This is a genomic window from Candidatus Bathyarchaeota archaeon (assembly GCA_029882535.1).
Lineage (GTDB): Archaea > Thermoproteota > Bathyarchaeia > Bathyarchaeales > SOJC01 > JAOUKM01.
Window position 1 is genome coordinate 1 of sequence record JAOUKM010000009.1, and the last position, 48078, is coordinate 48078.

Annotated in this window: 42 protein-coding genes; 26 read left to right on the plus strand and 16 right to left on the minus strand. The window is 42.9% G+C overall.

Annotated elements, in window-relative coordinates; genetic code table 11:
• Positions 1-220 (plus strand): hypothetical protein (locus OEX01_03880; protein ID MDH5448127.1); only part of this gene is annotated, 220 nt, incomplete at its 5' end.
• Here the strand turns inward: OEX01_03880 and pyrE are convergent.
• Entirely contained in the window at positions 217-861 is a 645-nt protein-coding gene (gene pyrE, locus OEX01_03885) for an orotate phosphoribosyltransferase (GenBank protein ID MDH5448128.1), read from the minus strand. The two genes, OEX01_03880 and pyrE, sit on opposite strands and share 4 nt — an antisense overlap.
• On the minus strand, positions 836-1537 hold the full coding sequence (locus OEX01_03890; GenBank protein ID MDH5448129.1) for an MBL fold metallo-hydrolase: 702 nt from the start codon (positions 1535-1537) through the stop codon (positions 836-838). The genes pyrE and OEX01_03890 overlap by 26 nt, the downstream gene beginning before the upstream one ends.
• Positions 1538-1566: 29 nt before the next feature.
• Here OEX01_03890 and larA point away from each other — a divergent pair, with 29 nt between their 5' ends.
• Complete coding sequence (gene larA, locus OEX01_03895; GenBank protein MDH5448130.1) at positions 1567-2934, plus strand: nickel-dependent lactate racemase; 1368 nt, start codon at positions 1567-1569, stop codon at positions 2932-2934.
• Positions 2935-2992: 58 nt separating this feature from the next.
• On the opposite strand, the gene OEX01_03900 is transcribed toward larA, so the two are convergent.
• Positions 2993-3532 carry a GNAT family N-acetyltransferase gene (locus OEX01_03900; GenBank protein ID MDH5448131.1) on the minus strand — a complete coding sequence of 180 codons (540 nt, stop codon included), beginning with the start codon at positions 3530-3532 and terminating at the stop codon, positions 2993-2995.
• Positions 3533-3657: 125 nt separating this feature from the next.
• Here OEX01_03900 and OEX01_03905 point away from each other — a divergent pair, with 125 nt between their 5' ends.
• Positions 3658-4587, plus strand: a complete 930-nt coding sequence (locus OEX01_03905; GenBank protein ID MDH5448132.1) for an AEC family transporter — start codon at positions 3658-3660, stop codon at positions 4585-4587.
• 34 nt (positions 4588-4621) lie between these two features.
• Here the strand turns inward: OEX01_03905 and OEX01_03910 are convergent, their stop codons facing one another.
• Positions 4622-5602 (minus strand): hypothetical protein, encoded by a 981-nt coding sequence (locus OEX01_03910; GenBank protein MDH5448133.1) that lies wholly within the window; start codon positions 5600-5602, stop codon positions 4622-4624.
• A gap of 130 nt (positions 5603-5732) precedes the next feature.
• Here OEX01_03910 and rimI point away from each other — a divergent pair, with 130 nt between their 5' ends.
• On the plus strand, positions 5733-6215 hold the full coding sequence (rimI, locus tag OEX01_03915; GenBank protein MDH5448134.1) for a ribosomal protein S18-alanine N-acetyltransferase: 483 nt from the start codon (positions 5733-5735) through the stop codon (positions 6213-6215).
• 9 nt (positions 6216-6224) lie between these two features.
• Here rimI and OEX01_03920 read toward each other — a convergent pair whose 3' ends face one another.
• Positions 6225-7061 (minus strand): hypothetical protein, encoded by an 837-nt coding sequence (locus OEX01_03920; GenBank protein ID MDH5448135.1) that lies wholly within the window; start codon positions 7059-7061, stop codon positions 6225-6227.
• 68 nt (positions 7062-7129) lie between these two features.
• Between OEX01_03920 and OEX01_03925 the strand changes: the two genes are divergently transcribed.
• Both OEX01_03925 and OEX01_03930 read left to right on the plus strand, forming a co-directional pair.
• Complete coding sequence (locus tag OEX01_03925; GenBank protein ID MDH5448136.1) at positions 7130-7363, plus strand: AbrB/MazE/SpoVT family DNA-binding domain-containing protein; 234 nt, start codon at positions 7130-7132, stop codon at positions 7361-7363.
• A 22-nt stretch (positions 7364-7385) separates the two neighbouring features.
• Positions 7386-7886, plus strand: coding sequence for a class IV adenylate cyclase (locus OEX01_03930; protein ID MDH5448137.1), 501 nt, complete (start codon positions 7386-7388; stop codon positions 7884-7886).
• Here the strand turns inward: OEX01_03930 and OEX01_03935 are convergent.
• From OEX01_03935 to OEX01_03945, 3 genes are read right to left on the minus strand one after another with little or no spacing between them, the layout of a single operon-like run.
• Positions 7868-8338 carry a hypothetical protein gene (locus OEX01_03935; protein MDH5448138.1) on the minus strand — a complete coding sequence of 157 codons (471 nt, stop codon included), beginning with the start codon at positions 8336-8338 and terminating at the stop codon, positions 7868-7870. The genes OEX01_03930 and OEX01_03935 overlap by 19 nt on opposite strands.
• Positions 8331-9107 carry a hypothetical protein gene (locus OEX01_03940; GenBank protein MDH5448139.1) on the minus strand — a complete coding sequence of 259 codons (777 nt, stop codon included), beginning with the start codon at positions 9105-9107 and terminating at the stop codon, positions 8331-8333. Before OEX01_03940 ends, OEX01_03935 begins: the two co-directional genes overlap by 8 nt.
• 6 nt (positions 9108-9113) lie before the next feature.
• On the minus strand, positions 9114-9701 hold the full coding sequence (locus OEX01_03945) for a hypothetical protein (GenBank protein MDH5448140.1): 588 nt from the start codon (positions 9699-9701) through the stop codon (positions 9114-9116).
• A 359-nt stretch (positions 9702-10060) separates the two neighbouring features.
• Here OEX01_03945 and OEX01_03950 point away from each other — a divergent pair, with 359 nt between their 5' ends.
• Both OEX01_03950 and OEX01_03955 read left to right on the plus strand, forming a co-directional pair.
• The gene (locus OEX01_03950; protein ID MDH5448141.1) at positions 10061-11053 is read left to right on the plus strand and encodes an MBL fold metallo-hydrolase; all 993 of its coding nucleotides are present in this window, start codon (positions 10061-10063) and stop codon (positions 11051-11053) included.
• 239 nt (positions 11054-11292) lie between these two features.
• Entirely contained in the window at positions 11293-11664 is a 372-nt protein-coding gene (locus OEX01_03955; GenBank protein ID MDH5448142.1) for a cell division protein SepF, read from the plus strand.
• Here OEX01_03955 and OEX01_03960 read toward each other — a convergent pair.
• Entirely contained in the window at positions 11651-13567 is a 1917-nt protein-coding gene (locus tag OEX01_03960; protein MDH5448143.1) for a beta-CASP ribonuclease aCPSF1, read from the minus strand. The genes OEX01_03955 and OEX01_03960 overlap by 14 nt on opposite strands.
• Positions 13564-14220 (minus strand): archaeal proteasome endopeptidase complex subunit beta, encoded by a 657-nt coding sequence (gene psmB, locus OEX01_03965; GenBank protein ID MDH5448144.1) that lies wholly within the window; start codon positions 14218-14220, stop codon positions 13564-13566. The genes OEX01_03960 and psmB overlap by 4 nt, the downstream gene beginning before the upstream one ends.
• A gap of 159 nt (positions 14221-14379) precedes the next feature.
• Here psmB and OEX01_03970 point away from each other — a divergent pair, with 159 nt between their 5' ends.
• Positions 14380-15429, plus strand: coding sequence for an NAD(P)-dependent glycerol-1-phosphate dehydrogenase (locus OEX01_03970; protein ID MDH5448145.1), 1050 nt, complete (start codon positions 14380-14382; stop codon positions 15427-15429).
• 14 nt (positions 15430-15443) lie between these two features.
• On the opposite strand, the gene OEX01_03975 is transcribed toward OEX01_03970, so the two are convergent.
• Positions 15444-16205, minus strand: coding sequence for a peptidylprolyl isomerase (locus OEX01_03975; protein MDH5448146.1), 762 nt, complete (start codon positions 16203-16205; stop codon positions 15444-15446).
• A gap of 698 nt (positions 16206-16903) precedes the next feature.
• Between OEX01_03975 and thsB the strand changes: the two genes are divergently transcribed.
• Entirely contained in the window at positions 16904-18550 is a 1647-nt protein-coding gene (thsB, locus tag OEX01_03980; protein ID MDH5448147.1) for a thermosome subunit beta, read from the plus strand.
• Between the two features lie 190 nt (positions 18551-18740).
• Entirely contained in the window at positions 18741-19094 is a 354-nt protein-coding gene (locus tag OEX01_03985) for a hypothetical protein (protein ID MDH5448148.1), read from the plus strand.
• 96 nt (positions 19095-19190) lie between these two features.
• On the opposite strand, the gene OEX01_03990 is transcribed toward OEX01_03985, so the two are convergent.
• Positions 19191-19469, minus strand: a complete 279-nt coding sequence (locus tag OEX01_03990) for a hypothetical protein (protein ID MDH5448149.1) — start codon at positions 19467-19469, stop codon at positions 19191-19193.
• 147 nt (positions 19470-19616) lie between these two features.
• Here OEX01_03990 and OEX01_03995 point away from each other — a divergent pair, with 147 nt between their 5' ends.
• Genes OEX01_03995 through OEX01_04010 form a run of 4 tightly spaced genes read left to right on the plus strand, consistent with a single transcriptional unit; the run spans position 19617 to position 23889 of the window.
• Positions 19617-20471, plus strand: a complete 855-nt coding sequence (locus tag OEX01_03995; GenBank protein MDH5448150.1) for a hypothetical protein — start codon at positions 19617-19619, stop codon at positions 20469-20471.
• A gap of 6 nt (positions 20472-20477) precedes the next feature.
• Positions 20478-21356 carry a TIM barrel protein gene (locus OEX01_04000; protein MDH5448151.1) on the plus strand — a complete coding sequence of 293 codons (879 nt, stop codon included), beginning with the start codon at positions 20478-20480 and terminating at the stop codon, positions 21354-21356.
• Positions 21357-21398: 42 nt separating this feature from the next.
• Complete coding sequence (locus OEX01_04005) at positions 21399-22649, plus strand: molybdopterin molybdotransferase MoeA (protein MDH5448152.1); 1251 nt, start codon at positions 21399-21401, stop codon at positions 22647-22649.
• A complete protein-coding gene (locus OEX01_04010; protein ID MDH5448153.1) occupies positions 22642-23889 on the plus strand; it encodes a molybdopterin-binding protein in 1248 nt (415 codons plus the stop codon). Before OEX01_04005 ends, OEX01_04010 begins: the two co-directional genes overlap by 8 nt.
• Before the next feature lie 7 nt (positions 23890-23896).
• Here the strand turns inward: OEX01_04010 and OEX01_04015 are convergent, their stop codons facing one another.
• Entirely contained in the window at positions 23897-24310 is a 414-nt protein-coding gene (locus tag OEX01_04015) for a hypothetical protein (GenBank protein MDH5448154.1), read from the minus strand.
• A 393-nt stretch (positions 24311-24703) separates the two neighbouring features.
• Complete coding sequence (locus OEX01_04020) at positions 24704-27790, minus strand: carboxypeptidase regulatory-like domain-containing protein (GenBank protein MDH5448155.1); 3087 nt, start codon at positions 27788-27790, stop codon at positions 24704-24706.
• 137 nt (positions 27791-27927) lie between these two features.
• Here OEX01_04020 and OEX01_04025 point away from each other — a divergent pair, with 137 nt between their 5' ends.
• From OEX01_04025 to OEX01_04040, 4 genes are all read left to right on the plus strand, one after another.
• Entirely contained in the window at positions 27928-29076 is a 1149-nt protein-coding gene (locus tag OEX01_04025) for a glycosyltransferase family 4 protein (GenBank protein MDH5448156.1), read from the plus strand.
• 82 nt (positions 29077-29158) lie between these two features.
• Positions 29159-29992 carry a polysaccharide deacetylase family protein gene (locus OEX01_04030; protein ID MDH5448157.1) on the plus strand — a complete coding sequence of 278 codons (834 nt, stop codon included), beginning with the start codon at positions 29159-29161 and terminating at the stop codon, positions 29990-29992.
• 49 nt (positions 29993-30041) lie between these two features.
• Positions 30042-30593: a class I SAM-dependent methyltransferase gene (locus OEX01_04035; protein ID MDH5448158.1), complete on the plus strand. Its 552-nt coding sequence runs from the start codon at positions 30042-30044 to the stop codon at positions 30591-30593.
• 228 nt (positions 30594-30821) lie between these two features.
• The gene (locus tag OEX01_04040; GenBank protein MDH5448159.1) at positions 30822-32006 is read left to right on the plus strand and encodes a glycosyltransferase family 4 protein; all 1185 of its coding nucleotides are present in this window, start codon (positions 30822-30824) and stop codon (positions 32004-32006) included.
• A 767-nt stretch (positions 32007-32773) separates the two neighbouring features.
• On the opposite strand, the gene OEX01_04045 is transcribed toward OEX01_04040, so the two are convergent.
• Positions 32774-32938 (minus strand): hypothetical protein, encoded by a 165-nt coding sequence (locus OEX01_04045; GenBank protein MDH5448160.1) that lies wholly within the window; start codon positions 32936-32938, stop codon positions 32774-32776.
• A gap of 114 nt (positions 32939-33052) precedes the next feature.
• Here OEX01_04045 and OEX01_04050 point away from each other — a divergent pair, with 114 nt between their 5' ends.
• Positions 33053-34879, plus strand: a complete 1827-nt coding sequence (locus OEX01_04050; GenBank protein ID MDH5448161.1) for a hypothetical protein — start codon at positions 33053-33055, stop codon at positions 34877-34879.
• A gap of 53 nt (positions 34880-34932) precedes the next feature.
• On the opposite strand, the gene OEX01_04055 is transcribed toward OEX01_04050, so the two are convergent.
• Entirely contained in the window at positions 34933-35730 is a 798-nt protein-coding gene (locus OEX01_04055; GenBank protein MDH5448162.1) for an FkbM family methyltransferase, read from the minus strand.
• A 346-nt stretch (positions 35731-36076) separates the two neighbouring features.
• Between OEX01_04055 and OEX01_04060 the strand changes: the two genes are divergently transcribed.
• From OEX01_04060 to OEX01_04085, 6 genes are all read left to right on the plus strand, one after another.
• Positions 36077-37822, plus strand: coding sequence for a hypothetical protein (locus OEX01_04060; GenBank protein MDH5448163.1), 1746 nt, complete (start codon positions 36077-36079; stop codon positions 37820-37822).
• Between the two features lie 811 nt (positions 37823-38633).
• Positions 38634-42089, plus strand: a complete 3456-nt coding sequence (locus OEX01_04065) for a discoidin domain-containing protein (protein MDH5448164.1) — start codon at positions 38634-38636, stop codon at positions 42087-42089.
• 289 nt (positions 42090-42378) lie between these two features.
• Complete coding sequence (locus OEX01_04070; protein ID MDH5448165.1) at positions 42379-43173, plus strand: glycosyltransferase family 2 protein; 795 nt, start codon at positions 42379-42381, stop codon at positions 43171-43173.
• Positions 43124-44332, plus strand: coding sequence for a glycosyltransferase family 4 protein (locus tag OEX01_04075; GenBank protein ID MDH5448166.1), 1209 nt, complete (start codon positions 43124-43126; stop codon positions 44330-44332). The genes OEX01_04070 and OEX01_04075 overlap by 50 nt, the downstream gene beginning before the upstream one ends.
• A gap of 116 nt (positions 44333-44448) precedes the next feature.
• Complete coding sequence (locus OEX01_04080; protein MDH5448167.1) at positions 44449-45657, plus strand: glycosyltransferase; 1209 nt, start codon at positions 44449-44451, stop codon at positions 45655-45657.
• A gap of 180 nt (positions 45658-45837) precedes the next feature.
• Positions 45838-48078: VWA domain-containing protein (locus tag OEX01_04085; protein MDH5448168.1), on the plus strand; the 2241-nt coding region annotated here is incomplete at its 3' end.

Consider the following 48078-nt stretch of genomic DNA (forward strand, 5'->3'; position numbering starts at 1 on the left):
TTACTACAAAAACAAACCCAACACAAACAACTCAAAAACCACCCACAAAACACCCAAAAAACACCACAAACCAACACCAAACACAACCCAAAACAACAACCAAACCAAAAACAAAACCCAAAAAACAAACACAAAAACACAAAAAACCCCACAAAAAAAACCCACCCAAAACCTACAACCACAAACACCCCCCACTCACACAAACATCACCCAACACTAACCACCCTTCCTCTGCTTCAAAACCACATCCAACTCCACATCCGATATAGCCCCCACCTCATGCAACGTACTTGCAGCCTCACCAGCTCTCAACAAACAATAAAGCCTAATATCATCCTTCGCCAACACTTCCTTCCCCCCCTCTTCCCTATCAATCAACACCACAGCATCACCGACTACCCCACCCTCCGCCCGAATTGCAGACGCCGCCTCACGCAACGATCTACCCGAAGTAACCAAATCATCTAACAAAAGAACTTCATCGCCCGGCATCAACACACCTTCAACTCTACGTTCTCTACCATGCCTTCGCCGGGTTGGACGAGTGTAGAGAAAGGACTTGTTGAGATTATACGCAGTTACGGAAGCAAACGGTAAACCTGCTATGGGAATTCCAGCGATTCGCTTGAAGTTGTCGATTCCAACGTTATCCTTTATGAGTTTAACGTAAAGATCACAAATTTTGTGGAAAGCATCGGAAAAACTAGGCACTATCCGGAGGTCGATGTAGTAGGGGCTTATTTTTCCGCTTGTGAGCCTGAAAGTGCCGAATTTCAACGCGCCAATCTTATAGAGTATTTGGCAAAGCTGCCCTTTCATAAATTCCATCTCTACATCATCCTTTCCGCTCTTTTCCAACAATGTAAACATTACCTCGTTTAGCTACAAGACACTTTACCTTCAAAGCTTCTTTCGCTAACATTCCACAGAACCTGCTCAAGTCATCCCTCGAAGCCGTATGATAGGGTACTGCAACCTTTGGTTTAACGAGCTTTACAATTTCGATTCCAGTCTTGGGCGACGTACCCGGCGCTATGCCAACCGTGCAAAAAACAATGTCTGGCTTGTGGTTTTTGCCTATATCTTTCATTTCTGGAAAAGGCATGCTGTCAGCCGTGTGAAAGATTCTAACTTTGTCTTCACTAGTTATGAGAAATGTAATTGGTGTAGTTGCAGGCGGGTGATTACACATTTCCGCTCTTACTGTTACGTTATCAATTTTTGTTTCTGTTCCAAGAGTCATTTCTTGCAGTTTTTCTAAGGGAATCGTGTTGCTAAGTTTTTTAGTAGAAGTGGGGTCTGCGAGTATCTGGCATTGAGTTCGTTCCTGTATCTTTCTTATTAAGGGTCCGTCTAGGTGGTCGTAGTGTTCATGTGTGATAAGTATAGCATCTAAGGTTGTGAAGTTTTTAGCATTTACATCTACAGGATCTACTACTAGCGTTTTCGTTGGCGTTTTCACAGTGACACCAGCATAGTCGTTAAACCATTTAAAGGCTATTTCATTCTTTTTTGGAACCGTGCTTTCTATAGACATAAAAATTCCCGATAAGTGGTATGGTGTTTTTGGTTAAAAGAACTTATGCTGGCACTCCCCTTCTCAGGCAATCTTCGATACGCTTAAAAGCAATAGGGTTCAACAATTCCTTCACTCGGAGTGCCATTTCTATGGTAGACGTCTGGCTTCCATACGACAAAACAGAGATTTGCGCACGCATTCCAACTCGCAGCTTCCTCGGTATCATCAAGCCAGAGGAAAAACCCGGTGTGCCCGATGCAAGAGCTGAGATTTTGCGGGCGTTAAACGAGCCTATTGGTTCTAAACCCTTAAGTGAAATAGTAAATTCGAGCAACAAAGTCGCGATCGTTGTGGACGATGTTACTCGTCCTGCTCCCAGCCATTTAATAGTTCCTCCACTTCTCGAAGAGCTAAACCGACTCGGGGTTAAAGACGAGGATGTTACGATAATCTTCGGTTGCGGCACCCATAGAGCTGTTAAGCCCGACGAGGCTAGAGAACTCTTAGGCGAAGACGTTGTTAACCGCGTTAAAACTATAAGTCATGACTGCCACGCCGAAGACCACGTTTACATGGGAACGACCAAGAAATATGGAACAAAAGTTTTTGTCAACAAGATTTTCGCAGAAGCAGATGTCCGAATTCTGACGGGCGACATCGAAATGCACTATTACGCAGGTTTTGGCGGTGGCAGAAAAAGCGTTTTACCCGGCGTTAGCGGTACCAAAACAATTCAACACAATCACGCCATGATTTTGAATCCCAAAGCCAGAACCGGCATTTTAGAGGGAAATCCTATCCACGAAGACATGGTTGAAGCCGCAAGGCTGGCAAAAGCCGACTTTATTCTAAACGTTGTAACAAACAGTAAAGGCGAAATTGTACAAACTTTTGCTGGTGACTTGGAACAAGCTTTCTATAAGGGTGTGAAGCTGGTTGAGGAGATGTGCAAGGTGTCAATTGACCGCCGTGCAGACATCGTTATAGTAAGTCCTGGGGGGCACCCCGCAGACATTGACCTTTACCAAGCATACAAAGCGGTTGACAACGCCTTGGACAGCGTTAAGCATGGCGGCGTTATTGTTTTGGTGGCTGAGTGCCCAGAAAGCTATGGAAACGAGGTGTTTTATGAGTGGATGATGAAATTCAAAGACTCAAAGTCCATGGAAAAGGAAATTAAGAAACACTTCGCAATTGGTGGACACAAGGCTTACTATTTGTTGAAGGCTTTACAGAAAGCGCAAATTATCATTGTTACCACAATGCCCGATTATTATGCAGTCAACGTGTTCAAGCTTCGAACTGCGAGGGCTTTGAACGATGCTTTGGATGAAGCCCTCAAGATTGTAGGCAAAAAAGCAAAAGTTTGGGCAATCCCCAACGGTCACATAACTTTTCCACTAGTAAGAACTTAGTTGCACAAAACTAACGTGCCCTTTGACATGCACAACAAGCCAAATGGTCTGTGAGAAGTTAAGCTTCTATGGCATCTTGGTGCGTCAAGATTAATCCCATGTAACCCATGTCATGGTATTTCCCATCATCACCAAAATAGGCATCTTTACAAATGCCTTCAATTTTAAAGCCCAGCTTTTCATACATGTGTATGGCAATCTTGTTATCTGCCACAACGCTGAGGCCAATTCTATGCAGCCTCTCTTTCTTGGCTAGTTCGATCAAGTATTCGTTCATTGCCGTTCCAAGCCCAACATTGTGAAAATCTTGGTGCAAATAAATGAGCAATTCACCTATTCCTCTGTGTCTCGGGTTTGGATGTTTAAATATTTGAGCGTAGCCAACAATTCGGTTTCTGTATTCTGCCACAAGCGCGATAAGATGTTGTATGCGTGACCACCAACCTCTCTCTAAACGATCTTTTGTGTACGGTGGCATCGCCCATTCAAGAGCCTTCTTAGACATGGAGGCAAACATCTCAACCACTTTCTCTTTGTCCTTAGCCGTAAACCGTCTTACAACGGATTCTCTACCGTTCTTGAGTCTAACTCTTTTCAACATAACTCTTCAAAAAATCAATACATTGTCTCATTTAATGAGTTTTTCCTTCAATTTTTAGAACCCCTTCATCAGTTTAAAATAGATGCTCTATACACTTAAGACGGAACAAAACTTTCCTCAAGATGAAGTCAATGAGCAACATTATCGTGCAAACAGTAATCCCTATTTTTCTTCTAATCGGGATTGGTTTTCTTTCGAGGAAAATCGGAATTTTGAAATCGGGTGATGAACGGGTGCTCAGTGCCTATGTATATTACTTTGCACTACCTGCCTTATTTTTTGTCAATATGGCTGAAATAGATTTTACTGCAGAAATTCTTAGATTCATGTTCGCAGGAATCACCCCAATCCTTGTGGTGTTGACAATATACACAGTTCTTTACTCCGTATTCAGATTTTCAAAGGATACCCTTTACCTTTTGATTTTGAGCACTATTTTCGGTAGCTTAGCTTTCTTTGGCATACCCTTCATAACGCTTGCTTTCCCCGATAGGGAGCACCTGGCAACATTATCTGCGGCTTCCATTTCTGTAGTGAGCGTCACAACATCTCTAACAATCCTCGAGCTGTATAAGCTGGAGAAATCCACAAGATGGGAAGGAATAAAACACGTCGTCAGAAGACTTTCAAAAAATCCGTTGATCATATCAATTCTATCGGGCATTCTGGTATCTCTTATTAGAATAGAATTCCCTACGCCCATTTCAGCGTCCTTACACATGCTAGGAAGTACGACCTCCACTGTAGCTATTTTTATGCTTGGAGTCTTTCTCTACGGAAGAAAGTACACAAACATAACTAAAGCTTTAAAGTTGAGCCTGCTGAGAATAGTTTTCTTACCAGTAGTGGCTCTTTTAACTATCAAATTATTTGGACTGATAGGCATAGAACGCTCAGTGTTAGCACTTATGCACAGTATGCCAGTCGCCATTTCTATGATCATTCTCAGCGAACGTTATGACTTTTATAAAGAAACAATCGCCTCTCTTATCTTAATTTCCTCGCTTGGAGCCGCGGTGTATCTGAATTTGTGGCTTTTGTTACTGGATTAATAAAAGAAGCGTTTATTTTCGCTAGTGCGGAAGATCATTTTATTCTTAGCTCTTCAACTTCAGAAGCATCCAAAGCTGAAACTACAACTGATTTGTCCATTTTTTCTCTACCAAAATGAACCAATGTTTTTTCTTCTTTTTTGTCAGAGTAACGCAGAGTCAAAGCAGCTGCCTTCCTTAGAGCCTCCTTCGTTTTCGGTCCTTGCAACAAAGTGATGGGGCTACCACAATCGGGGACTTCCAAAAAATAACCGTTTTTTCCTCGCATTTTCTCTAATTGTTTGTTTTCATTTTCGTTCCTTCCAACGATTATTTTGTTCTTTCCAAATCTGAAATGTCTCCCTATCTTTAGCAAATTGATGTCTCTGGTTTCAACTTTTTTCTTGTGTTCGAATAAATCTTTGACTTTCAATGCAAATTCTTTATAGGTTAGCAAACAACCGCCAGCAGGACATGGATAGTCTTTAACGCCGAACTCTTTGGCGAGTTCAATTTGTTTCTTTCTCGATCTACCGCTTATGCCTAGCAGTTTTTCTCTGTCGACCCATCCTTTCTTTTCTGCTTCGGTCTCTGGCAGCAACTTCGCTGATAAAGGTCTCAAGATTTTTCCTTCTAAACCTGCCTCTTTCTCAATAAGGCTTAATGCTTTTCTATTCTGAGACATTGGTCTTTCGTTGAGGACTTCTCCTGTGAAAATGAAAGAAACACCAATTTCTTCAGCATATTTCTTGGCTTTTTTAAGCATGAAGATTCTGCAGTCAATGCAGGGATTCATGTTCTTTCCATAGCCATACTTTGGGTTCCTTAACACCTCAAGATAGTCTTTGCCCAGAGTAATCATTTTGAGTGGTATTTTGAGTTGTTTTGCCACTTCAGCAGCGCTGCGTTCACCTTTTCCATAAACATAGAATGGAGAGGTGAGATTCAATGCCACAACGTCTATTCCCTGCTTTTGAATTAGCTTCACAGCTAGTGTGCTGTCTAAGCCGCCTGACAATAACGCTAAGGCTTTCATACTGAACCTTCTAGATTTTCTACGCTCTCATTTGTTCTTATCGGTTTCGTAAACATATACATAGCGTACATAAATGCCAAAACATTTAACTTTCATACAAGTTGCCTAAACATTAGCGAGGAAGCAACACTTGCAGACAACCTTCACCCTTCGACCTTTTAAGCCCGGCGACCTCGAAAAAGTCGTAAGCATAAACCGCGTTTGCCTACCAGAAAATTATTCACATTATTTTTTCATGGACATATACGAGCGGTATTCAGCTACCTTCATCGTGGCTGAGCAAGAACAGAACATTGTAGGGTATATTATGTGCAGAATTGAAACAGGCTTTTCAAGTTTTGGCTTGTTCGGCATTCCTAAAAAGGGACATGTGGTTTCCGTTGCGGTATTGCCTGGGCATCAACACAAGGGCATAGGCAGTGCTCTTATGAAAGAAGCGATGAAGAACATGCGCTTGTATAGAGCGAAAGAATGCTATTTGGAAGTGAGGGTCAGCAATGTTCCTGCGGTGAACATGTATAAAAAGTTAGGTTTTCAAGTGGTACGTACAAAGCGCGGGTACTATGCTGATGAAGAAGACGCTTACGTCATGGCAAAAAAACTAAAGCAATAAAAAAAGGAATTAGGGAAAAATCCTCTTCCAAAGTTTTTGCTTTTCCTTTTGCGTTAGCTCTCGAATTTCTTTTGTTTTCAAGTCGAGTGTTGCAATTAAAACTTCCTTTGGCTCTTTTTTACGTCTTAGAGTGGCCTTTATCGCTAGTATGACGGCTTCTTCTAAACTCATGTCAGCTTTATATCCCCCTTTCAAGACTCCCTTCGTTTCGTCACCACCTTTGCCTTCCATGCAAGCTCTGTACTCTTGGGATGCGCCTGCGCTGTTAATCATGAACAATCTCGGCCTGTTTTGAGAATCCAAGCCTCCAATTATCATGGCTACTGCCAAGGGTCGGAAACCCTTTTTTTGCGCGTAAGGCTGCATAAATAGAGTCAATCCCTTAGCCAATGCTTCGACATCTACGTTGGCGTTTTCTTTCTTGAGTATCCCTGTTTGTTTTTTTGCTTCTTCTAAGACGAGAAGAGAGTCTTGTTGTATTCCAGAAAATGCTATAGCTATTGTTTCGGTTATTTTGAATATTCGATAAAATGGATTTGGCAGTATTAAGAACTCATCGCTAGGTGTTTCTTTAGCTAGAACAATGCCGTGGTTGCAGCATATACCCACCATTGTTCCACCTCGCTTCATAGATTCCATTGCATATTCTAGTTGGAATATTCTGCCATCTGGAGAGAACGCGGTTTCCACGTCGTAACCCTTTTGCAGTTGTGTTGGAACTGTGGAGAGGAAATATGTCAATGCTGTTCTTGCTAATTCCGCTTTGTTTCCTGCAAATCCCGCTTTTATCAAACTGTCTAGAGCCCTGTCTAAATCTTTCGGTATCACGAGTCTTACTTCAGGCATCCATCAAACCTCCATATAAACGGATAGATTTATCAATGATCTACAATCTTATAAATTTATGTGGTAAAATGCCCGTCAAAAGGGAAAACATAATGGAGATCATTGAGAATTTCTTCAAAACAAAAATCGACGAACGTGGGAGAATCTACATACCTAAATCTGTGAGACAAAGGTTTTCAATAAAGCTCGGCGAAAGACTCTATATTAAACTTGAAAACAACCACTTTAGCATATATACCGCAACAGCTATCAAGAAACTACAGCTAACCAGAAAGTTATCGGGGAAAGAAAATGTCTTCTAAAAGCCAAAGGGTTCAACATGCAATGGTTGAGTTGAAAGCCAAAGTAGACGGTTTAGAGACGATTCGAGATAAGTTGATTCAATATAGCGCTAAGCAAGTTGGCACTTTTCATCAAATCGACACCTATTACAAAGTTCCGAAAGGTAGGTTGAAACTGCGGGAAGTAGAAGGCAAAAGTGATGCTGAACTAATATATTACGAGAGAGAAAACGTTGCAGAGCCAAAAAGAAGCTCTGTTTTCATTCTAATAATTCCACAACCTCAAGTCTTTAGACAGATTCTTGAACGAATCATGAAGATTAAAGTTGTGGTGGATAAGGTTAGGGAAATTTACTTTTACGAGGGTATTCAGATTCACTTGGATATTGTTGAAGGGTCGGGTTCTTTCATTGAATTTGAACGTATAACCTCCCAAGATTCAGAGCAACAAAAAAAAGACCTCTCTAAGTTGGAGAAGCTCAGAGAAAAACTAAATATTAGCCCCCAAAGTTTAGAAAGGCTTTCTTATAGTGGTTTAATTTGATATCTCAACCATTGTTCTTCTCTTTCGTTCATCCAGTTCAAAAGTTTCAGCATGTTTTTTGCAAAGCCCAGCATACTGCCTAGAACTAATATAGCGAGGAAGAAACGCAGGTCAACCATCAGGTTAGTCTGCTCTATATTAACGTTGATTATGCCTGTGTTTAGAACGTAGCTGAAGTAAAGCACCATCATCAAAGAGTTCGCTATGCTGAAGATGTGTTGAAAAACTGTGCCGTGAGCCAGTTCGATTACGAAGACAAAGAATAAGAATAAAACGATCAAGGCTGTAAAGAGCGCTTGATAGTCATAAAAACCTTCAAAAGGAATCAGGAACGATGAAAAGACGACATAGAGAAGGTAAGTAATCGCTGTTTTAAACAATGCTTTAAAGAATCGTGGTATCATAATCCTCATCGTAAACCTGCCGTCTTTTTCCTTTACTACTTTATCCATAGTTTATCACCATAGGACCATAATCGAACATCTCAGTCTCAACATAAACACGAATCTGTCCTCTCTCTGTAAGCATTCCTGCATTAACCAACATTCCAATCTCGTTGTCATAATCCGCGTTGGATGGGACATCTATTGAAGCAGTGTCCTCTCCCATTAGTTGGTTTCTGTCATTGAAAATCTCAATCCGTATTGTTCCAGTTACGGTGAAGTAAGGTGAATGATTTTGGAAGCTGATTGGCACATTTACTCCTAAATGCGTAGTGTTATATGCGCTGTATTCAGGCATATCAGTAGTGAAATTAAAAAGTGGCGCGCCCCAAGGTATTGTTGCGTTTGCTTCGAATCCAAACGGTATTAAATTAGCATAGTTCAAGTAGATTGAACCGTAAAGAGTGAAGTTTGAGTCATCAAAGAGATAGTCTACTCGCGTCATAATTTCATTTACGTTGAAACTAACATTGTGAAAGATAATTGCGTTATTTTGAGGAGGAATTTGCGCTATGTAAGCAGCAGCTTTTGAAATTTGCCTATTTTCATAGTCTACAATGAGTGTTGTGACGTTGAAATCAGCTATGTTGTAGTAGCCTTTGTTGTCAAAGATAATCGGCAATGTTACAGTGAAGTCTTCTTCTGTAGAGGTCAAGATTGGTTCGCCGAAGTTTACACGAACTAATGTGACAGAGTAGGCACATGTTACGGCAAAAGCTAGGACCATTATCCAGAAGAAACGTGTGGCCCAGCTTAGCGCCCGTATTGGCACGTTCATTTGGGCTTATTCTTCCCTTTGGTTTTCAGGTGGAATGAGTACTGCTTTAGGTTCTTCTTGTTTGGGTTCTGGTATAGGTTGAGATGTTTGTTCTTGTGGGGCTGGAAGCGGAGACTGTGGCTCCTGTCTAGGTTGCTGAGGAGCTGGCTGCGGTTGTGCTGTCGGTGTTTGCTGCGCTTCTGGTTGAGGTGTTAGTTTCGGTTGCGGTTTTGGCGGTGGTTGTGCAGTAGGCTTTGGCTGTAGCTTTGGTTGCGGAGTTGGTTTTGGCTGTTTTACCAGTTGTGGTTTAGCTTGAGTTGCCGCTATTGGCGTAGCAACAGGAACAGATTTGTGTGTTACTAATGGGATGCCTCTGATAGTTAGTAGCGAACCTATCCATCCCATGATGCCGAGATACATTAAACGTACGCATGCTTGAATAAGAGGGGCTAGAGCCTCACCGAAAACCCTTGCTAAGTCGCCTGTAGCGACTATACCGAGTGGTTCTTGAAGGAATAAAAAGGCGTTTATGAAAGTGAAAGCTAAGAGAGCTACTCCGGCGAACAGAATAATAATTCCAGTGAGTTGAGGCTTATTGGATAATCCTATAGGCATTTTTTCATGTTCTCCTCTGTTTGGATTTGTATGTAATGGTAGTATCGTATTAAATCTTCTGTAGCAATAAACAATATTCCTTTACACACTTCCCACTTCAGATTCAAACTAACACATAACCTTGAGCTTGACAGAAACATACACGCACCTCATTTGCTTTTCATGTCTGGCATCTAACTGTATCCGAATAGATCTAGGAAGGCGCAGCACCACCTACACGCCATCAAACCTACATTCACAGCTTGTTAGAAGCGTATAGTACAAGACTTAGCCTAGTTGACATACAAGATCACCGCAATAAACGATTTTAATGCCTTCTAACAAATAGTGCCGTTTAGTTACCTTACAGGAGAATGTCCTTGAAAGCAGACGTAACAAAGAGAGGTGCAATCCTTTTAGGAAAGTATGTTGCCTGCGACGCCTTTGAAAAAACAAGGCCCTTAAGAGTTGTTACACACGCCCATGCCGACCACATGACCGGGTTGCAAAAAAGCCTAAAGAACTGCGACACTGTGGTGATGACGCCGGCAACTAAAGACTTAATCGACATTATGAAAGGACCATACTTGCTTTTAAGAGGAAATGTGAAAGCAATCGAATACGACAAGCCTTTAACTTACAACGATGAACAGTTAACGCTTCACAAAGTTGACCACATTCTTGGAGCAGCACAAGTGCTAGTGGAAGACGCTGAGGAAACACGTATTCTCTACACAAGCGACTTTCGAATCACAAACACTCCTGTCATCCAGTCAGACATCCTAGTAATAGAGGCCACATATGGCAGTCCATGGCACACAAGAAACTTCGAAGACGAAGTGAAACAAATGTTAATGTCCATTGTTGAGAAAGGATTGAAACAAGGCCCCGTCTATGTTTTCGGTTATCATGGAAAACTTCAAGAAGTAATGCAGATACTACACGAAGCAAGAATTAAAGCGCCATTCATAATGCCTGAAAGGATTCTTCGAATCTCGAAAATCCATCAGAAGCATGGAGCGAGAATTTGTAGACCTTTATTCCAAACTAAACATCCACTACAATCTACTCTCCAAGAACAAGAGCGTTATGTTGCTTTTTACCATATGAGTTGGCGCAAGAAAGTCGGTTTAGAGGGCTTTAGAGTGTGTGTGAGCGGGTGGGAGTTTGACAGGCCTTGTAGACAAACGGGTGAAAAGGAGTATGTAGTAGCCTTAAGCGATCACTCCGACTTCAAAGGCTTGCTAGAATACGTGAGGCAAAGCAAGCCAAAGCTGGTCATAACTGATAACTACCGAGGGCGAAACGCAGAGACGCTTGCAAAACAAATAGAAAAGCAACTAAGAATCGAAGCAAAACCTCTTCCATCATAACAATTCTATTTCATATCTTCATGATTCCTCCCCCTATGATAGTCTTCAAATATAGAATAGAAAGAAAAAGAGAACGTAGTCAACATTCTGTTTTAGCCTTGATGAAAAATACCGATTTCAGAGACACAAGTATTATAAAACCAGAGTAAAACAATAGATTATACATCAAGGAATAATTTGAGCAAAAGAAATGTTAAAAGTTGAGAAACTCTTAAAATAGTATAGAGGAAAGTGTTCTTTTGTCAAGCTTAGAAAAGACCGTTCGAAGTCATAACAGAAAATCAGAAACCTCTAAAGAAAGCGGCGCTTCTGAAAATCAAATTCCCAAAATCTACTTGAAGGCGATGCCTCTCAGAAACCTTTCCGACTTGGACACAATAAAACGCGAAGTCAAATCAGGCAACATTATTATAGTCAAAGTAAGCCCTCTGGCAAACAAAAGCATCAAAGACATCAAAAAAGCTGTAAATGAGTTATGCGAATTTGTTAAAACAGTAGACGGCGACATCGCTCGATTAGGAGAAGAACGAATAGTCATCACTCCCTCTGGCGTACGAATTTGGCGAGAAAAACCCGTTGCACCTCAAGAACAAGTCTCTACCGCAGCCTAAGAGTTTCTAAAGTTTCAGGCGCCACCGCATCAATTTTAAATCTTCTTCTAAGAAAGTTCGAGACGCCTAGACACTTTGTCTTTTCACCGTGACAAACTATTACCTTCTCAGGCCTTGGCGTGACGCGATGAATGTAATTAATAATCTGCCTCCTGTCTGAATGCCCTGAAAAGCCTTCAATTGACTCAACCTGAAGTCTTGCTTTTATAACTTCGACTCTGCCCTCATTGTTCACGATAGGAGTTTCGGTCAATCCCTTTTGCACTCGACGCCCCAAAGTACCTTCAATTTGATAACTGACGAATATCACTGTGTTAAGTTTGTTAGAGGCTAATCGCTTGAAATAATCAATCACAGGTCCGCCCTCAAGCATGCCTGCAGTTGCCATAACAATACTTGGTTCTCCTTCCACTATTTCTTCTCGAGCGCTTGGATGCTCCACTATAGTAAAGTAGTCAGATTGAAACGGGTTTATTCCCTCATGTAAAATGCTGTTTCGAACCTCCCTAGCTAAATATTCCGGATAGGCTGTGTGAATTGCAGTGGCTTCTGAAATCATTCCTTCAATAAACACTGGAGCCTCTTTCATTAATCCTCTTTTCATATAACCGTCAATAATCAACATAATTTCCTGAGCTCGACCAACTGCAGGCACCGGAATTATAACTTTTCCGCCGCGTTCTAATGTTTCATTTATTATTGACGAAAGCTTTTCTTCGGCAGCAATTCTTGAAGGCATAACATCTTGAGGAGCCCCATATGTACTCTCAGTTATTATTGTCTCTACTCTAGGAAACTCTGTGGCTGCCGCTTCGAGAAGAGTTGTTCTTCCGTATTTATAATCTCCCGTATAAACAAGATTATGCAATCCTTCTCCAATATGTAAATGAGTTACTGAAGAGCCTAGAATATGTCCAGCGTTATGTAAAGTCAAACGAATATCAGGCGATATGTCAGTTACGGCGCCATAACGCAACGGCAAAGTGTGAAGAACACATTTACGGACATCTTTCTGATTATAAGGGGCTGTAGAACCTTGTTTACTTGCGACATCTAAATAGTCTAATTGAAGCAAAGTCATGAGATTTGATGTGGGGGCAGAACAGTAAACTGGGCCGTCATAGCCGTATTTGAATAGAAAGGGGAGAAAACCACAGTGGTCAAGGTGTGCATGGCTTATGATTACAGCGTCGAGGGTATCTATGTCAAATCGGGGTACGTCGAGCCGTGGGAAAGCATTGAGAGGGTTGGTTGAGCCAGGGTTAATGCCACAATCTAAAAGCACTTGGCTTTCTCTTGTTTGTAGGAAAATCGCTGAACGACCAACCTCTCGAAATCCACCTAAAGCTGAAATTCTTACGTCACCTACTTCATGGATCATGGGTCGAAAAATTCTTTCACCTATATTGCGCAGTATCCTCTCACGTTCTTTGGTTTCTGAGTGGAGATAGTGACGCATGTGACTAATGATTTTTGATGCAATAGGAGAACTCCTCAAGATTTTAGGGCGCCATCTTGTTTCCTTTACAATCTCCTGCAATACCGCCCCGTTCTTTCCTATGACCAGACCTGGCTTCTTCGCATCGATTATGACTTCGCCAAGGCTTGGGTCAAAGTTTATGTTTGTAATTTCAGCTTCTTTAGGAACCGCTTTTCCTATAATCCTTATTGTGTCTTTTTCAGGTAATCTCACAGAAGGATCGGCTCTCACAACTATCCTCTTGCGAATTAAGCTAACTATGTCTGCAATAATGGAACTCTGCTCAATCAGAATTTCGGGTCTTTTTGTGTAGACCGCTAATGCTGGGCCTTCAAATTCTATCCTAGTAACTTCTGCCTTTTCAGGTATATGTTGTAAGACTGCTTGGCTTATCTCGACTTTGCTCTTGCCAGCGGTTGTCACGCTTTTCTCCTCGTCTCAGACACCGTCTCCGCTATGTCGTTTTTCTCTCCATCATCTAGTTCGCGGTAGCCTTCTTTATCAATTAAGCTTACATCAAAGCTGTCGCCACTTGCCGTGTTCCTTTTCATAGCTGCTTTCACGGCATGAACAACGATTGGTAGCAGCTTCTTTGTAGAAACTCCTTCTCGATATTTATCCTCAAGAACACCATAAGCTACTGGAGAACCTGAACCTGTAGCAACACATTTTTCCTCTGTTAAGCTGCCTAGAGGATCAAGCGAAAACACGTGAGAACCTGTATCGTCGACTCCTCCGATGAGAATTTGAGCAATCAATGGGGCATAGCGAGATGAGAATAGAATATTTGCGACTAGTCTAGAAGCGGCTTTTATTGGAATTGGTCTTCCAATATTCATTTTGTACAGTCGTGCATTTGCTGTAAGTATATCAACAACTTGTTGTGCATCTGCGACGCTTCCTGATATTGTTATAGCAATGTGGTCGTCGATTTTGTATATTTTCTTTCCTTTTTTGTGGGCTATAAAAGTGCCCATTGTTACGCGGGTGTCTGAGGACAGAATTACGCCATCACTACAGACGACACCTACGGTGGTAGTACCTTTAAGGACTAACTGATTTGATGTTTCACGCACTTCCATGTTCTCCTTGAAAATCGAAAACGCTATTTTGCGATTATCTTCCAAAGGAAGTTAATTGCCATTTATACATTACCGAGTTATTTAAAAGGACTTCGTGAATATTACTAGCAGATGCAAAAACCAAGTTTGCTGGAATAGTGATTTGCTTTGACTATGAAGCTTCATCAGATGCAGCTTCCACGAGAAGTCGTAGTTGGAAATGATACTTTAGGGCTTGTTGTGCCAATTTGTAAAAAGCTTGGATTTTCAAAGTCTGCTTTTGTAGTGACAGGTGTTATAACATACAAGGTTGCAGGACATAGGGTTATCGACTTACTTGAGGATTCTGGAATCAATGTAGGTCATTTACTTGTGTCCTCTTCTACCATGAAGGACGTGGATGTTGTCAGAGCGAAAATAGAGGAAACAAAGCCTCAAGTGGCTCTCGGAGTTGGAGGTGGCACAAAAATCGATGTTGCGAAGCTTAGCGCTGCACAGCAAGGCATTCCCTTTATAAGTGTACCCACTAACGCGTCGCATGATGGTATTGCGAGTTCTCTAGCATCAATCAAGGGATCAGAGAAGCCTTATTCTATTATGGCACAGGCTCCTATGGCTATAATTGCTGACACAAACTTGATTGTTCAAGCTTCTCACCGTTACACAGCCAGCGGATGTGGTGACGTTATTGCCAAATTCTCCGCGGTCCGCGACTGGCATCTTGCACACAGAGTAAAAAATGAATATTACGGTGAATACGCTGCAAGCTTGGCGCTGATGAGCGCAAAACTCGTTGCAAAAAACGCTGAATCAATTAAGCCAAGGAATGAGGAAGGGCTAAGGGTTCTTTTGGAAGCGCTCATAAGCTGTGGCGTTGCTATGAGTATAGCGGGCAGTAGCAGACCTAGCAGCGGTTCAGAACATCTGTTCAGCCACGCTTTAGACCTAATTGCACCCAAGCCTGCAATGCATGGGGAACAGGCAGGCGTTGGCACTATAATGATGGCTTGCTTGCACGAATTGAATTGGCGCCGCATTAAATCGAAGTTAGAAAAGGTTGGAGCGCCGACAACTGCTGAAGAACTTGAAGTTGAACCTCAGGATGTTATAGAATCTTTGGTGAAAGCAAGAACCGTTAGGTCAGAGCGGTATACTATTTTGAACGAAAAAAAGTTGACTTATAAATCGGCTAAGGCGCTTGCGAAGAAAACTAGGGTAATATAAAAGCTGAAATTGTCCTATTTCTTTCGTGGTTTCTTTGCTTTTTTTGTTTGCTTCTTCTTCGTCAACGTTTCTTTTTGTGGCTCTGTTGCTTTGAGGCTTTTGAATGTTTCAACGAATTCTACTTTTGTGATAGTTAGGAAGAAGCGTTGTATGTCAGTGGCTACGCCTCTTTTTGCTAGTTGGAGACCTTCTATGTAAAATGCCTCTTCTGGAACTCGTATTACTACATCAGTTTTTTCGATGCCTAGCTTGAACTTTGTAATATTAACTACAGGTATTCTTCGGTGGATTAATGCGGATATTTTTTCTTTGCGTGTTCTAAGTTTTTTCTTCGCTGTTACTTCGTAGACTAGGGTTTTGCCTGCGAGGGGTGGATTGAAGTCTAGTGTTACTCTGCCTGCTCCAACCGTTCTTATCGTGGCTAGTTTCTTTTCATATTCAACGCGCATTCCGAGTTTAGGTGTTATGCCTTTGTCTCTGAGCCTTCTTAGCGGGACCATCTTTAGTTTTTCTGGGTCTCGGGGGCCGAATGCTTTGTCCGGTGGAATTTCGATTGTTTCTGGCTTTTTTAGTTGTAGGGATGAGAGGCTGTCATCTAATGCTTTAAGTACCCATCCTTCGCCGACGACTACGAGGTTTGGCTCGTAGATTTCTCCTTCCTTGTATAGTCGTTCTTTTTTCGCCACATCTTCCTGAGTAGTGTCGAATGCTTCTCCTGTTTCTTTTACTTTGGCTGTGTATTCGATTAGTAGAAAGTCTCCTTTTTTGAATGGCATTTTGCTTCATCTCTTGGCTTTGTTGTTTATGGCTTTTTTGACTTGCCTTATTGTGAGTGTAGTATTGCTGTGTGTATGGCTTTTAAGCGTTGCCCGATGTTGGTTTATTGTGTGGCGTTTTGATTGGGCTGTTCTAATAGGTTTTTAATAGGTGGCTAATAAGCTTCAAATATGAGTGCTTCTGTAACAGAATTTTGGGTGGTGTATCTTTAGATTCTCTGATCCTATATTTGTTCAATCACTTTACAGGTTTTATCTCTTAAGGACAATTGCTTGCGGAATCGAAGTTAAAGGAAAGAACAAGTGGAAGACTTTAATCCAAAACACAAGCATTAGATAATGAAGAAGTATGCAGGGCAAATATAAGTTTCCTTCGTCAAGGATGTATGTGACTTTCGCCGTACTTCTCCCTCTTTGCATTCTAATTATTTTGTTATGGGTGATTCGTCCTTCTGAAAATCCTACGCTTAAGAAATGGTTTGTTTTAGGTATTTCCATTTTGGTAATTGGATTTTGGACATTTATTGTTATTAATCGGTATAAGAAAAAACAAACTATAATGCACTCTGCAAAAGTCATCAACCGATTTTTTACAGGGAGTCTAGTCAACCGAAGACTTTACAGAATCCTTTGGAGTAAAGTTTATATTTTCGTTGAAATTGCTTACTCTAGAACTTACTATTATGGAGACATGAGAAATGGCTTATTTGACCACTCAAGGCGGACAACCAATACTAATTCTTAAAGAAGGAACCGGCAGGAAACGTGGACGAGAGGCTCAGAGAAACAACATAATGGCAGCACGAATAATAGGTGAAGTACTCCGCTCTACACTAGGACCCCGCGGAATGGACAAAATGCTCATTGATTCGCTAGGCGACATAACGATAACAAACGACGGCGCAGCCATCCTCGACGAAGTAGATGTTGAACACCCTGCGGCAAAAATGATGGTAGAAGTAGCTAAAACCCAGGATGACATGGTTGGCGACGGAACAACAACAGCCGTAGTCCTAGCAGGCGAACTCCTCAAACATGCGGAAGCTCTCCTAGAGCAGAACATCCACCCACTTATAATTGTAAGCGGCTACCGCAAAGCCTCGCAAAAAGCAGTAGAACTCCTCAACAAAATAGGCATCCCAGTAGACATAAAAGACCGCGCAACACTCAGAAAAGTTGCGTTAACTAGTATGGGAAGCAAAGCAGTAGGCAGTGCAAGGGAAACATTAGCAGACATTGCCATCGACGCTGTGATGCAGATTGCCGAAAAACGCGGAGAAAGATGGATAGCTGACATAGACAACATCCAAATCACCAAAAAAGAAGGAAAAAGCCTCTTCGACAGCCAACTTGTAAAAGGCATCATAATCGACAAAGAAGTAGTCCACGCAGGAATGCCGAAAACCATAAAAAAGGCAAAAATTGCCCTACTTGATTGCCCCCTTGAAGTCGAAAAAACCGAGTTCAACGCCGAAATACGCATCAAAGACCCAACACAAATGCAAGCATTTCTAGACCAAGAAACGCACATGCTCCAAGACATGGTTAAGAAAATCGTCGCCTCAGGTGCGAATGTAATGTTCTGTCAGAAAGGCATAGACGACATGGCGCAACACTTCTTGGCTAAGAAAGGCGTCCTCTCCGCGAGAAGAGTAAAGCAGTCAGACATGGAAAAACTCGCCAGAGCAACCGGCGGAAAAATCGTCACAAACTTAGGAGACCTCAAGTCGAAAGATTTGGGAACTGCTGGTCTCGCAGAAGAACGCAAAGTCGGCGACGACAAAATGATATTCGTAGAGAAATGCAAAACACCCCACTCAGTAGCAATCCTGATCCGTGCAGGCTTGGAGCGCATGGTTGACGAAGCTGAACGTGCAATGAATGATGCCCTTTCAGTGGTCTCAGATGTCATCGAAAACAACAAAATAGTCCCCGGCGGCGGAGCAATCGAAGCAGAAATAGCAAAGGAAATCCGCGAATACGCCACAAAAGTCGGTGGAAGAGAACAACTAGCCATAGAAGCTTTCGCAGACTCTGTGGAAATTGTGCCAAAAACACTAGCAGAAAACGCAGGGTTGGAATCAATCGACATTCTCGTAGGTTTGAGAGCTGCCCACGAAAAACGGAAAGGGCATCTTATGGGAGTAAACGTTTTCACGGGCAAAATCATCAACATGGAGCTTAGCGGCGTAATAGAACCTGTGGCTGTGAAAGAACAGGCGATAAAATCTGCTACAGAAGCCACGTCTATGATACTACGCATAGACGACGTAATAGCTGCGACAAAACCAAAAGAAGGCCCAGGCCCAGGCGCAGGCGAAATGCCTGAAGGCGGAGAATACTAAGCAACTCTCCTTTTTTCTACATCCTAAAATTAAGCACAAACTGTATTTTCTAGTTCTTTGACGGTTCGGATGGATAGTCTGGCTGGAACTCTCTTCGAGAGAAATATCCCCAGCATACCCCATTTTATGTGCGCGCAAAAATTATAAATACAATCATTCGATTGATAGTTCAGTTTGGAGGAATTGTGGCTTGGCAGCTGATTTGACAGCGCTTGTTATTGGTGTTGTAATAAACACAATTGTAATTTCACCAGTTCTCTGGTTATCAGGAAGAGGGCTTGTCGGAAAAGAGAAAGCAAAGCTCGCTGACGCAGTCTGGATAGTTATAATCGGCACGGTGGTTGGAGCACTACTTGGAGTTTTTATTACAGGTTTAGTGGGCGCGGTCGTTCAACTGGTAATTTGGCTGGCTTTGGTGAAACATTTCTTTGACTGCGGATGGTTGAAAGCACTTGCGATTAGCATATTTGCAGTAATCATTTTCATAATTGTAATGCTGATACTGGCTTTCGTTGGAATAGTAATTTGGGTTCTTTGGTTCTAAACATTACAGTCGAGCGCGCAGTAGGATTAGCTATTTCTTGGTTAAACCGAGAGGGCTGCCTATTATTCCTAAGATTGAACCGATTGTAATTGAGGACTAAAAGAGTGATGGCGTGGATATTCCTTGTGTGATTAAGAACCAGTAAACAATGTAAGGAATAGAAAAAGATAGTGCCAATACACTGCCTGCGATTCTAAACCTTTGCTTCTCAATCAGAATGGCGCCTATTATAATCAAGAAGCCTAAAATGAGCAAAACATAGCTACTCTCGCCAAACAGCCAAGTTAGACTAGAACTAAGGAACACATTGATTAACCTCGCAACTAACGATAAAAAGTAACCATATTTTGCTTCTGTCACTTTTCTAGCCTTCATGATTTTTAGTCTAGCATATGCTTATCTTCGTTCAGGAGGTTTCGAATATGAACCATCAGCTTCTATAGACAGCTAGTCTTCGAACAGTGCGCGCATGGTAAAGTTGATATTTAACCCCAGCCCCTACTACAAACAAAACCGCAACAAGTGAAAAAACAAATGGCCATCCAACAACGAAAACGTCTCATATTCCGCTGGACTACACCCAAAAACCTCCTAGCCATACTCCTTTTCATCATCCTCACAATCATAGTAGAATTCATCATCATCACCTTCGCCATCCCCACAGCAGCGAAAGACCCAACAGCGACCACCCTATCCCTCCTCAATGTCACCATAAGCCTACTATACCACATAATCCCCGCAGCAGTCATAGTCACCCTCACCACAAGCTTCACTCATCTCGCAACCCACACTGCCAACATCCCCAAAAAGACCCAAATACCAAAAAAACCGCAAACACAAAAATCCACCCGCCTAAAACCCCTACGGCAATTCCACAAAAAAATTCGAAGAGCCACACGAAAAATCAAAACCAAAATTCTAAAAACTCCTGCCATAGCCTACATTAAACAACGAATAACCCTAGCAAAGGCCATCATAAAAAGCGCTACAACAATTACACTTACCTTTATCATTATAATTACCCTCGTCACCATCGCAGCCTACCCAAAAATCATCCCCACCGCCACCGCCGACTTTTACCATTGGAACACAGTCTTCCTCAGCTTCGTCACTACGACAATAAAAGCCTCTGAAACTATTGCAAACACTATCCCACCAATAGGCGCCGTAGCAACAGCAATACACAACGCACTAATCGCCGCCGCACCTACATTCCGTAACACGCTTGAGGCAGCAGCATCCGCCATAACAAGCGGCCTCGTCTCTCTCAACCCAACCGAAAAATACCTCATAATTCAAAACGCCGCCGCTTGGATCATAGCTATTGCAACGCTCAGTTACAGCCAATACATCAAGAACCGCCGTTACAGACGGTAAACAACCATGCCTGACAGACCAAGATTTGGCCCTGCAGGAATTCCCTTCTGGTTTAAAGAATTAAAAGCATCAACTAGTGAATTGCCCGGTCTTCTGAAAGAACAAGGACTCGACACGCTCGAATACGGGGCGGTGCGATGGGGACAAAAACCCCAAATAAAGCAAGAAGAAGCAGAAAAGTTGGGAAAAAACGCTGAAAAACACGATGTTTGGCTGACAATGCATGGCTCCTACTACATAAATCTCCTCAGCGACAAAGGAACACTTGAAGCGAGCAAAAAACGCCTAATCGCCTGCGCCACCGCTGCCCAATGGATGAAAGCCCACACAATGGTGTTTCACCCAGGTTACTACAGCCAAAAACAATCCCACAAAAAAGATTTGCAAAACTGCATAAAGACACTCAAAGAAATCGCAGAAACCATGCAGTCAATGAACATAAAAGTTAACCTTGGACCCGAAACCTCAGGCAAACTTGCCCAACTTGGAAGCCTAGAGGAAATCTTAACCATATGCGAAAATGTAGAACAAACTCAGCCAGTCATCGACTGGGCACATATCCACGCGAGAGGAAGAGGCAACCTCAGAGCTGCTAATGACTTCGAACAGGTTGTAGAAAAAATAGAAAATCGCCTTGGAACCACAGCTGCCAAAAACCTTCACTGCCACTTCTCGCTAATCGAATACACTTTCCGTGGAGAAAGACGGCATCACCATTTAGGCACTCCCGGCTACGGCCCGAAATTCGAGTTATTAGCAGGGGTTATAGTTAATCTTGGCTTGAAACCAGTGATTGTTAGTGAAACTTCACTTCCTGGCGAAGACGCCAAAAAAATGCGTTACATATTCTTCCAAAAGTTGAAAAGCGCCAGTGTTCTACGATAAGTTTTTCTGCAATGCTCTCTTGCAATGAAGTGGTGCGCTTAGTTGGTACGACTTAAGGGATTCCAAGAGCTTACACCCGTCAATGAAGCCTTGGAAAAATTCTTCGAAACACTTCAACCAAAACGATTAAACACAGTTTTCATTCCAGTAGAAAAAGCGCTGGGGCGAGTCACAGCCAAAGAAATCATTGCACAAATAAACTTGCCTCCTTTTAACCGTTCAGCAGTAGATGGATACGCCCTAAAAGCAAAAGACACTGTTGCAGCCTCACAATTTCAACCAAAGACTCTCCGCCTTGTCGAGAAGGAAGTTGTAGAAGACGGAGAGGCAAAGGAAATCTGGACAGGGAACATCCTTCCAAAAGGTGCATATGCGGTCGTGATGCTGGAACATACAAAAAAGATGGATGGTGGAATCGGAGTTCTCGTTTCTTTAACGCCTGGCGCCAATGTTTCCAAGAAAGGCGAAGATGTAGAGAAGGGTGAAGTTGTGATAGCGGCAGGAGTAAAACTGACTCCATATCATTTAGGCTTGTTGGTTGCGCTAGGGATGGAGAAGATTGAAGTTGTGAGAAAGCCGAAAGCTGCAATTTTGGCAACAGGCAACGAACTAGTCGCGCTAGGAGACAAGTTGGAGCCGAATCAAATTGTTGAAGTTAACAGCATAATATTGTCAGGTATGTGTGCTGAACTCGGGGTCGAGGCTTTTAGTCTCGGCATCGCAAAGGACGATGAAAATGAGATCAGAGAGAAGATTAGCGAGGGCTTAGCAAAGGCAGACATGGTGATTACAACTGGTGGAACAAGTGTTGGTGTCCATGATTTGGTGCCTAAAATAATTGAACAGATGAAGCGTCATGGCGTTGTCGTTCACGGGATAGCTATGCGTCCAAGCATGCCGACCGCGCTTGCTGTTGTGCACAGAAAACCAGTGATAATTTTGTCTGGAAATCCTGTGGCTGCAGTAATAGGGTTTGAAGTTTTCGCTCGTGCGCTTATTCAAAAACTACTGGGAACGAGGAATGGCGCGAGGGTGAAGTTGAAGGCTAAATTAACGCGGAGAGTTGCAGGAGTTTTGGGGCGGCGTGTCTTCCTTAGAGTGAAAGTTGTGGAAAAGGACGGAGAGTTTTTAGCTGGGCCGATTCGCGTTAAAGGTTCTGGCATCATCACAACAATGACGAAAGCAAACGGCTACGTAATCATCCCTGAAGATAGAGAAGGCTTGAGAAAAAACGAGGTAATCATTGTTCATCTTTTTGACAATGTGACGGGAGAAAAAAGAGAAAATGTTTAAAAAACTGCTTAGTTTAGACGAAGCGAAAAAGAGAATTGAAGAAGCGTTTTCTCCAAAACCTCTTCGAACTGAAAAGATTCCTTTGCTGAAAGCTGTTGGACGTGTATTAGCTGAAGATGTGGCTTCTCCTATTAACGTTCCACCATTTCATCGCTCAACTGTGGACGGTTACGCAGTTAGAGCTGAAGACACGTTTGGCGCAGAAGAGGACAGTCCGGCGGCGTTAAGGTTGATGGGACATGTGAATGTGGGTGAAATGTCAAGTTTGACTGTGGAAAGAGGCAGCACAGTAGAGATTGTGACTGGTGCGCCGTTGCCTACTAATACAGATGCGGTCGCCATGGTGGAGAATACTACACAGAAAGATGGAAAAATTCTAGTTTACAAGCCTGTAGCGAGGGGTGAAAACATAATGCCGTCGGGCTCGGACATCCACAAAGATGAAACCGTGTTAAAGCGTGGAACTAGCGTGTCTTCTCGCGAGTTAGGAGTGTTAGCTGCATTAGGGGTCATGCAGGTGAAAGTGTTTAAGCAGCCTAGAGTTGCAATTGTCTCAACAGGAGCGGAAATTGTAGAGCCTGGTAAGCCTTTGCCTCCGGGAAAAATCTACGACATAAACACCACCACGTTAGCTGCAGCGGTTTTAGAAAGCGGTGGAGAACCAATTGGCTTTGGAATCGTTCAAGACGATGACGAAGAACTATTGAAGGAGACGCTGAGAAAAGTAATAGACGTTGCAGACGCTGTTATAACTTCGGGCGGAGTTTCTGTTGGACCAAAAGATGTTGTTCCACAAATTATAGACAAACTTGGGAAGCCTGGGTTGGTGGTTCACGGTGTGGCTGTCAAACCTGGAAAGCCCGTTGCAGTCGCAATCATAGATAGTAAACCAGTTTTTTCACTTCCAGGTAATCCTACTTCTTCGCTTCTAATGTTCCATCTGCTTGTTCGCCCTATACTTTTCAGGATGGCTGGAAAGGAGGAAAAACCGTTTGCCACCGTGAAGGCGATTGTTACAGCAAAGTTGTTTTCAGCACGGGGACGGCGAACTTTCGTCACTGTTACTCTTTCTCGTGACAATGAAGGTCGATGGCTGGCTTCTCCCGTTCCAACAGGGCAGTCAGGCGCCATCACCACGTTGGCAAAGGCTAATGGCTATGTGGAATTAAAGGAGACTCAACAATTTATTGAGGCTCGAGAAGAAGTTAACGTTTTTCTGTTCAAAGCTTTAGAAGATTGAGAGCTTTCTATTTTAGGTTCTTTCTTTTTGCGGCAACATATATTGTTGCCACACAAGTGAGGATGAAGTACACTGTCCATGCAGTAATAGCAAATAGGCTGCTTATGTCAGGGGTTGCTGCGTAGTTTGTCAAGAAGACGTTAAGCATGAGGGCAATATGAGTTGTGGCGATAAAGAACAAGCCGACAACAAGCCATAAAGACCAGCTTTGCAGCCGATACAGTCCAAAGGCAGCAATCAAGCTTAAAACCGCTACCAACGCCACGTGAAAGAGGCCTAACCCATACATTCCTAGGACTATGAAGTTCACAACGCCAGCTACCAAGTAGAAAACGGCGAAAAAGAACATACCTTTATATTCAATTTCCAATCTCGACCTTAAACCCATGCTAGAGCCTTCTTTTAGACTATCGCTATACACAATTAAGTAATAAATCTATTTCCCCACCGTTTTCAGCTATTACAACATCGTCGGTCTGCGAAATGTCGGTTGACTATTTACGTTTCCTGAAGACTTTATAGTCATGTGGGTACGCGTGAAAGCTTTTCTAAGATCTCTTAGTTAAATTTGGGGAATTGTTGTAAGATTTCCTGAAAAGACTATACTAAAAATTCCGGATATGCACGCATGATTGCTGAAGCTTTTAAGAAAGAGTTTCAGAGATCCTTTAAGTCGTGATCTAATGCCCCAGGAAGTATCACTTAGACAGATTCCACAAAAAACAGATGCTTAGCTTTATGGTCGACTTGACTTTTAAAGATTGAGGAAGTTGCCAAGAGTTTGTTTAACTATATTCCTGTGGGTGCGTGGATTTTACGCGCACGGCTTTAACATGGTTTTAGTTGTTCTCTTCGTTTCCCTTTCTACTTTAAGGAGCTTGTTTTGCAAACGTAGTGAATAGATCAGAATCTGTGCATGCAAACATAGAATAATGTTAGAATAAAGGCTTGTAAGTTTCTGAAGATCACAGAAATTAATAATCTCGCGCTTAACTGTGACATCTTCGATTTTGTCGTTCAGCACAGCTGAGACCTCAATGAATAGACTGCCCTGCGATTTAATTTGAAAGAGTTCTGTAGCTTGCGTTAGGGTTAGCACTGGCATTTCTTCATTTTTGAGTTTTTTCAGTAGGTATTCGAGGTTTTCCATCGAGTTTTCCTGGGATCCAAGCTCAGGGTTCTCATATATTCCGTGGAGAGCGAAGACCCCGATTCCCCCTTTTTGATTTGTCTCATTCAGCCAGTAGTCAATCATTTCTGTGGAGAGACTTGTGCCAACTATGGGAATGTGAGTGCGGTAGTATTCGTCGTTTGGATTCCAGATCATTCTTGGTTCTTGGCCTTCCTCCCCAAGTCTTTGATATACGTATTGTTCATCGACAATTGAGTCCCAATGCACCTCGCCGTAGGGATAGACGAAGCATGGATTCTTAATGGGTCCGAAGTGGTTGTCAATCCATTCCTTGCTTCCTTCGATCTCCCAGCTTGCAAAGTATTCTTGTAGACTGCTTAAGTGAGGGTGGCTTTGGCTGTGGCTTACTATTTCCCATCCCTCGTTTTGCATGGTAAACAGTTCCTGCAGAATCATGATTGGCTTGTCTTTCCATTGGTCATCATCCCAAACGTAACGTTCACTTTCATAGTTTCTGGCCATCCAGGTTATCGCTGAGACGACACCGGTGTAGCCATAGTGTCTTAGGATCGGCCTTGCAGCTTCATAAGTGTTCAATAGTCCATCATCAAACCAGAGAATGACACCTCGGTCGCGAGGAATTGGCTCGCCTTCCAGGAAGTTTCTGTTGTATTTTGCTATTTTGTTCCACCAGTATGAATGTGTGTACAGACTCGCCGTCTCCATACCCACCTCATGCGTTTCTGGCTCATATCCCGTCCAAACAGCGAAGCGTTGTATTTCATGATTGATTGCGTCGCCGTATCTGCAGATTATGTCGTTTAGGCTCACATTTTTCCAGGTGTAGCCGAGGCCTCCGTATGACCAGAGCCAAAGATAGGTGCCTAGAGTTCGGGCATTTAGCAAGGGTATTAGAGCTGAAAAGTCTACATTGGGTGGAGAGTAGATGTCTACGTGAAAGTTGCTCCAGTCATATTGATCGATGAACTGGTAGAGTCCTTGGTATGGTGTCTGGCTCGACATGTAGAAGCACAATATGATGTTGTTATGTTGGACGTTGTCTATGGCTTTTAGGAGATTTGACAGTGCCGAAGCGCCGTACAGCATGTAGAGCGCGTCAACGTCGTCAATGTATATTCTTTTGGACGGGCTGGCAGAAATCTCGCCTTGGAGAATGTCGGCGAAGTCTTTTTCAGTTTCCGCGTTTTCGAAAAGATAGTAGGGAACCCATCTCCAAAATCTGATGTCGTATCGAGCTAAGTTCTGCATGCTTCTGTTCTGGTCTGGGTCATATCGCACCACTACGTTCTGAAAGGAAAGGTTGTACGCCCACTCAGCAAGGGTCAGATTGACATGTTGACCTATCCATGTGAACGTGGCTTCTGGTTGTTCCAAATCGATGGAGATTTTTATGGCAGTCTGGTTGTTAGTTGGGTTTTCATCAGTCTCAAGTATTGCTTCTGCGGTCAGGCAGTATTCGTCTGGGGCAATGTTTGATGTATTCCAGTTGAATGAGAGGGTGATGGAATCTTTTGAGGTTAGCGTCAGTGTTCTCGTGTCAATGGAGGTTGTGCCGTGTGCAACTTCGATGTCAAAGGTTTCTTCATAGTCTCCCAGATTCTTGACGCCTACGTTGATGGTCACGATGTTTCCTAAATACACCTTGGGTGGGGCAGAAAGGTTAGTGATAGCTACGTCGTGTATCTTCACGGGCGGTTTGGGGATAGGCATTAAGGCGAAGGTCACGTTGACTGTGGCTAGGATGTCAACGAAAATCCCCGACTTGGTCTCGTTGTAGTATCCGTCTGCTGTGACTATGACATAATAGGCACCTAGCGAAGGGACCTCAATATTATAATAACCAAACAAGTCGGTTGCAGCTATATGAGTATCAGCAGAAACGGTAGCGCCCACAATCGGAAGAGATGTTGCACGGTCAGTGACGTAACCTTCAATCCAACCGACACTAGGTCTGATAACAATTGATGTGTTGGCAGTATTACTAGCTTGAGTCTCATCTGTAGCAAGGATGGCTTCCGCGGTTATTGTGTAGGGTGCAGGAGAGGTGTCTGAAGTGTTCCAGCTAAACGTCTCAATTTTCGTGTCTTTCGAGGCTAGAGAGACAGTTCTGATTCCAACGGAACCTTCATCGTAGGTAACTGCCAAGCCAAAGATCTCTTCATAGTCACCAAGGTTCAACAGGTACACTTCGATGAGTATAACCTGTCCTTGGTATGCTTCATCTAGGGAAGAGATGCTGGACACAGCTATATCGTGCTTTCCTGCAACTGGCTCGAACTCTGAGGGCGCGAGTGTCAGGTAGAAGTTTACTACGACTGTGGCTTGGATGTTGACGAAGATGTCGGTAACAGTTTGGCTATAATAACTGTTGGCTGAAGCCGTGAGATTGTATCTTCCTGGAGCTGGAACTTCGATTCTATAGTATCCCCTAACATCTGATGTGGCATAGGTTTCATCGATCTTGACCGTCGCTCCTTTAATCCGGGTGCGGGGTGTTGAAGTTTCAGTGACGATGCCCACGATCCAACCAAGAGCCGGTTCAGAACTCGGGTCTGGACTTGGGGTCTCTTCTGGAGGTGGTTCAGGACTTGAAGTTGCTCTATCGTTCCTATAGACCAAAATCACGTTTGTAACCGCCATCAGCGCGGAGGAAGATAAGATGATTGAGATGCATACAAAAAGCACTAGAGTTGTAGAGTTTGTTTTGCTGATCAAGTGTCCTATTGTACTTCGCAATTCTACAACCATGATATACAACGCGAAAAGTGTATTATGTCTTACGTCGCACTATATATGATTAAATTTAATTAGGGAAACTACATATTGGCTGTGTGTATCACTAGTATTAAGCGTGAAAACCCGTTCAGGTTGCAAAAATCGTGCGCGTGTTAGTCTCTTCTGCGGCATATGTTCTCTCCGACCATTTGCTTTCCAGCGAGGGGATCTCTTGTTATCAGTTGTTGAAAAGCATGGGGAAGATTGGCTACTCCTTCGATGCTATTTCAGAGTTCGTCAGGATTCGAAAACCATTAAGAAACGTCAACTTTCACCAGGTTGGATCCTTCAAAATTATGCCTAAGAGCAGCCTCGTTACAAAGTACCTAGGGCACACGGAGTTCATAACCCGCAGCTACTTAAAATGCGCGAGAATTCTAAAGGAGAAGAAGGTCAACATAATACATCATATGTTCCCTGCAGTTTATAATCAAAGCTTTAGCCTCCTTGCATTGACAGGGAAGACGAGGAAGCATCGCTTTGTTATTGGCCCTCTCTCAGCTCACTATTATACGAGGCCTCTGGACGAAAGAACGATCATGGGACTCACGTCCAAGCTTCACCGGAAGACCATTCAAGAATCTGATGCAGTCATAACGATCAGCCAAAAGGTCAGGAAACTGTACGAAGGGGTAGTGGATGACGAAAAAATAAGCGTCATACCTTTAGGGGTTGACACAGGTATTTTCAAACCTGCAGAGAAAAGGTTTCGCAAAGATGGCTATGAAATTCTTTACGTTGGTTACTTGTACGAGCTAAAAGGCGTAGAATATCTTATTAGATCTATGGCACTGGTTGCAAGGGAACGGAGAGATGTCAAGCTGAGAATTGTTGGTGAGGGACCGGAGAAAAGTAGACTTATGGCTCTGACAAAAGCTCTAAATCTTGAAGAAAGAGTTCTTTTCGAGGGATTTGTACCTCACACGCGAATTGTAAGATGCTACCAGAAATGCGACATTTTCTGTTTTCCAACACTTGGAGAACCATTTGGAAAGGTGGTTTTAGAGGCTATGGCGTGTGGCAAACCCGTCATTGCTTCAAATGTTGGAGGACCCGCAGAGATCATAGAAAACGAAAGAACCGGCTTTCTAATTCCTCCGGCTCAGCCCCTAATTCTAGCGAAAGCAATCCTCGGACTAATTGCCGACAAGCAAAAGATGAAGAAGATTGGAGTCAATGCGAGAACAGCCGTCGCACAACGTTATTCTTGGCAAAGTATAGCTGAAAATTATCAAAAATTGTATAGTAGCTTCGCATAGTCTGACAGATGTGCTTGCATGAAGGTTTTCTTAAAAACCTTTTTATCATAAAATACTTGAGAATAACAATGAAGGGTCGGTATTGAGAATCCCATTTTTCCTTTTTAAGCGGAGAACTCTAAGGTTCTGGGATTATTGGCTGCTTTCAAAATTCAGTGGAAAGGTTTTGAATATTCCAAGATGCGGGCGCATAAAGAAGACTGTTGTTTTGTCCTTTGATGTAGAAACTTGGGATGGGAAATGTGGTGGGCAAGAGGAATTATCAGCTAATCCTGAGGAGGAGTATTTCCAATATCTTCCAAGGCTTTTAGCAATTTTGGACAAGTATTCTGTCAAGGCCCAGTTCTTCGTTTGCGGGAAGGTTTTGGAGCTGTATTCCGAAGCTTTTGAAGAGGTAGCTCGAAGAGGGCATGGAATAGGCGGGCATGGTTACTACCATGAAAATATGTCTATGCTTTCCTGTGACTCGCAGAAGACGGTTGTTAGTATGGTTAAACGTCTCATGCACAAAAAGCTTGGAGTAGAAATGCGAAGTTGGCGTTGCCCTGGACTGAAGGCAAATATTGAAACGTTTAAAGTCTTAGAAAGACTAGGCGTTAGATACTCGAGCAATTGCTACAGAGTTAAACCTTTAAGCATAAATGGTGTCCTTGAGATTCCGCTGTCGGCCAGGATGGATTATCATGTGCTCAAGTCTCAAGGCCAGAAAAACACCGACGGTAATCTGTGGGCGGAATACGTGAAAAAGAAAATAATAACAAGCAGTGGGCTTCTAGTTTTCGGCATGCACACGTGGGTCCAGAAAAAATACGATCCTGAATGCAATGGAGTTGAAAGTTTACTCGATTTTCTTAGCTCCGCTTGGAGCAGTGTTTGGATAGGAAGGTTCGATGACTTTGAGGAGATCGTCGTCTAAATACTGGTCTCAGATAGCAAAGCGTTATTATCGCGCCAGAAGAGACTCTTTGGATACAAACATTTTACTGAATTTGCTTAATGAGAACATTGGCGCCTATAATCCTCACTCGGTCCTCGAGATAGGGTCCGGACCTGGAATATTTACTGAAAACTTGTATAGAAAAGCTTGGACAGTGTCCACTGACATCTCTCGCCGCATGCTCAAGTTTACAAAGCGTAGAGGAATCAAAGCGGAGTTTATCCAGGCAGATATGGAACATTTACCTTTCAAGCACGATAGTTTTGATATGATTGTTGCGTATAGAGTGCTTGAATATTCAGGGAATGGCACACAGACTTTGAGGCAATTTTCGAAAATAGCTCCCATAATGTTGGTTCAGATTCCCCGGCACGATTCATTTAGGGGGTTCATGCTCCTCTTATATCGGTGGGCGCGATTTCCCGTACTTCTTCTATTCAAAAAGAACGTGAGGTTCAAATCTTACTCCTTTAAAAGCGTGGCAAAGCTCCTGAAAAGATCGAGATTGAGTCAAGTGAGATTGATAACCTATAACAATGGGCTGGACATTCATGTAGTGCTTAGGAGAAACCAACATTGACAAAGTGAATAGGAGGAAACGCACAAACTAGACACGCGTGGGAGGTCGCCATGAACATATGCTATGAGTTTCGAACGCGCACTACGCACGTGCTAAAATATATTACAAACTGGACATACCTTCTATCAAGAACGAATAGCTCCAAAAACAGTGATGGGATAGACTGAATGTGGCTTTGCGACTATTCATCTATGCATACCCTTAGAAAAATAATCTAGGATGACCTCCATGAAGACATGCTTCGCATCCTTTGAATATCCACCTTCGATTACGGGAGGAGCTGGAGTCTATGCGAAATTTATGTCCAGAGAACTTGCGAAACTAGGCCATGAGGTCCATGTAATATCACCGACTACCGAACACTTCTTCACCAGAAAGGTAGAGAACGATCTGATTGTGCACAGAATTCCAATCATAGATAGGCCACTTCTAAAAATCCCTTCTTATTGGTTGAAGTTAAGAAGATTCTATAAAGAGCTAGACACACTGGAAGGCTTCGATCTATTACACGGAAATGTTACGAGCGATCTGAGTTTGACGAAAAACCTGGTCAAGATACCAAGAGTTGTTACCATACATCATTTAGCTCGTTCTACATTCCAGATGATAAATCCTTCTTGCTTCGAGATGTTACAGAATCCTGAAGGAGAGGTTGGTATTGCCGCATGGTTGGAAAAGGAGACGATAGATTTCGATAAAAGAGTAATCACTCGAGCTGATAAGGTAATTACTGTAAGTAATTTCGTGAAACGTTGCATAGTGAACATCTATCGAATACCTGAATCTAAGATTGAAGTTATTTACAACGGAATATGTCAAGATTATGAACCGGGTGAAAATGATATTCTGCAGATGAGAAATAAGTATGGCTCAAATGGTTCGATTGTTCTGTTTGTTGGAAGATTGGAGAAGAGAAAAGGTTTGCCGTTCTTGCTAAAGGCGTTTAAAACCGTCTCGAAGAGCACAAAATCGACCTTGGTGATAGCAGGTTCGGGAAGAGTAGAGCCTTTCAGAAGTTTGGCCACTGCCCTCGGAATAGGTGAACGAGTCGCTTTCACCAGTTTCGTAGATTACGAAACTTTAAAGAAATTGTATCATGCTTGCGACGTATTTGTTCTACCCTCATTACTGGAAGGGTTCGGTTTGACAATTCTAGAGGCGATGGCGGCCGGGAAACCGATTGTTGCCTTCAATGTGGGAGGGATTCCAGAAGTTATGAGAGATGATGTCCATGGAAGATTAATAGATCCAAAGAAACCTAATGAATTGGCCAACGCTATCATTTATTTTATTGAGAACGCACAGCTGTCTGTAAAGGTTGGCAAAAGAAATAGAGACTATGTGGCACGAGAATTCAGCTGGAAGAAAACCGCAAAACAAACAGAGAGATTGTATAGAAGTCTTATCCGTTGAGTTTAGCCGCCACCAGATGACTGGCGACATGATTGTAGGAGTACTGATAGTAACTTCCTAAGCATCCTTAAAATGCGCATGCACCAAAATTCTAAAAAGAATCTTGGGTTAATAAATGAGAGCAAAACAGTCTCATAGCGATTATAGAAACGTGGTAGAACCAGTTGAAAAGAGTCAAAAGTGTGGACATACTTAGAGGCATTGCGGTTCTGTGGATGATTACGTTTCAAACCTTCGATTTTTTCAGTATGGACTTTAAAATGTACGGAGATTTCTTCTACATTTTCCTGAATTCTTTCAATTGGTTGTCCATCTTCATGTTGGTGAGTGGCGCTAGTTTGTGGCTTATGGTTAACAAGAGACTTCAGGAGGGATACCCCAAAACAAAAATTCTTCTTAACGGCTTAAAACGGTATGGTTTTTATCTTGTTTTAAGCTTTTTTTTGAGTCTGTGGTGTTTCAATTTCGATACTTTCTTGAAACTAAATGAGATTTTAGGGGCAATTGGCGTTTATGCTTTAGCCTCCTTAGTGCTGCTGCTGGTCTTTTACAAAGTGGAGTTTTCATTCTTGCCCCTTATGTTTCTGGTTTTCAGCTCGTCTTTTTGGGCTAAGGATCTCTTTCCTGATCGTTTTTTCCCATTTTGGTTTATCTTGCCATTTTTCCTCTCGGGCATGTTCCTTTCCAAACTAGTTTTGGAGAAGAAAGTTAAGCAATTGCTATTGTTTGATCTTCTATTGTCACCTATTATGTTTTTTCTTGTCCTTTTAGGCGACAACATCTCCTATGTTGATAAGTCCTTGAGCTTCGTCGTTTTCAATGTTTTTGTTGTTGTGTCTTTGTTTGTTTTGGTCATTTGGTTTGAAAACTCTAGATTTTTGGATTTCTTTAGTTTTGTTGGCAAACATGCATTGTTTTTTTATGTTTTTCATTTTGTCGTGTGGTTCAAATTATTGGTATATTTCAACGTGTTTCAAAGTTTTAATCAACTGAACAGTGTCTTACTTACTTTTTTGGCGATAGCCATCATGTTCGTGGCCACTAGGATGAGTGACATATTCCATGTGAAGACACTTATGTATGTACAAGAAGTGGCTAGGAATCTGAGCCATGGAAGATGGGGAACCAGCATCAAATACTCAGCGACTTTGATCTTAGTTCTTCTCTTGATAATCGTAACACCCTTAATGATGCCACGGCAACCCCTCCTAGATAGGCTTTACCTGCATCCTATTAAGGGAGTTTTGAGCACAGACAGCTACCACAATTATCCTTACAAAACTAAAGATCTGGAAATTGGCTTTTCAAGGTATGGGGAATTAGTCACTCCTCAAAATGGATCCTATTATGAAGATGGAATACTGATGGGTAAAGGCCTAAGTTATGACGGGCACGAAGCGTTTGCCTGCCCAGACGAGAAAGGTGAATATTATCCCCTGGAAGGCTGGCTTCTACAGTTTTCTTACCTTGATTATGCTACTAACACAATAGAATCCGACGTTGCTCACGCACTCTACAGCAATTTGGAGAACAGAGTTCCTGAGGCCGGTCGAACGCAAAACATTCTCGCCGAACCTTTAGAAATCGTGTACGATGGGGCAAGACGTTTTGTAGGCCAAGCCTTGATCCATATTTTCCACAACCATGTCAACATAATTGATCTTAAACAGACAATCGTGTACAATAAGGTGTCAAAGTATGTGACCATTCTAATGGACGTCAAGTTCCTCGAGCCTACCGATCGTGTAGGGCCGCTTCAACTGAGTTTAAGTCGCAGGGTAAATTTCAAGCTGGCGCATAGCCTGACATCGAAGCAAGGACGCACTGATCAGGTCTACGCTATGTTGAAGCGTGGACTTGAAACTCCTTACCGATCCCTAGGTTGGCTTGGTCATAATAATACTGGTTACTATGATGTTGTTACTGTTTACGTTACGTCGGAGCTCACCGGAGAAGAAGATTATACTGGCTTTGCCGCCTACTGGCCTAACGTTACAGACACCCGTCTTTACGGGTGGAGCGACTGGAACCAACCAATAGATGGTCACGAATCTGCTAGCCCTGAACCAAGAACCGCGTTAGTGATTGGTGAGTGGGATGCTTTCATACTACCCAATGCATCCAAACGATTTGTTGTAGTATATGGAATTGTTGATGGAATCTTGAGTAATGAGCTAGAATTTCAGCTTGACATGGTTTTCAATCCTTGGGACCTACAGGAAGCTGTCAGCTCAGAGACTAAATATCAGTGGATTCTTATTGGTCGTGATGCGGCGGAGATTGACCTTGACAGTGTGACTCTTATGGCACAAAGTATCAAGGTCGGCTTTCTAGGATTTGACATGTACAACTGTAGTGTTCCTAATGCACCACATCTATTACAGATTTGGAAGAATACCGGTATGAACCGTTCTGATTATCTCGATCCTCATGGTCGGCTTCACTTTATGGACGAATGGAGGGGGGAGAAAGTTGCTGGATCCGGCATCATCATTTTGGGAGGACCCACAGCAAATCTGGCAGCTGAATACTTCAATGATTTTTGTGACGTCATTGTCACCCAGACAGGAATCTATGCTCCCGCCTACTTGGGCAGTGTGTTTTCTCCATCATTCGATGGCTCTGTAAGTTACGCTATTATCTCTGTCTGTAAGGATTTCAACAACACCTTTTCATTCATTGTATGGGGGCTCAACGCCGAAGATACGTACTATGCAGCGTATGTTCTCCAAGGCGGATTACTCGAAGAGTTGCGAACTGTTCCTAATGGCATAACGACTATTTTGATGAAGTTTAACTATGATTACGATGTGTCTGATGTCAGATTTTGGACGATCGCCAAGTATCTTGGGGTCATCATCGAATTTGACTGATAATCGCGCGTGCTAGCTTAAGAACACTATGAAATGGATATGTATGTCTTCTATCAGCCTCGCTGAACGGGTTTGCGTGGGCGCGATAAGAACAAATCCACAAACTCTTTGCCTTCACATGATTCCATAATTTCATCAACATGCGTTTGCTCTGTAAATTCTTTTTGTATTTCTATGACATAAATTTTGAAACCGTATTCGAAAAGTTTGTTTAGAAATTCTCTAGGAGAAAAACCACTTCTCGAAATTGCTGTAGGGCCAAATTCAATAAACATCTTCAAGTTTTCGTTAGCTTTAATTACTCTGTCCATTCCTAAAAGAGCCGCCATCTCTGCACCTTGAATGTCAATCTTTATGACATCAATGTTGTCATGTTCATTTCTAAAATACTCATCCAAAGTCGTACCTTCTACAGTGATCGATTTCCTACCGTCATGAGAGTCATATATTCTGTGGTCGCCGAGATTGTCAGAGTTTAAGAATAATCTAATAGATCCATAGCGGTCGAGGACAGCTTTTCGTTCTATAATTACATTGCTGTAACCATTTAATTGCACGTTTTTCCTAAGTAAAGCACAGTTATCTGGCTCCGGTTCAAAGGCGTATACTTTTCCTTTCTTGCCTACGAGTTTTGCCGCAATTAGCGTATACCAGCCAATATTGGCCCCTAAATCTACAACAATCATCCCTTTCCTGACCGCTCTTTTGAACAATTCGGTTTCATGCATTTCCCAAACTCCATAATTCAGCAGAGTTGGAGTAATTGTCTTATCTCGTGCATTCACATACATTTTGTGTCCTTGAAGTGAAGTCCACAGGTAAGAACGGAAAATTTTCTTAACGAGCGACAACAAACGCGCGCGCGCATTTTCAAGCCCTCTGTTCCTGAATGGCACAAGAAATATTCTGACTATTTGAAATCGTACACGCGAGCACACATCTTTTGTTTCCATCTTTTTCCACGTATCATAAACGGTACGTTATTGATTTTATCATAGTGTTACATCTATGTTATCAATTTTTTCAAACATGAAACGCGTAGGCAGTAACGCGCGCGCATTTCCAGAGAAGCGTGCGCGCATGCATGCTACTAGTACTTCAGCAACCAAAGTTGAAAAATATCAGAATGTTCATATAAACTTTTTAGGTCGGATTCTCAACGGGTTAAATGGACAAAGAACTCAAGGAGCGAAATAATTGAAACTTCGCCATGTTTTGGTCGGGTTCATTATGGTTACCATTGCTATAACAACGGTTTTCGCGTATCTAACTTTTCAAAGAAGGTCGACACCCATAGAGCACACACCTTTGAGCGAGCTCAAAGAGCTCTTAAGCTCTTCTTCTGGGCCCCCATATTTCTTGTATCCTGAAGGAATGGAGCTGTCAGATTATCTCTCAGCCAAGGAAATCTCAAGAACTTTTGAGGATTTCTTACACATACGCGCATTCGAATATAATTATCAGGTAGGTGACGAGTACATTGACTCGAGGGGGCTTCCAAAACTGGAAGCAATTCATCAAGGCAACTTGGTCGTTCTCGTTGGCGGGCCTTCAACTCAGGCCGCCGTCAAATATTATGAAGATACAAAAGAAACTCTAGTTGTTTCAAAGGAGAATGCCACACATTTTTGGTTGGAAACGAGGGAGGGAGTAGTAATCCCTGAAACGCTGCATACCTTCGAAAATCTAGATGCTCATCACGATGTATTTTTGGTTGAGTTCTTTAAGGATAAATGCGACAGATACATCCTGATACTTTACGGATACGGTTGGCGAGGGACTATGTTAGCTACCCTACACTTTAATAGGGTAATATTCCCTCAAATTTCGGACTACGATGAATCTTATTACATCTACAACTGGGTCGATTCGAGTGACATTAATCAGACTCTTACTGACGAAGCCGAGGGAGGCCAAAAATATAGTGTCATCCAAGCTTCAGTCGTTAGCTTTGCAAATGAAACCATAATCCGGTCGTTTGCCGACGCTGTTCATTCTAGAGGCTTGAGGATGACCTGGTACGTTTCAAAACTTAACATGGAACAGACCATTTTTTCTTTAATAAAGAGTTATGCATCTTATGGAGATAAGATTGAACTTTCCTTTGGTAATATTTTCTTCAACGAATTAGAGCCAGAAAAACGATTGTACTATGTGGACGAGTCCATGGAGGCGTTTAAGAAGGCGTTTGGAGATTATCCATCGATGGTTCAATCATATTACATTGATGCATATACACTAAGCTACATTTCGTTGTGGTACCCCAGCGTCAAAGGAGCTATTACCTTTGTTAATCACGAAGTTTTCGGTGACCAATTCAAGTCAGCCGGTGCCTACTACATGCCTTACTATCCTAGTAGATATAACACTTTAGTTCCAGGTGAGGGAAGAGACAAGATAAACATTGTTGCATTTCCGTTCTTTCAAAGGGACATCACAAATTCAATTCTGAACCGGAGGATCGTCTATAACCTCTCACCACAAGATGGCCTTATGATAGTGAAAGATTGGAGACCTTACTTCCGAAGACTGTTCGCAGCTTTCATAAATGGATGGGATCAATTCGGGCTAGCAATTTATCTCATAGATCTAACTTGGCCGTTTATCCCTCTGGAAGTGATCGAAGAAGACCTGGCTCAGATTCAATTTGAAATAGAATCCGGCAATTGCACGAACGTTTTGGACACGAACTTCGTGAAATGGTTCAGGTCCGAGTTTGAGGATTCACCTAATTACAGGTGGGCTTACGAAGACCCTGAACAGGAGTCGTTCTCATCAGAATGGTATTTTTCACCAGCAGTTAGAATAGGCTACCTAAATGAGTTCATGTTTGAGATGGTTGTGTATCCGAGCAAAACATACGAAGCGGGCTATGCGAGAAAGATTTCTCCGTACGACAACAGTTTATTTATGCTGTTTGGGGATAAAGAACGCTTTGAGTGAAAATCACAATGACTTCGACATTGAAGCAGGCCACTATCCAACATTTCGCAAAGAGAAAAAGCTTCTACAAGAAACTTTATCACCAATATCCTTTTCTTGACATCGTCGCAAGATATTACAAGCCAAATTCGAAAACACTTGAAATTGGATCCGGAATAGGTGCTTTTCTTCACGAGATTTCAAGTTCGCAAAACGTTTTAGTTGGCATCGATATTTGCAAGACATTCATACATGAAGCGCATAAAAGGTTTCCAACAATTAGTCTTTTAGTTGGAGACGCAGAGAAGCTACCTTTTCGATCAAAGTTTTTCAAGACAGTGTTTATGCGAAACTTATTACATCATCTGGTAGCTGAAACACCGAATCTTTCACAGGGATATATGACTAAAGTTTTAGAAGAAACTTACAGAGTATGTGATAAGGGAGGAGATCTTTTCGTGTTGGAACAGTGTATCTTGAGCAGGATTATTGGGTGGTTACTGTTTTGGTTCTCCCTTTTTATGAGTCGACTAAATCTGTCGTTCCATAGGATAAACCTGCATGAGGGAGTGGTTATATCGTTCCTAGCTTCTCACCAGTTAGTTCAACTATTAGAAAAAACGAACTTCAAAATTCTTAAGGATTTTTCTCATCGGCCGTGCACTGGGCTTCATCTAGGCGTCAATTTTGGTGAAGTCATCATCTTCGCTCGCGCAGAACAGGGAATATCGGAGAGCGTCATATGATTCAACAGAGTATTCGGGAAAAGATACAGTTCCATATACATAGCTTTGCGCGCGCGCGCGGAAGAAGCGTTGTCGATGTGAGTATTATGATCCTTCTAGCGGAGATCCTTCTGTCTAGACTGCTTTTTCATTCAGCTCTACCAGCTGGAACTGACTCACTCTCTTGGATCGCGCAGACAGCATTTCAAGCTAGGGATTTTAGGTGGCTCTATGCGTGGCGTCTGTTTGGTTTGGGTTTCCCTCAGTCATCTAGCTTATTTGACCTTCTTCTTATATTTGTTCATAGCTTAGTAGGTGACCCCTCAATAGCTATCAAGCTCTTCACACTGGTTGCGTTTTGCACTGCAGAGTTTTCCATGTATAGTTACGTTTTTCATCATACCAAACGACATAATGCTGCTCTTATCGCCGCTGTCGTGTACCTTCTAAACCAATTTGTCTTTGCTGAATTTTCGGAGGGGCATATCGCTCTCCTATTTGGCTATGCTCTAGCCCCGTTGCTGTTTCTTCTCCTTGATAAAGCATGTGCGCGCGGTCGCGTTAAAGATTGTTTTTCTCTTGGCTTGATGTTTTCTATCTTCATAACGGGTGTTCATCTAGAGTGTGTTTACATCTATGGCTGGTTTATGCTACTATATTTTCTAATATACATTATAGTCCCAAATCGTCGAACCAAAGGAAGAAGAGACACGCTGAAGCGTTTTTTCAAGGTATGGGGAATCAGCATACCGATCGGTATATCTCTGTCTTCGTTTTTCTTGATGCCGATTATTTTAGATATTAAACCTGCATACCTATCTCTAAGCTATCAATACACTATAGAGGAAACGAGTGGCATACTAGACATTTTTATTAATCAGATAGGATTTCACATGCTGTTTCTGTTCTTTCCTATTTCCTTGACAACCATCGCCTTATACAGGGATAGGCGCACAGTCTTCTTTTCTCTATCAGCTTTCATTGCAGCTTTTATCGCTAAAGGTACCCTTCCCCCCTTCCCCGAAGTCTTTGAGTGGCTTTTTGTTAATGTCCCGTATATGCACGTTTTTCGGGCGACATCGAGATGGTTCATGGTGACATGGTTTGCTGGCGCATTTCTCACGGGTCTACTTGTTGCCAAATCGGAAGAAACCCTCAGAAACATCCTTCGCAAGGCTAAACACGAGTTACCTTCTCACATAATAGATAAGACAAAGATCCTTTTGACCAGCCTCATGATAGGAATAGTTCTTCTAAATGCTAGTTTGTCTGGCCTACAATTTCTCGGTTCTCCTTTGACTTATAGTCTTCCAGAACAAGACGTAGTTTCCTCTCAATGGATCGGCTCTGTCCCAGGTAACTTTAGAGTAGTAACAGTTGGTTCTTGGGGTCTAGGTAGTAATTTTATAATACCGGGTCCTCTTGGATCTGGATATCGAGAGATTTCTAGTGAAGGTTACTACCTGCATGATAAAGTAGTAGTACAAAATGGAGGATGGGAGCCATTAGCTCGGAGCTTCATTGAATTTGTGTACTCCTCTGCATACCAAAGGAAGATAGATGATCTTCTGCGAATATTAGGACTCTTTGACGTGAGGTATGTAGTATTGTCAAGCAATGCACCAACCGAATGGGCTGAGATATTCTACAAACAATATGGCTCCAAGCGTGTCCTAAACTACTCTGGATCAGTTGTCCTAGAAAATGAATTCTGGACTCCACACATTTTTGCGGTTTCTAGATACGCTGCAATATTAGGTGGAAGAGCAACCCTTAATTCACTCTCAAAAGTTCCCAACCTAGATTTTGCAGGGTGCGGGTTGATATATTTAGACCAGAACATTGGTTCCATGACTAATCTCCTGCAGAATGCAGATTATCTAATAATCTCAGATAGTGACATAACGGACATGGCGATGTTATTATTGGAAGAGGACTACGTAACCCCCCTTGAGGAGTATGGCTACCCATCCTCAAATCCAGAGAAACACTGGATTGTGGGTTTAGCAGGGATTGACTATGGGAAACTTACAAGAGGTACTCTCACTACTGGGGGAAACAACAGCATAACAATGCCTTTCGAAGCAAAAGAAGAAGGCGAACACGAAGTTTGGGTTAGAGTATGTTCTGGTATTGGAAGGGGCACACTTCAACTAGTTGTTGACAATACAACAATAGGCAGTGTACTTTCTGATGCCAGTTTTCCCGTCTCAAAATTCGATTGGTTGAGTGTTGGATCAATACATCTTGACAAGGGAAAACATACACTGACTTTAATCAACCACTCGCCTGGATATAACGATGTAGATGCAGTAGCGATCGTTCCTCCATTCTTGATGCAACAAAAGATGGATGAAGCATCTAACCTACTTCAAGCCTTTCATTTTCGGACGATACTAGTCAGTGAAGCAGAAGACTTTTTTGGGGAGATTCCGGCCCTTCATCTAAAAGGCTGGAACATCCATCAGTCCTCGTTCAATGCAAGTAATGGCTTTGTTATTCAATCCTCAGGCAGATATGAAAATGTCGCATTAGAAGGTAGTGCCTCGGCAAGTTCGATTCAAGGTTCAGGATTTGAAGCAAGCAATGCAATCGATGGAGATAGCGCAATCGAAATGACCAGATGGGCTTCAGAATTTGGCAGAATGCCACAGTGGTTTCAAATCGAGTGGGAACAGCCTAAAGATATATGGGAACTGCGCATTTTCTTCGAGTCAGCCTACGCAGAAGATTATCAAGTTCAGATATGGGACGGCGAAAAATGGATCAACCAAACAATCGTAGAAGGTAATGCTGCTCTGAACCGTAACCACATATTCAGTCAGCCCATAACCACAAATAAAGTTCGCCTTTACTTCACGAGTGCTCCGGAACAAGATTCGGTTAGCGTATGGGAGGTTGAGGTATACTCTACTTATCTCTCAAAAGAAATCTATGTTCCCAAAACGGCGTCATATATGCTTGGTCTTCGCCTTGCAACCGGTCCCAATCTTGGCAACATAAGATTTGAATTTGGAAATGTCTCGAGAACAATCCAAACTGGCAACCCAAACGCTACATATTATAAATGGTACGAGATAGGACCTATTGAACTGAACGCTGGTGAAGAATCGCTTAACATGAGCTGGGTAGGCGATTTGTACTTCGACGAACTCATCCTATATTCTCTGAAAAAAGGGGAGGAACCTCTTCCACTCGATAGCCTTCTTCAACCCAGCGCAATACCCATCATCACGCACGAACGGATCAATCCAGGTAAATACAATGTCCAAGTTAGCAGTGATGAACCTTTTTTACTTGTATTTACCGACACCTATCATCCCTCGTGGAAGGCTTACTTTGGCAACCTTGAAGTGCCTCCGGTTGTTGCATATTCCGTCGCGAACGGCTTTTTCATCAACAAGACAGGCAATTTCGATGTCATAATATCCTTCACTGGACAAGCCTACGCTGACTTGGGATGGAAAATATCAGCTGTCACAGTTTTCGTGCTAGCAGTGGTTCTGGCAACTCCATCCAAGGTTTTCAAAAGTTTAAGAAATTACATAAGACGACGCACATGAGCGCAGAAGTGAAACTCTGCACATATATACGCGTCCGAAATTGTCTTCTAGAGTTATCTTCCGTCTTGTTTTTAATAGAATGATAATGCAGTGTTGAATGGTGTGCGTTGAAATATCGATGCGCACGCTATGATAAATCTACATCGTTGCTAAGAATCGTTGATTCAAAACTCTCTCTTTAGATACATGCACAGTCCACGAACTGAAACTGCAAAGACTTAAAAGCCAATTACCTGATAATAGAGAAACCCTAAACATTAGAGAACAATACGTATTTGGAGAAGAGAAGATGAAATGTCTTGTAATGCTTCCTTGTCACAATGAGGAACAAAACCTTGAAAGGCTAATTTCATCTCTCCATGAAGCCTTGCACACTCACATGCCATACCAGATTATAGCAGTCAATGACGGCAGTACTGATGGAACAAGCGGAATTCTCTATAACCTTTCGGAAAAATATCCAATCATGGTGGCGGAGCATAAAAGCAACGGTGGCTTAGCCTCTGCCTTTCGAACGGGCTTAAGGTTGGCAATGGAACATGCCTCAGCGGAAGATTTGATCGTTACAATGGATGCTGACAATACGCATGACCCCAAATACATCACACGCTTAGCCGAGGAAGCTTGGAGGTCGGGAGTTGTAATAAGTTCGCGTTATGCAAAGGGCGGCAGGCAGCTTCACGTTCCTAGTTATCGCGTAGTATTGAGCAGAATTATTAACTTTCTTATTAGAACACTCACGAGGATACCTGTCCATGACGCCACCAGCGGATACAGATGTTATAAAGCTTCAATCCTCAAGAAGACCATGCGAATATTCGGGAAAAAATTTATTGAATCCAAAGGGTTTGAGGTTTCTTGCGAAATTCTGCTGAAAACGTACTGGTGCAGTGGGTCTGTAGGAGAAGTTCCGAACACCTTGGATTACAGTAAGAAGGTGGGGAGAAGCAAGATAAGGATTATGCCCACGATATTCAGTTATATTATACTTCTCGGGAAAGCAATCTTGTGGAAATCTTTAGGAGCACCTAGCTGTGAGACTCGCTATTCTCTACAGTCATCTAAGAGAATTCGGTGGGGTTGAAAGGGTAGTTCTGAAACAGGCTGAACTCCTTCGAGGTCAAGGGCACGAAGTCACTTGTCTTTTCGCTTATGTTGATACAAAAAGGTTCACCGAATATGTGAAGGACAAGGTCACAATTCAAAGTTATTTCAACCCTTTCATACCAAACAACGAGACTCTGAGAGTTGTCCTTTCCCTTCCATTTGCTCCTTTAATATCACCAGCTTTCAAAGGCATGAATCTACTGATCTGCCATGGGTATGGACCAGCACCCTGGATCGGTTACAACATAAAACTAATCAACGGAATAAATTACCTAACCTACGTCCACAGCATACCACGCTTTCTATATCTCGGATCTAAGGAGAGGAGACTTTGGAGACAGGATCCTACTAGGAGAAGAATCTTTAGTCTCGGAAGGTTCTCTTTCCCCCTGATAGCCAAAATCGATCGGATGAGTGTCATAAACTCGAAACACGTTTTTGCAAACAGCCATTACACAGCGGGTCAAATCAGGAAAATATACGGAAGCAAAGCTTCTGTGTGCTATCCCCCCGTTGACACAAAACTGTTCAAACTAATCAACGACAAGAGTCTCATCGACGAAGTCTGTTCAAGATATCGCGTCTCCAAACCTATTGTTCTCTCTACGGGCAGGATCATTCCCTTGAGAAAGCTGGAGTGGTTGATTCACGCAATGAAGTACATCGTAAAGATTTTCCCATCAGCCACCCTAGCTATCACTGGAGAAGTGTCTGCAAACAATGCGGACTACGTACGCACATTGGTAAGAGTGGCACATTCCTTGGGTGTTGAAAAAAGTGTGAGACTTCTAGGTTTTGTCCCAAATGATGAATTGGTGAAGCTGTACAACACTGCAGACGTATATGTCCACTCATGTCCCCATGAGGCTTTCGGCTTGAGTCCTGTAGAGGCTATGGCTTGTGGAACGCCTGCAGTTGTATGGGATGATGGAGCGGGCCCATGTGAAACTGTCATCAATGGGAGAACAGGGTTTAGAGCCAGACCTTATGACGTTGAAGATTTCGCTGAAAAGATAATGAAGATTTTCGACATGGATAACCAGACAGTGAGCAAGTTTTCTTCGGAGTATGTACAAAGGAATTTTTCATGTGAAAAACATTTGGAACTGCTAAACAAAGCTATAGGAAAACTCTAAAGAAGCTTAAGCAAAGCAAAAAACGTCATGGGAACAAAGCTTGTACAATTCACACACATACTCTCAAAAGGATTTTAGTTTGAATTAGACTATACTCTTTTAGGAAGGATCATACCATGCGCATCTTCAGTGTGTTTTTCCATCCAGATCCGTCTATAAGTGCTGTAGGTGGAGCTGAGAAAAGGTTTGTTGAAACCTTGAGGATCTTAAAGAAGCAAAAGGAGATTGAGGTAACCGTTATAGAGCCAAAGCCTTCTCTGTTAGCTGGATTTGGAGTTTGCTGCGAAGAACACGAGGTCTCCAACCCTATTTCTGCTCTCAGGGGTGGATGGCCGGGTATTTATGTTGGTTGGATCGTGTGGAGTGTGAGAGCATTTTTCAGATGTTTGCGAATAATTCGGGGTCAAAAATATGATGTAGTGCTCGCCCCAAACAGTACAGTACCCAATCTCATTCCCGCCTACTTCGCCCATCACGTGTCCCACCTGCCGTTATGCGTCGTCATCCATCACATAGACATTATCTCGACCGATGCATCTCCGAGTTTCTTAACGGTTTATCATACGTATAGGAAGACAGGTTTTGGCAAGTCCACTTCTTTCTTTAAAGCCTTGGCATTCCTTGTAATTCTCGCAGTGTTAAGGCGTTGCGATGTCTGCATAACGGTTTCGAATTCCACAGCAAGAGCCCTAGTAAACAATGGAGTACCTGAGGAGAGGATTTACGTAAGTGGGAATGGCGTCGACATGAAGTATATTGATAGCTTCAAGTTTGAGGGCATAAAATCCTATGGCGGGGTCTTCGTTGGCAGGATCAGCAAGGAGAAAGGCGTCTTTGACTTAGTTGCCGCTTGGCGTAAAATTGTCGATGTGAAAAACGACGCTCAACTTCTTTTTATCGGTAGTGGACCGGACATTAACGCGGTTAGGCGTACAGTTGAAGAGCTCGGTCTGGAGAGGAATATTGTAGTCAAGGGTCGTTGCGTCGACAGGGAGATGTACACCTTGATGAAGGCGAGTAAAGTGTTCGTTTTTCCAAGCTCGTTTGAAGGTTGGGGCTTAGCTGTTGCCGAGGCTCTGGCATGTGGTTTACCTGTTGTATGTTATGATATACCCGCTCTACGGGAGGTTTTCGGCAAATGTCGCAGCGTTTTTCTTGTACCAGCAGGAGATTTCGAGAAACTTGCAGTGACCGTCTTAGAAGTTCTTAACATGAATCAAACAAAGGAGCTAACTGAAGCCTCGAGAATGTGTGTTAAACATTTAAATTGGGAGATGGTCGCGTTGAGAGATTTGCAGATATTGAACTCTTGTTGCCATCATTGATGCGCGCACGACTTTTCCGTGTCCGCGCTCTTTCATGCATGATTATCTAATTCGATGCTCATTTAGGATTTTCCTGTATCATTTATGGAAGATTGATCTAGAAAAAAACACTACAAATTTTTTATTCCCACCTAAGTATAGGTAGCACACGGAAAAAATAAAGAAAGAGGAGAAAAAGAATTGACAAAAAGACTAGTTGGAATAGCTGTTTCTCTGATAATCGTTATAATGATGAGTACATTTATCCCAACGCTTGCGATTGTAGAAACCGGAAAACACGATGACGATTGGTATATGACTGTTAATGGTGTTTTGGACAGTGACTACTACACGCTCTATCCCTACGACGAACCACCTTTCGAGTCTTTAAACATCGGCTTCTCCAAATACGGGGAACTCATCGGTTCTGATCCTTCAGAGCCTCCAGATGATGTTCCTCCCGCAACCGCGGATGGGTGGACGGGCTTGGAACTGGGTGGACTCGACCCCTTCGCCAACCCTGGCGTGCCAATGGACCGATGGATCAACGGATGGATGATAGACATCGAATACATCCACACTTCGCCAGTCATCGACCCAGACAGACACGTCTGGGCAATGGCATTGTTCTCTGACGGCGGCGCTTGGGGATACGACTGGATACAAACAACCAGCCCAGAACTGGAACCACACGGTGGCAGAAAAACCAACACAAGGGTTGTTACGGATGACATCAGAGTCATCTACGACGGTCCAAGAAGATTTGTTGCCCAGATGACGAATCACATCTGGGACCAAGAACCAGGGCTCCCAGACTGGCCTGTCCTTGACGTGATCATTACAATCGACTTTAACAAGGTTAAGCACCAAGTAAAGTTGCTCAAGGACATAAAGCTCACCATACCATCCAAGGATCTCAAAGGACGGATGAACGTAGAGTTCAGCGAACGCGAAGAATGGGATCTCGGACCAGCGCCAAGCTTCTACAGCTACGCCCACTTCTACGAGGAAGAACTGGAAACCTGCTATGGATCGGAGTGGCACTTGGCAGATGAGATACTGCGACACTATGAAGGCTTCAGATATGGAGACAACGGAGTGACGTATGCCTTGCAAAGTTTCATTCCGCCTTTGCCAAAATTACCTGTAGCCGAAGGCTACATTAAAGTCTACGTTGACGGAGTACTAATGAGACGCCCATCAGACTACAACGTTGACTATCAAAGTGGCATGATCAATTTCACCGACGTAGTCACCCCCTCGGAAAAGATCGAAGTAGTATGCAAATACGTTGACAAACCTGAATTTCCACACCTCTACGACCTCGCCCAGTTCATCTCTGCAGACATGCAATACGTGGGATGGTCAGCTTACTGGCCAGTCCTGTCCCAATACACCGTTGACGGCTGGGACCAAGCACTCGATAAACTCATAAACACGAAAATCCCCGATGGCGCAAGCGAACCGTTCATACCCTTCATGATCGCTCAATGGGACTTCCTGCTAGACCCTGCAGACATACCGCAATACAGATGCGTGGACGTCAAAGGAGTCACATACTACCACAACGCCATAGACGAGCAAATGGGACCTGCAAACCCAACTAATATGGACGCCCACAACATAATTGACGCAGAAGTCATGTACCAACTCGACGAGATCTTCAATCCGTTTGACCTGAGACAAGCAGCTCACAAGGAAACAATGAGATGGGTAGAATTCTTCACAGGAAATGGAGTGACAACAACATTCTGGCTTGACAACGCTCCAATCGTGTGGGACAGCTTCTGGGAATACTGCACGTTCCCCGAGAGAGTGCTAGTAAACGGCGACCTTAAACATAGAGACTACCCACAGTACCAGTGGGAGATAGGCATAAACATCCATAGAGAATACGACCTCCTAATGGCTCCCGACGGTTCGGGCGCGATAAGCTTCTACACGCCTCCACCTAGCGGCGCGGTGATAAAAGTACTGTACTCCACTAAGGAAACAATTGTCCCCGTAGGTGGATTGGTACAATTGGGACTCACCCTTGACAGCTCCGGAAGTATCAGTTCCGGTGATTTTGCTATCATGCTTAGCGGTACCGCAGAAGCCGTGCGGAGCAACTTGCCCCACGACGGAACAGTGGAACTAACTGTGGTTCAGTTCGGCACCGTAGCGAGTCTAGAAGTCGCTCCATCTGTGATCACCGAAGCCAACTTTGAGGCCGTGGCGACTGCGATTGAGGGCATAGTTAAGTATGGCGGCAACACCGCTATGGCTGCTGGCCTCAACCTGACATGGTTCGAAATGAAAAACTCGCCAAACGCCGCAGTAGCCATGAAGCAAATAATCAACTTAGCCACCGACGGACAGCCCAACATTCTGCTGCCGGTCAACTTTACCACTGGCGATGCTCACGACGACGTTACGTTGGTTCGTAACAATGCGGCAGGC

Bases quoted from the DNA above. Each gene is read 5' to 3' on its own strand.
- OEX01_03890 (MDH5448129.1), bottom strand. From the start codon at position 1,537: ATGTCTATAGAAAGCACGGTTCCAAAAAAGAATGAAATAGCCTTTAAA.
- OEX01_03905 (MDH5448132.1), top strand. From the start codon at position 3,658: ATGAAGTCAATGAGCAACATTATCGTGCAAACAGTAATCCCTATTTTT.
- OEX01_03910 (MDH5448133.1), bottom strand. From the start codon at position 5,602: ATGAAAGCCTTAGCGTTATTGTCAGGCGGCTTAGACAGCACACTAGCT.
- OEX01_03920 (MDH5448135.1), bottom strand. From the start codon at position 7,061: ATGCCTGAAGTAAGACTCGTGATACCGAAAGATTTAGACAGGGCTCTA.
- OEX01_03925 (MDH5448136.1), top strand. From the start codon at position 7,130: ATGCCCGTCAAAAGGGAAAACATAATGGAGATCATTGAGAATTTCTTC.
- OEX01_03930 (MDH5448137.1), top strand. From the start codon at position 7,386: ATGGTTGAGTTGAAAGCCAAAGTAGACGGTTTAGAGACGATTCGAGAT.
- OEX01_03935 (MDH5448138.1), bottom strand. From the start codon at position 8,338: ATGGATAAAGTAGTAAAGGAAAAAGACGGCAGGTTTACGATGAGGATT.
- OEX01_03940 (MDH5448139.1), bottom strand. From the start codon at position 9,107: ATGAACGTGCCAATACGGGCGCTAAGCTGGGCCACACGTTTCTTCTGG.
- OEX01_03945 (MDH5448140.1), bottom strand. From the start codon at position 9,701: ATGCCTATAGGATTATCCAATAAGCCTCAACTCACTGGAATTATTATT.
- OEX01_03970 (MDH5448145.1), top strand. From the start codon at position 14,380: ATGAAGCTTCATCAGATGCAGCTTCCACGAGAAGTCGTAGTTGGAAAT.
- OEX01_03975 (MDH5448146.1), bottom strand. From the start codon at position 16,205: ATGCCATTCAAAAAAGGAGACTTTCTACTAATCGAATACACAGCCAAA.
- thsB (MDH5448147.1), top strand. From the start codon at position 16,904: ATGGCTTATTTGACCACTCAAGGCGGACAACCAATACTAATTCTTAAA.
- OEX01_03990 (MDH5448149.1), bottom strand. From the start codon at position 19,469: ATGAAGGCTAGAAAAGTGACAGAAGCAAAATATGGTTACTTTTTATCG.
- OEX01_04000 (MDH5448151.1), top strand. From the start codon at position 20,478: ATGCCTGACAGACCAAGATTTGGCCCTGCAGGAATTCCCTTCTGGTTT.
- OEX01_04010 (MDH5448153.1), top strand. From the start codon at position 22,642: ATGTTTAAAAAACTGCTTAGTTTAGACGAAGCGAAAAAGAGAATTGAA.
- OEX01_04020 (MDH5448155.1), bottom strand. From the start codon at position 27,790: ATGGTTGTAGAATTGCGAAGTACAATAGGACACTTGATCAGCAAAACA.
- OEX01_04040 (MDH5448159.1), top strand. From the start codon at position 30,822: ATGAAGACATGCTTCGCATCCTTTGAATATCCACCTTCGATTACGGGA.
- OEX01_04045 (MDH5448160.1), bottom strand. From the start codon at position 32,938: ATGAAAAACATAAAAAAACAATGCATGTTTGCCAACAAAACTAAAGAA.
- OEX01_04050 (MDH5448161.1), top strand. From the start codon at position 33,053: ATGAGTGACATATTCCATGTGAAGACACTTATGTATGTACAAGAAGTG.
- OEX01_04065 (MDH5448164.1), top strand. From the start codon at position 38,634: ATGATCCTTCTAGCGGAGATCCTTCTGTCTAGACTGCTTTTTCATTCA.
- OEX01_04070 (MDH5448165.1), top strand. From the start codon at position 42,379: ATGAAATGTCTTGTAATGCTTCCTTGTCACAATGAGGAACAAAACCTT.
- OEX01_04080 (MDH5448167.1), top strand. From the start codon at position 44,449: ATGCGCATCTTCAGTGTGTTTTTCCATCCAGATCCGTCTATAAGTGCT.